The 54,713-nt window shown below is 70.1% G+C and carries 58 protein-coding genes, 4 pseudogenes and 1 riboswitch (2 of these 63 only partly in view); of the genes and pseudogenes, 34 read left to right on the top strand and 28 right to left on the bottom strand.

What is annotated here, in order from left to right; translation table 11 throughout:
- From ilvD to larB, 4 genes and pseudogenes are all read left to right on the top strand, one after another.
- Positions 1-1,081, top strand: a pseudogene (gene ilvD, locus ACRRRO_RS13960) (dihydroxy-acid dehydratase) (it extends 648 nt beyond the left edge of the window).
- Between the two features lie 2 nt (positions 1,082-1,083).
- The gene (locus ACRRRO_RS13965) at positions 1,084-1,473 is read left to right on the top strand and encodes a hypothetical protein (RefSeq protein WP_424796807.1); all 390 of its coding nucleotides are present in this window, start codon (positions 1,084-1,086) and stop codon (positions 1,471-1,473) included.
- A 55-nt stretch (positions 1,474-1,528) separates the two neighbouring features.
- Positions 1,529-2,377: an ATP-dependent sacrificial sulfur transferase LarE gene (gene larE, locus ACRRRO_RS13970; protein ID WP_424796808.1), complete on the top strand. Its 849-nt coding sequence runs from the start codon at positions 1,529-1,531 to the stop codon at positions 2,375-2,377.
- Positions 2,370-3,047, top strand: coding sequence for a nickel pincer cofactor biosynthesis protein LarB (gene larB / locus ACRRRO_RS13975; protein WP_424796809.1), 678 nt, complete (start codon positions 2,370-2,372; stop codon positions 3,045-3,047). Before larE ends, larB begins: the two co-directional genes overlap by 8 nt.
- A 34-nt stretch (positions 3,048-3,081) precedes the next feature.
- Here the strand turns inward: larB and ACRRRO_RS13980 are convergent, their stop codons facing one another.
- From ACRRRO_RS13980 to ACRRRO_RS13995, 4 genes are all read right to left on the bottom strand, one after another.
- Complete coding sequence (locus ACRRRO_RS13980) at positions 3,082-3,528, bottom strand: LuxR C-terminal-related transcriptional regulator (protein WP_434080432.1); 447 nt, start codon at positions 3,526-3,528, stop codon at positions 3,082-3,084.
- Positions 3,501-3,710, bottom strand: a complete 210-nt coding sequence (locus ACRRRO_RS13985; protein WP_434080433.1) for a response regulator transcription factor — start codon at positions 3,708-3,710, stop codon at positions 3,501-3,503. Before ACRRRO_RS13985 ends, ACRRRO_RS13980 begins: the two co-directional genes overlap by 28 nt.
- The gene (locus tag ACRRRO_RS13990) at positions 3,707-4,345 is read right to left on the bottom strand and encodes a sensor histidine kinase (RefSeq protein WP_434080434.1); all 639 of its coding nucleotides are present in this window, start codon (positions 4,343-4,345) and stop codon (positions 3,707-3,709) included. The genes ACRRRO_RS13985 and ACRRRO_RS13990 overlap by 4 nt, the downstream gene beginning before the upstream one ends.
- A gap of 585 nt (positions 4,346-4,930) precedes the next feature.
- Positions 4,931-6,151, bottom strand: coding sequence for a DUF418 domain-containing protein (locus ACRRRO_RS13995; RefSeq protein WP_434080435.1), 1,221 nt, complete (start codon positions 6,149-6,151; stop codon positions 4,931-4,933).
- 314 nt (positions 6,152-6,465) lie between these two features.
- On the opposite strand from ACRRRO_RS13995, the gene ACRRRO_RS14000 reads away from it, so the two are divergent.
- The 5 genes from ACRRRO_RS14000 (at position 6,466) to ACRRRO_RS14020 (ending at position 11,437) form a co-directional block, all read left to right on the top strand.
- On the top strand, positions 6,466-8,307 hold the full coding sequence (locus ACRRRO_RS14000) for an acetolactate synthase large subunit (RefSeq protein ID WP_424796813.1): 1,842 nt from the start codon (positions 6,466-6,468) through the stop codon (positions 8,305-8,307).
- A gap of 8 nt (positions 8,308-8,315) precedes the next feature.
- A complete protein-coding gene (gene ilvN, locus ACRRRO_RS14005; RefSeq protein WP_434080436.1) occupies positions 8,316-8,840 on the top strand; it encodes an acetolactate synthase small subunit in 525 nt (174 codons plus the stop codon).
- Positions 8,841-8,898: 58 nt separating this feature from the next.
- The gene (gene ilvC, locus ACRRRO_RS14010) at positions 8,899-9,927 is read left to right on the top strand and encodes a ketol-acid reductoisomerase (protein WP_424796814.1); all 1,029 of its coding nucleotides are present in this window, start codon (positions 8,899-8,901) and stop codon (positions 9,925-9,927) included.
- Between the two features lie 167 nt (positions 9,928-10,094).
- Positions 10,095-10,580: a GNAT family N-acetyltransferase gene (locus ACRRRO_RS14015; RefSeq protein WP_434080437.1), complete on the top strand. Its 486-nt coding sequence runs from the start codon at positions 10,095-10,097 to the stop codon at positions 10,578-10,580.
- 101 nt (positions 10,581-10,681) lie between these two features.
- A complete protein-coding gene (locus ACRRRO_RS14020; RefSeq protein ID WP_434080438.1) occupies positions 10,682-11,437 on the top strand; it encodes a class I SAM-dependent methyltransferase in 756 nt (251 codons plus the stop codon).
- Between the two features lie 50 nt (positions 11,438-11,487).
- Here the strand turns inward: ACRRRO_RS14020 and ACRRRO_RS14025 are convergent, their stop codons facing one another.
- The 4 genes and pseudogenes from ACRRRO_RS14025 to ACRRRO_RS14040 form a co-directional block, all read right to left on the bottom strand.
- Entirely contained in the window at positions 11,488-12,588 is a 1,101-nt protein-coding gene (locus ACRRRO_RS14025) for a YeiH family protein (protein ID WP_424796816.1), read from the bottom strand.
- Positions 12,585-13,079, bottom strand: a complete 495-nt coding sequence (locus ACRRRO_RS14030) for a proline racemase family protein (protein WP_434080439.1) — start codon at positions 13,077-13,079, stop codon at positions 12,585-12,587. Before ACRRRO_RS14030 ends, ACRRRO_RS14025 begins: the two co-directional genes overlap by 4 nt.
- Positions 13,080-13,119: 40 nt before the next feature.
- Positions 13,120-13,599 (bottom strand): annotated as a pseudogene (locus ACRRRO_RS14035) (proline racemase family protein); the annotation flags it as partial.
- A 23-nt stretch (positions 13,600-13,622) separates the two neighbouring features.
- Positions 13,623-14,243: a DUF4870 domain-containing protein gene (locus tag ACRRRO_RS14040; protein WP_424796818.1), complete on the bottom strand. Its 621-nt coding sequence runs from the start codon at positions 14,241-14,243 to the stop codon at positions 13,623-13,625.
- 146 nt (positions 14,244-14,389) lie between these two features.
- On the opposite strand from ACRRRO_RS14040, the gene ACRRRO_RS14045 reads away from it, so the two are divergent.
- The 6 genes from ACRRRO_RS14045 to ACRRRO_RS14070 all read left to right on the top strand — a co-directional run bounded on the left by ACRRRO_RS14045 (position 14,390) and on the right by ACRRRO_RS14070 (position 19,138).
- Positions 14,390-15,022, top strand: a complete 633-nt coding sequence (locus tag ACRRRO_RS14045; protein ID WP_424796819.1) for a hypothetical protein — start codon at positions 14,390-14,392, stop codon at positions 15,020-15,022.
- A 185-nt stretch (positions 15,023-15,207) separates the two neighbouring features.
- A complete protein-coding gene (locus ACRRRO_RS14050) occupies positions 15,208-15,645 on the top strand; it encodes a hypothetical protein (RefSeq protein ID WP_434080440.1) in 438 nt (145 codons plus the stop codon).
- Between the two features lie 13 nt (positions 15,646-15,658).
- Positions 15,659-16,120 (top strand): FAD-dependent oxidoreductase, encoded by a 462-nt coding sequence (locus ACRRRO_RS14055; RefSeq protein WP_434080441.1) that lies wholly within the window; start codon positions 15,659-15,661, stop codon positions 16,118-16,120.
- Complete coding sequence (locus tag ACRRRO_RS14060; RefSeq protein ID WP_434080442.1) at positions 16,072-16,824, top strand: FAD-dependent oxidoreductase; 753 nt, start codon at positions 16,072-16,074, stop codon at positions 16,822-16,824. Before ACRRRO_RS14055 ends, ACRRRO_RS14060 begins: the two co-directional genes overlap by 49 nt.
- Positions 16,825-16,924: 100 nt before the next feature.
- Positions 16,925-17,965, top strand: coding sequence for a 3-isopropylmalate dehydrogenase (locus tag ACRRRO_RS14065; RefSeq protein ID WP_424796822.1), 1,041 nt, complete (start codon positions 16,925-16,927; stop codon positions 17,963-17,965).
- Between the two features lie 39 nt (positions 17,966-18,004).
- Entirely contained in the window at positions 18,005-19,138 is a 1,134-nt protein-coding gene (locus ACRRRO_RS14070) for a branched-chain amino acid aminotransferase (RefSeq protein ID WP_434080443.1), read from the top strand.
- Between the two features lie 28 nt (positions 19,139-19,166).
- Here ACRRRO_RS14070 and ACRRRO_RS14075 read toward each other — a convergent pair whose 3' ends face one another.
- Entirely contained in the window at positions 19,167-20,288 is a 1,122-nt protein-coding gene (locus ACRRRO_RS14075) for a bifunctional 3'-5' exonuclease/DNA polymerase (RefSeq protein WP_434080444.1), read from the bottom strand.
- A 694-nt stretch (positions 20,289-20,982) separates the two neighbouring features.
- Here ACRRRO_RS14075 and ACRRRO_RS14080 point away from each other — a divergent pair.
- On the top strand, positions 20,983-21,870 hold the full coding sequence (locus ACRRRO_RS14080; RefSeq protein WP_424796825.1) for a DUF2268 domain-containing protein: 888 nt from the start codon (positions 20,983-20,985) through the stop codon (positions 21,868-21,870).
- A 101-nt stretch (positions 21,871-21,971) separates the two neighbouring features.
- On the opposite strand, the gene ACRRRO_RS14085 is transcribed toward ACRRRO_RS14080, so the two are convergent.
- The 4 genes from ACRRRO_RS14085 to ACRRRO_RS14100 all read right to left on the bottom strand — a co-directional run bounded on the left by ACRRRO_RS14085 (position 21,972) and on the right by ACRRRO_RS14100 (position 24,771).
- A complete protein-coding gene (locus tag ACRRRO_RS14085; RefSeq protein ID WP_434080445.1) occupies positions 21,972-22,328 on the bottom strand; it encodes a hypothetical protein in 357 nt (118 codons plus the stop codon).
- The gene (locus tag ACRRRO_RS14090; protein ID WP_424796827.1) at positions 22,258-23,280 is read right to left on the bottom strand and encodes an FtsX-like permease family protein; all 1,023 of its coding nucleotides are present in this window, start codon (positions 23,278-23,280) and stop codon (positions 22,258-22,260) included. Before ACRRRO_RS14090 ends, ACRRRO_RS14085 begins: the two co-directional genes overlap by 71 nt.
- Positions 23,277-24,107 carry an ABC transporter ATP-binding protein gene (locus ACRRRO_RS14095; protein ID WP_424796828.1) on the bottom strand — a complete coding sequence of 277 codons (831 nt, stop codon included), beginning with the start codon at positions 24,105-24,107 and terminating at the stop codon, positions 23,277-23,279. Before ACRRRO_RS14095 ends, ACRRRO_RS14090 begins: the two co-directional genes overlap by 4 nt.
- A 139-nt stretch (positions 24,108-24,246) precedes the next feature.
- On the bottom strand, positions 24,247-24,771 hold the full coding sequence (locus ACRRRO_RS14100; protein ID WP_424796829.1) for a hypothetical protein: 525 nt from the start codon (positions 24,769-24,771) through the stop codon (positions 24,247-24,249).
- 81 nt (positions 24,772-24,852) lie between these two features.
- A riboswitch (SAM riboswitch) is annotated at positions 24,853-24,967 on the top strand.
- Between the two features lie 719 nt (positions 24,968-25,686).
- On the opposite strand from ACRRRO_RS14100, the gene ACRRRO_RS14105 reads away from it, so the two are divergent.
- From ACRRRO_RS14105 to ACRRRO_RS14115, 3 genes are all read left to right on the top strand, one after another.
- Entirely contained in the window at positions 25,687-26,100 is a 414-nt protein-coding gene (locus tag ACRRRO_RS14105) for a DUF7715 family protein (RefSeq protein WP_424796830.1), read from the top strand.
- Between the two features lie 245 nt (positions 26,101-26,345).
- Entirely contained in the window at positions 26,346-27,983 is a 1,638-nt protein-coding gene (cimA, locus tag ACRRRO_RS14110; protein ID WP_424796831.1) for a citramalate synthase, read from the top strand.
- A 41-nt stretch (positions 27,984-28,024) separates the two neighbouring features.
- Positions 28,025-29,074, top strand: coding sequence for a lipoyl protein ligase domain-containing protein (locus ACRRRO_RS14115; RefSeq protein WP_424796832.1), 1,050 nt, complete (start codon positions 28,025-28,027; stop codon positions 29,072-29,074).
- A 77-nt stretch (positions 29,075-29,151) separates the two neighbouring features.
- On the opposite strand, the gene ACRRRO_RS14120 is transcribed toward ACRRRO_RS14115, so the two are convergent.
- Positions 29,152-29,904 carry a TetR/AcrR family transcriptional regulator gene (locus ACRRRO_RS14120; protein ID WP_424796833.1) on the bottom strand — a complete coding sequence of 251 codons (753 nt, stop codon included), beginning with the start codon at positions 29,902-29,904 and terminating at the stop codon, positions 29,152-29,154.
- Between the two features lie 103 nt (positions 29,905-30,007).
- Between ACRRRO_RS14120 and ACRRRO_RS14125 the strand changes: the two genes are divergently transcribed.
- A complete protein-coding gene (locus ACRRRO_RS14125) occupies positions 30,008-30,943 on the top strand; it encodes an ABC transporter ATP-binding protein (protein ID WP_424796834.1) in 936 nt (311 codons plus the stop codon).
- A complete protein-coding gene (locus ACRRRO_RS14130) occupies positions 30,940-31,761 on the top strand; it encodes an ABC transporter permease (RefSeq protein WP_424796835.1) in 822 nt (273 codons plus the stop codon). Before ACRRRO_RS14125 ends, ACRRRO_RS14130 begins: the two co-directional genes overlap by 4 nt.
- 15 nt (positions 31,762-31,776) lie before the next feature.
- Here the strand turns inward: ACRRRO_RS14130 and ACRRRO_RS14135 are convergent, their stop codons facing one another.
- From ACRRRO_RS14135 to ACRRRO_RS14170, 8 genes and pseudogenes are all read right to left on the bottom strand, one after another.
- Positions 31,777-32,472 (bottom strand): YggS family pyridoxal phosphate-dependent enzyme, encoded by a 696-nt coding sequence (locus ACRRRO_RS14135; protein WP_424796836.1) that lies wholly within the window; start codon positions 32,470-32,472, stop codon positions 31,777-31,779.
- On the bottom strand, positions 32,469-33,065 hold the full coding sequence (locus tag ACRRRO_RS14140) for a pentapeptide repeat-containing protein (protein ID WP_424796837.1): 597 nt from the start codon (positions 33,063-33,065) through the stop codon (positions 32,469-32,471). Before ACRRRO_RS14140 ends, ACRRRO_RS14135 begins: the two co-directional genes overlap by 4 nt.
- Before the next feature lie 21 nt (positions 33,066-33,086).
- Positions 33,087-34,841: a DUF2510 domain-containing protein gene (locus ACRRRO_RS14145; RefSeq protein ID WP_424796838.1), complete on the bottom strand. Its 1,755-nt coding sequence runs from the start codon at positions 34,839-34,841 to the stop codon at positions 33,087-33,089.
- Positions 34,842-34,955: 114 nt separating this feature from the next.
- Positions 34,956-35,912: a DUF2510 domain-containing protein gene (locus ACRRRO_RS14150; RefSeq protein ID WP_424796839.1), complete on the bottom strand. Its 957-nt coding sequence runs from the start codon at positions 35,910-35,912 to the stop codon at positions 34,956-34,958.
- Between the two features lie 10 nt (positions 35,913-35,922).
- Positions 35,923-37,047: pseudogene (locus ACRRRO_RS14155) on the bottom strand (DUF2510 domain-containing protein); the annotation flags it as partial.
- Between the two features lie 18 nt (positions 37,048-37,065).
- Positions 37,066-39,672 carry a DEAD/DEAH box helicase gene (locus ACRRRO_RS14160; protein WP_424796841.1) on the bottom strand — a complete coding sequence of 869 codons (2,607 nt, stop codon included), beginning with the start codon at positions 39,670-39,672 and terminating at the stop codon, positions 37,066-37,068.
- Positions 39,673-39,891: 219 nt separating this feature from the next.
- Positions 39,892-40,380 carry a hypothetical protein gene (locus ACRRRO_RS14165; protein WP_424787639.1) on the bottom strand — a complete coding sequence of 163 codons (489 nt, stop codon included), beginning with the start codon at positions 40,378-40,380 and terminating at the stop codon, positions 39,892-39,894.
- An 81-nt stretch (positions 40,381-40,461) separates the two neighbouring features.
- Positions 40,462-41,271 carry a serine hydrolase domain-containing protein gene (locus tag ACRRRO_RS14170; RefSeq protein ID WP_424787640.1) on the bottom strand — a complete coding sequence of 270 codons (810 nt, stop codon included), beginning with the start codon at positions 41,269-41,271 and terminating at the stop codon, positions 40,462-40,464.
- Positions 41,272-41,414: 143 nt separating this feature from the next.
- On the opposite strand from ACRRRO_RS14170, the gene ACRRRO_RS14175 reads away from it, so the two are divergent.
- Positions 41,415-41,837 carry a DUF5655 domain-containing protein gene (locus tag ACRRRO_RS14175; protein ID WP_424796842.1) on the top strand — a complete coding sequence of 141 codons (423 nt, stop codon included), beginning with the start codon at positions 41,415-41,417 and terminating at the stop codon, positions 41,835-41,837.
- Between the two features lie 80 nt (positions 41,838-41,917).
- On the opposite strand, the gene ACRRRO_RS14180 is transcribed toward ACRRRO_RS14175, so the two are convergent.
- Positions 41,918-42,403 (bottom strand): hypothetical protein, encoded by a 486-nt coding sequence (locus tag ACRRRO_RS14180; RefSeq protein WP_424796843.1) that lies wholly within the window; start codon positions 42,401-42,403, stop codon positions 41,918-41,920.
- A gap of 233 nt (positions 42,404-42,636) precedes the next feature.
- On the opposite strand from ACRRRO_RS14180, the gene ACRRRO_RS14185 reads away from it, so the two are divergent.
- The 4 genes from ACRRRO_RS14185 (at position 42,637) to ACRRRO_RS14200 (ending at position 45,029) form a co-directional block, all read left to right on the top strand.
- The gene (locus ACRRRO_RS14185; protein WP_434080446.1) at positions 42,637-43,245 is read left to right on the top strand and encodes an RNA polymerase sigma factor; all 609 of its coding nucleotides are present in this window, start codon (positions 42,637-42,639) and stop codon (positions 43,243-43,245) included.
- Positions 43,209-43,964 (top strand): anti-sigma factor family protein, encoded by a 756-nt coding sequence (locus ACRRRO_RS14190; protein WP_424796845.1) that lies wholly within the window; start codon positions 43,209-43,211, stop codon positions 43,962-43,964. The genes ACRRRO_RS14185 and ACRRRO_RS14190 overlap by 37 nt, the downstream gene beginning before the upstream one ends.
- A 40-nt stretch (positions 43,965-44,004) precedes the next feature.
- Positions 44,005-44,430 carry a cupredoxin domain-containing protein gene (locus ACRRRO_RS14195; protein WP_424796846.1) on the top strand — a complete coding sequence of 142 codons (426 nt, stop codon included), beginning with the start codon at positions 44,005-44,007 and terminating at the stop codon, positions 44,428-44,430.
- A 203-nt stretch (positions 44,431-44,633) separates the two neighbouring features.
- Positions 44,634-45,029: a hypothetical protein gene (locus ACRRRO_RS14200; protein ID WP_424796847.1), complete on the top strand. Its 396-nt coding sequence runs from the start codon at positions 44,634-44,636 to the stop codon at positions 45,027-45,029.
- A gap of 46 nt (positions 45,030-45,075) precedes the next feature.
- Here ACRRRO_RS14200 and ACRRRO_RS14205 read toward each other — a convergent pair whose 3' ends face one another.
- Positions 45,076-45,819, bottom strand: a complete 744-nt coding sequence (locus ACRRRO_RS14205) for a TetR/AcrR family transcriptional regulator (RefSeq protein WP_424796848.1) — start codon at positions 45,817-45,819, stop codon at positions 45,076-45,078.
- Positions 45,820-45,933: 114 nt separating this feature from the next.
- Here ACRRRO_RS14205 and ACRRRO_RS14210 point away from each other — a divergent pair, with 114 nt between their 5' ends.
- Positions 45,934-47,661, top strand: a complete 1,728-nt coding sequence (locus tag ACRRRO_RS14210; RefSeq protein WP_434080447.1) for an MFS transporter — start codon at positions 45,934-45,936, stop codon at positions 47,659-47,661.
- 121 nt (positions 47,662-47,782) lie between these two features.
- Positions 47,783-48,148, top strand: a complete 366-nt coding sequence (locus ACRRRO_RS14215; protein WP_424796850.1) for a WhiB family transcriptional regulator — start codon at positions 47,783-47,785, stop codon at positions 48,146-48,148.
- 298 nt (positions 48,149-48,446) lie between these two features.
- On the opposite strand, the gene ACRRRO_RS14220 is transcribed toward ACRRRO_RS14215, so the two are convergent.
- The 3 genes from ACRRRO_RS14220 to ACRRRO_RS14230 all read right to left on the bottom strand — a co-directional run bounded on the left by ACRRRO_RS14220 (position 48,447) and on the right by ACRRRO_RS14230 (position 50,211).
- Positions 48,447-48,773, bottom strand: coding sequence for a hypothetical protein (locus tag ACRRRO_RS14220; protein ID WP_424796851.1), 327 nt, complete (start codon positions 48,771-48,773; stop codon positions 48,447-48,449).
- The gene (locus ACRRRO_RS14225) at positions 48,770-49,003 is read right to left on the bottom strand and encodes a DUF4267 domain-containing protein (RefSeq protein ID WP_424796852.1); all 234 of its coding nucleotides are present in this window, start codon (positions 49,001-49,003) and stop codon (positions 48,770-48,772) included. The genes ACRRRO_RS14220 and ACRRRO_RS14225 overlap by 4 nt, the downstream gene beginning before the upstream one ends.
- A 227-nt stretch (positions 49,004-49,230) precedes the next feature.
- Positions 49,231-50,211 carry an alpha/beta fold hydrolase gene (locus ACRRRO_RS14230; protein WP_424796853.1) on the bottom strand — a complete coding sequence of 327 codons (981 nt, stop codon included), beginning with the start codon at positions 50,209-50,211 and terminating at the stop codon, positions 49,231-49,233.
- A 53-nt stretch (positions 50,212-50,264) separates the two neighbouring features.
- On the opposite strand from ACRRRO_RS14230, the pseudogene ACRRRO_RS14235 reads away from it, so the two are divergent.
- The 6 genes and pseudogenes from ACRRRO_RS14235 to ACRRRO_RS14260 all read left to right on the top strand — a co-directional run.
- A pseudogene (locus ACRRRO_RS14235) lies at positions 50,265-50,411 on the top strand (hypothetical protein); the annotation flags it as partial.
- A gap of 157 nt (positions 50,412-50,568) precedes the next feature.
- Positions 50,569-50,862: a hypothetical protein gene (locus ACRRRO_RS14240; RefSeq protein WP_434081624.1), complete on the top strand. Its 294-nt coding sequence runs from the start codon at positions 50,569-50,571 to the stop codon at positions 50,860-50,862.
- A 146-nt stretch (positions 50,863-51,008) separates the two neighbouring features.
- Positions 51,009-51,419 (top strand): TOBE domain-containing protein, encoded by a 411-nt coding sequence (locus ACRRRO_RS14245; protein ID WP_424796855.1) that lies wholly within the window; start codon positions 51,009-51,011, stop codon positions 51,417-51,419.
- The gene (gene modA / locus ACRRRO_RS14250) at positions 51,419-52,201 is read left to right on the top strand and encodes a molybdate ABC transporter substrate-binding protein (RefSeq protein WP_424796856.1); all 783 of its coding nucleotides are present in this window, start codon (positions 51,419-51,421) and stop codon (positions 52,199-52,201) included. Before ACRRRO_RS14245 ends, modA begins: the two co-directional genes overlap by 1 nt.
- A gap of 128 nt (positions 52,202-52,329) precedes the next feature.
- The gene (locus tag ACRRRO_RS14255; RefSeq protein WP_424796857.1) at positions 52,330-53,121 is read left to right on the top strand and encodes an ABC transporter permease; all 792 of its coding nucleotides are present in this window, start codon (positions 52,330-52,332) and stop codon (positions 53,119-53,121) included.
- A gap of 215 nt (positions 53,122-53,336) precedes the next feature.
- Entirely contained in the window at positions 53,337-54,395 is a 1,059-nt protein-coding gene (locus tag ACRRRO_RS14260) for an ABC transporter ATP-binding protein (protein WP_424796858.1), read from the top strand.
- Between the two features lie 211 nt (positions 54,396-54,606).
- Here ACRRRO_RS14260 and ACRRRO_RS14265 read toward each other — a convergent pair whose 3' ends face one another.
- Positions 54,607-54,713, bottom strand: partial view of a DUF222 domain-containing protein gene (locus ACRRRO_RS14265; RefSeq protein WP_424796859.1) — the final stretch only. The gene runs 1,228 nt beyond the window's last position; only the last 107 of its 1,335 coding nucleotides appear in the window; its start codon lies beyond the right edge, outside the window; its stop codon occupies positions 54,607-54,609.

Consider the following 54,713-nt stretch of genomic DNA (forward strand, 5'->3'; position numbering starts at 1 on the left):
ACACCGCCAACACGATGGCCTCGGTGGCCGAGGCGAGGCGATCGGGATGTCGCTGCCCGGCAGCGCCGCTCCGCCCTCGGCGGACCGGCGCCGGGACAGTTTCGCGCTGAAGTCCGGGGAGGCCGTGGTGGAGATGTTGCGCCAGGGGATCACCGCCCGGCAGATCATGACCAAGGAGGCCTTCGAGAACGCCATCGCGGTGGTGATGGCCTTCGGCGGGTCCACCAACGCGGTGCTGCACCTGCTCGCGATCGCCCACGAGGCGGAGGTGGAGTTGACCCTGGAGGACTTCTCCCGCATCGCTGACCGGGTGCCCCACCTGGGGGACCTCAAGCCGTTCGGCCGGTACGTGATGACCGATGTGGACCGGATCGGTGGGGTCCCGGTGGTGATGAAGGCGCTCCTGGACGCGGGCCTGCTGCACGGGGACTGCCTCACCGTGACCGGGCGCACCGTGGCCGAGAACCTCGCCGACGTGGCCCCTCCGGACCCGGACGGGAAGATCCTGCGTGCCATCGGCGACCCGATCCACCCGACCGGCGGGATCACCATCCTGCACGGTTCCCTGGCCCCGGAGGGTGCGGTGGTCAAGTCCGCCGGGTTCGACTCCGACGTGTTCGAGGGCACCGCGCGGGTCTTCGACCGTGAGCGCGGGGCGATGGACGCCCTGGAGGACGGCACGATCACCGCAGGTGACGTCGTCGTCATCCGGTACGAGGGTCCCAAGGGCGGACCGGGGATGCGCGAGATGCTCGCCATCACCGGGATGATCAAGGGCGCCGGCCTGGGCAAGGACGTGCTGCTGCTGACCGATGGGCGCTTCTCCGGGGGCACCACCGGGTTGTGCGTGGGTCACGTGGCCCCCGAAGCGGTGGACGGCGGACCGATCGCCTTCGTGCGCGACGGTGACCGGATCCGCCTGGACGTGGCGAACAAGACGATGGACCTGCTGGTCGACGACGAGGAACTCCAGCGTCGCCGGGAGGTCTGGGAGCCGCTGCCCCCGACCTACACCCGCGGGGTGCTGGCCAAGTACGCCAAGCTGGTCAAGTCCGCCTCGGTGGGGGCGGTGCTCGGCTGACGATGACGTTCGAGCCCGGCGGCGACGCCCGCATCCCGAACCAGATCGGTCCCTCCGGCCGGAAACGCGGCGGGCGTCCGGAGCCGGGCTCGCCGCAGGCCTTCACGATGGCCATCGTTCAGGTCGGCGTGGTCAATGCCGTCCTGCTCACGGCCGCGATCGTGGCCGTCTACGCACTGGAAGTCGTCGATCCGCAGACCGGGGTCTGGTTGGTGCTCGGCGCGGCGCTGGTGGGCGGTGTGCTGATGATGCTGGTCCTGGTGGGACATCGGCGCCGGCGCGCCCAGTACGCCCGAAGCCCGCAGGGGAGGAGGGCGGCGGGTAGTCCTCCGGTCGACCACCACGGTTCCCCGGGCGGGGGAGAACGCCGGGCTCCTGGGGCATGGGATTGAACCGGCGGCCCGGTAGCATTCGGACCGGGCTAAGCACAGCGAGGAGCAGCAGGCCATGACGACGATCCCCGTACTGGATGCGCCGGCCGAGCAGGCCGTGGCGAGCGTCGCGGAACAACTCAGCGGTCAGGTGCCGCTCGGGGTCGCCTACTCAGGTGGGGTGGACTCGGCCACGTTGCTCGCCCTGGCGGTTCGCGAACTCGGCACCGAGAACGTGGTGGCGATCCTGGGCATCTCACCGAGCCTGGCCACCGACGAACGCGCCGCGGCCCATGCCACGGCTGCGGCGATCGGGGCTCGGGTGGTGGAGGTCGAAACCCACGAGGCAGACTCGGCGCAGTACCGGGCCAACGGGCCGGACCGGTGCTTCCACTGCAAGGACGAGCTGTTCACCCGCATCTCCGCCGAGCTCGTCAGTGAACTCGGCCTGACCGCCGTCGCCTACGGCGAGAACGCCGACGACGCCAAGCGGCCGGACCGTCCCGGCGCCCAGGCTGCCACCAACCACCGGGTGCTCCGACCGCTGGCACAGGCGCAGATGACCAAGGCGATGGTGCGCCAGGTCGCCCGTGCCCTGGCCCTGCCGGTGGCGGACAAGCCGGCCGCACCGTGCCTGGCCTCGCGCATCCCGCACTACGAGGAGGTCACACCGGAGAAACTGCGCCAGGTGGATCAGGCCGAGGCGGGCCTGCGCCGCCTCGGCTTCACCGACTGCCGCGTGCGCCACCACGGTGACGTCGCCCGGCTCGAGTTGCTCCCGCAGGAGATGCACAGTGCCGTGCAACAGCGCGAGGAGGTCGACCGGGTGGTCCGGGACGCCGGCTTCCGGTTCGCGGCGATGGACCTGCGTGGCATCCAGTCCGGTGCCTTCACCCTGCCGCTGGTTTCCGTCACCCATGCGTGAGGCCTGGCGACCGGGCCCCGAACTCGACCGGATCGCCCACCTCGATCACGACCGCGCGGCCCGGCGTGGCTACCCCGAGGCGGTGCTGTGTGAGCCCAAGAGCCTCGAGCAACTCGCCCGCATCGCCGCCGAGGTCGGTGCCGGGGGCACGCCCACACTGTTCACCCGCGCCTCGGCCGAACAGGCGCACGCCATCCTGGCGGTGCTGCCCGACGCCTATCACGACCCCGGCGCCCGGCTGCTCGCCTGGCCCGCGCAGCCGCCCGAAGCGGACGGCGGGCTCGTCGTCGTCCTGGCCGCCGGGACCTCCGACCTGCCGGTGGCACGTGAGGCCGAGTTGACCGCCCGCTACCTGGGCCGGTCCACCGAACTGGTGGTCGATGTGGGGGTGGCGGGTCTGCACCGGGTGCTGGGACATCTGGACCTGCTGCGCGGTGCGCGGGCCGTCGTCGTGGCAGCCGGTATGGACGGGGCCCTGCCGAGCGTGGTGGCGGGGTTGGTGAGCGCCCCGGTGGTGGCGGTGCCCACGTCCGTGGGCTACGGCGCGGCGTTCGCCGGGCTCGCGCCGCTGCTGTCGATGCTCAACGCCTGCGCCCCGGGTGTCGCGGTGGTCAACATCGACAATGGCTACGGCGGTGGGCATCTGGCCGCCCAGATCGCCGCTTCCTGACCGGCACCCCTCCAGGCTGCGGAGGGCGGCCGGGTCAGAGCAGTCCCCTCTGGTAGGCGATCGCCACCGCGGCGGCCCGGTCGCTGGCACCGAGTTTGGTGTAGATGTGCTGCAGGTGTGTCTTCACGGTCGACTCCCCGAGGAACAACTCGGCCGCGATCTGGTGGTTCGTGCGGCCGGCCGCCACCCGTTGGAGCACCTCGCGCTCGCGGGCGCTCAGCGGACTCGGAGCCGGCTCCGGGGTGGCGGCCCGGCGCGCGTGCACCGACGGGGACAGGACCGGGCGCCCACCGGCGGTGGAGCGGACCGCCTCGTACAGCCGTGCTCGCTCGGTGTCCTTGAGCAGGTAGCTGCGCGCCCCGGCGGCCAGCGCGGCGTCGATGTCGGGCCGTGCGTCGTAGGTGGTCAGGACCAACACCTCGATCGTGGGATGGGCGTGGCTGATCGTGCTGATCAGTTCGATCCCGTCGATGCCGGGCATCCGCAGATCAGATCGGTGACCACCACGTCCACGGCGAGCCGGCCCAGCACCGCCAACGCTTCGGCGGCGGTGCCGGCCTCGGCGACGACAGCGAAATCCGGCTGGGTCTGCAGCTGCCCGCGCAGACCGTCCCGCACCACCGGGTGGTCATCGACGAGGAGCAGCCGGATCGGCTCGGTCATGGCGCGCCCGTCCTGCCGGGCAGCGGGACGGTGGTGGTCACGGTGGTGCCGGTGTCCGGGTCTGTGCGCACCTGGACCGCACCGCCCACGCCCTGCGCGCGCTCGGTCATGATCTGTAAGCCGTACCCCCTTGGGTTGGGGTCGCCGAAGCCGTCGCCGTCATCGGCGATGTCCAGGGCGATGGAGTCCCCGAAGTAGGACAGGGTCAGGTGGACCCGTCCGGCACCGGCGTGCCGGTGGATGTTCGTCAACGCTTCCCGGGTGATCCGCACCAGGGCGTCCTCGACGTCCCGGGGGGTGTCCACGACCGTTCCGGTGACGTGCACGCGGGTGGTGAGGCCATGGGCCCGCTCGAATGCCTCGGTGAGTTCGGTCAGGGCGAGGTGCAGGTACTGGTGATGGAGCGCCGTCGGCCGCAGTGCCTGGATCGAGAGCCTTGCCTCACGCAGGTTCTCCCGGGCCAGGTCGGTGCTGAGACGGACCCGGCCGCGGATGGGGTCCTCGGGCGCGAGTTCGGCGTCCAGCGCCTCGAGCTGGCTGACGATCCCGGACAGCGCCGCAGCGAGAGTGTCGTGGATCTCGGCCGCGAGTCGGGTGCGTTCGGCCAGGACACCGGATTCGCGGGCTTCGGTCACCAGCCGGTCCTGCAGTGCGACGTTCTCGGCCGATGCCCGTTCCAGGTCCTCGTGGGCCCGGGCGAGTTCGGTCAGAGCGGCCGTGCGTGCGGCCGTCTCGGCCTCCGATTTCCGGATGCTCCATCCGATGACCCCGGCCAGCGCCAGGCCGCCCAGGTTGACCGCCAGGTTCGGCTCCTGCCAGCCCAGGGCGCCGTGTGAGTGCCACTGGCACCGACGCCGCCAGGATTAGGCCCGCGTAGGCCCAGACGCCGGGAAGTGCGACGAAGGCGATCGCGTAGCAGACCAGGTACATCGGGAGATAACTCGGTGAGATTTCCAGCAGTAGTGCGCACAGCGCGACCAGGCCGACGAAGTACACCGCCATCGGCACCAAGGCCCGCTCCAGCCAGTGCCGGTGTCCGATGGCCCAGAAGGTGTGCCAGGCGACCAGTGCCAGACCGACGACGATGGTGCGCGGGGCCTGCGCCGCGCCGACCTGGCCGGTGAACCCGGCATAGGCGGAGGTGAGCAGGAGCATGGCATACGGCAGCAGCAGCCAGATCCAGTCGGTCCGGTCGCGGTGTGGCGCAGCACCCTGCGGCGTCATCCCCTGATCGTTGCACGTGCCGGCGCGCGGCGACCGCCGATGATCCTGGCAAGGATGGCCTCGGCCGGGCCGGTCCGCTCGCCCCAGGCTGCGGCGGCCAGCACGGTCAACGCCCAGGTCGCCAGCGCGAGTGCGGCTGCTGCCGCGGGACCGAGCCAGCCACCCCACCCCAGTGCGGCAGCCGGGAGCAGCGCGGCGAAGACCACGGACTGGGACACGTAGCAGGACAGCGACGTGCGCCCCGTTGCCTGCAGTGCCCGCACGCTCCAGTGCCGGTCCCGGCCGGACGCCGTCAGCGAGGCGCCGACCAGGGCGATCAGGGCGGCGTAACCGAGCCCGCAGGCCACCCCGGTGACCACGTGCAACCAGGAGACCGCGATCGTCAGGGGCAGGGCCGGGGTCCACATCCCGGCGCCGAGAAGGGCCGGACCCACCCCGCCGGCGAAGCCGGCGGTAATCCCGATCGCTGCCGTTCGGCGCAGCAGTATCCGGTGACGCTGCGGGTGCTCCAGGATGCGGTGCCGCCCGGCCCAGGCGCCGACCAGCATCGCGCTGAGGACGGCGGCCAAGCCGAATGGCCCCATCAGCCATTCGAGCAGCCGCAGCCCGGGGGCTTGGAGCGGGTCGGAGATGGTGTAGGACCAGAAGTAGGAACGCTCGGCTCTCGGGGTCGGGTCGGCGAAGATCACCCCCTGGACCGCTCCGGCCACGGCGAGCCAGACGGACGCCACCACGAGGAGCGCTCGGTCATCGAGCCGCAGCAGTCTGACCAGAACCACCCCGAGCAGCCCGTACCACCCCAGGATGTCGCCGGAGAACGCGAGTACGGCATGCAGCGCGCCGAAGAGAATCAGGCCCACCGAGCGACGGCGCAGGGTTCGCCGGATCTGGCTCTCGGCGATGCCCCGTTCCTGCCGGCGCCGGATCATCTGAACGATCCCGTAGCCGAACAAGGCCGCGAACAGTGGATAGGCGCGAGCATCTACCGCGACGCCCAGGAACGCGCTGACGGCCTGGTCCACGACGTTCCCGGTCAGGGTGTGCTGGCGCAGCCCGTAGGGCCGGCCGTGCAGGTAGATCATCACGTTCGCGACGGCGATCAGCGCCAGCATCAGGCCGCGGGCCAGGTCCGGGGCGAGGAAGCGTTCGGTGGCCGGTGGGGTGGGGCACGCTGCCGTGGGGTTCGAAGGCGCGGGGGTTGATGCGGCGAGGTCCATGCCTCGACGCTAGGCAGCGACACGATCGGCGCGTATCCTCCGATCGGGGGATATCGCCCCACCGTCGCACCGGGGTGAGAGCGGATCGAAGTGTCCACAGGCTGACCACGTGGCCCACTATATGAGACGGCTTGTCAGCGTTGGTGATTGCGGGGTTAGGATCGCCACCATGGTGAACGGGATCGTCCGAGTAGTCCTTATCCCCCGCGCGTGCGCGGGGGACTGAACACTCGTCCCCTCACCACGCGCCCCTCGATCGCCGCTTCGGCCGAGGGGTTTTTGTTTGTCTGATGTGATCTAGACCAGGAGGAGCGATGGCCAAGGTTCCGCACCCGGCACCGCCTCGCACGCACCCGCCCAAGCCGGCGCCGAGCACCACGAACGACGTCGTGTCCAGCCCGGCCGAGCCGATGACGGGCGCCCAGGCCGTCGTGCGTTCGCTGGAGGAGACCGGTACCGACGTCATCTTCGGCATTCCGGGCGGGGCGATCCTGCCGGTCTACGACCCGCTGTTCGACTCGCGCCGTCTGCGCCACATCCTGGTTCGTCACGAGCAGGGCGCGGGTCACGCAGCCACCGGATACGCGGCCGCCTCGGGCCGGGTCGGGGTCTGCATGGCCACCTCCGGCCCCGGCGCCACCAACCTGGTCACCCCCCTGGCCGATGCGCACATGGACTCGGTGCCGATGGTGGCGATCACCGGCCAGGTGGCGGCCCCGATGATCGGGACCGACGCCTTCCAGGAGGCCGACATCGTGGGCATCACGATGCCGATCACCAAGCACTCCTTCCTGGTCACCGACGCCGATGAGATCCCGGCCCGGATCGCCGAGGCCTTCCACCTGGCCCAGACCGGGCGGCCCGGCCCGGTGCTGGTGGACATCGCCAAGTCCGCGATGCAGGACCAGACGAACTTCGTCTGGCCCCCGGCCGAACTCGACGTGCCCGGGTACCGCCCCATCACCAAACCGCACGGCAAGCAGATCCGTGAGGCGGCCCGGCTGCTGGCCACCTCACGCAAGCCGGTGCTGTACGTGGGTGGGGGAGCGATCCGGTCCAACTCCGCCGCCGAGTTGCTGGAGTTGACCAACGCCTCCGGCGCCCCCGTGGTCACCACCCTGATGGCCCGCGGTGCGCTGCCCGATGCGCACCCGCAGAACCTGGGCATGCCTGGCATGCACGGCACCGTGGCGGCGGTGGCCGCACTGCAGAAGGCCGACCTGGTGGTGGCGCTGGGCGCCCGGTTCGACGACCGGGTGACCGGCAGACTGGACTCCTTCGCCCCCGGGGCCACCGTGGTGCACGCCGACATCGACCCGGCGGAGATCTCCAAGAACCGGTTAGCCGACGTGCCGATCGTCGGTGACCTGAAGGACGTTCTGCGCGAACTGACCGTGGCCGTGGACGCCGAACACGTCCAGCACGGCAAGCCGGACCTGGAGGGCTGGTGGCGCACCCTGGACCAGTTGCGTGAGACCTACCCCCTGGGCTGGACGCCCACCGAGGACGGCCTGCTGGCTCCGCAGCACGTGATCTCCCGGCTCGGGGAGATCTCGGGCCCCGAGGCGATCTACACCGCCGGGGTGGGCCAGCACCAGATGTGGGCCGCCCAGTTCATCCGGTACCAGAATCCGCGCACCTGGTTGAACTCCGGCGGGCTGGGCACGATGGGTTATGCGGTACCGGCGGCGATGGGCGCCAAGGTCGCCTATCCCGATTCCCTGGTCTGGGCGATCGACGGGGACGGGTGCTTCCAGATGACCAACCAGGAACTGGCCACCTGCGCCATCGAAGGCATCCCGATCAAGGTCGCGGTGATCAACAACTCCTCACTGGGCATGGTGCGGCAGTGGCAGACGCTGTTTTACGACCAGCGGTACTCCCACACCGACCTGAACACCGGTTTCGAGACCCGACGGATCCCGGACTTCGTCAAACTCGCCGAGGCCTACGGCTGCGTGGGGTTGCGATGTGAGAACGCCAAGGACGTCGACGCCACGATCAAGAGGGCCAACGAGATCGACGACCGGCCCGTGGTGGTGGACTTCACCGTCAGCGCAGATGCGATGGTGTGGCCGATGGTGGCTGCCGGGGTCTCCAACGACGACATCCAGTACGCCCGCGGCATCAGCCCGGACTTCGAACGCGACGAGTGAGGAACGACATGTCCCGACACACACTCTCGGTGCTGGTGGAGAACAAGCCCGGCGTCCTGACCCGCGTCTCGGCCTTGTTCGCCCGCCGGGCCTTCAACATTCACTCCCTGGCCGTGGGCCCGACCGAGCACGCCGAGATCTCCCGGATCACCGTGGTGGTGGATGTGGAGTCCAACGCCCTGGAGCAGGTCACCAAACAGTTGAACAAACTGGTGAACGTGATCAAGATCGTCGAGTTGCCCCCGGAGTCCTCGGTGCAGCGCGAACTGCTCCTGGTCAAGGTGCGCGCCGACGACCACTCCCGCACCGCGGTGCTGCAGGTCGTGGAACTCTTCCGCGCCCATGTGGTGGATGTCTCCACGGAGGCTGTCACGGTCGAGGCCACCGGCGGGGAGGGCAAGATCAAGGCGCTCCTGACCGCGCTGGGCCCCTACGGGATCCGTGAGATCGTGCAATCCGGTTCGGTGGCCGTGGCGCGCGGTTCGCGCTCCATGACCGACCGGGCCCTGGAGCGGATCTCCCGCACCGCCTGAACCGAGCAACCCACTGACCTCTCACCAACCCACATCCCAACACTGAAGGAGTGCCACTGTGGCTGAACTTTTCTACGACGACGACGCCGACCTGTCCCTGATCGCAGCGAAGAAGGTCGCCGTCATCGGGTACGGCAGCCAGGGACACGCGCACGCGCTGAACCTGCGTGACTCCGGTGTGGACGTGCGCGTCGGACTGCGGGAGGGCTCGGCCTCGGCGACGAAAGCGAGCGAGGAGGGCCTGAAGGTGCTGGACGTGGCGGCGGCGACCGCCGAGGCCGACGTCGTCGTCATCCTCACCCCGGACCAGGTCCAGGCCGGCGTCTACGCTGCCGAGATCGCCCCGAACCTGCGCGATGGGGCCGCCCTGGTGTTCGGGCACGGCTTCAACATCCGGTACGGGTTCATCGAGCCCGCCGAGAACATCGACGTCTTCATGGTCGCCCCCAAGGGCCCCGGCCACCTGGTGCGCCGGGAGTACGTCGACGGGCGCGGGGTCCCGGTGCTCGTCGCGGTGGAGCAGGACCCTTCCGGCAACGCCTGGCAGTTGGCGCTGTCCTACGCCAAGGCGGTCGGCGGATTGCGCGCGGCGGGGATCAGGACCACCTTCACCGAGGAGACCGAGACCGACCTGTTCGGTGAGCAGGCGGTGCTGTGCGGCGGTACCTCCCAGTTGGTCCAGTACGGGTTCGAGGTGCTCACCGAGGCCGGCTACCAGCCCGAGGTCGCCTACTTCGAGGTTCTGCACGAGTTGAAGCTGATCGTGGACCTGATGTACGAGGGTGGGATCGCCAAGCAGCGCTGGTCCATCTCCGACACCGCCGAGTACGGCGACTACGTCTCCGGGCCGCGGGTCATCTCCCCGCAGGTGAAGGAGAACATGAAGGCGGTGCTGGAGGACGTGAAGAACGGGTCCTTCGCGCAGCGCTTCATGGATGACCAGAAGGCTGGTGGCACCGAGTTCAAGGAGTTGCGGGCCAAGGGTGAGCAGCACCCGATCGAGGGCACCGGTCGGGAACTGCGCAAGCTCTTCGCTTGGGTCAAGCCCAGCGACGCCGACTACACCGAGGGCAGCGCCGCGCGCTGACGCACGTTGCCCGCGAGGGCGACCCGCGATAGCGCCGTCGAATGCGGCCTCAGCCGGACCGGGACCACCTCAGGGCCGACTGGGGCCGCGTTCCTTGCTTCCGCGACCTCGGATCGGATCGGGAATACGCTCGCCCGTGACTGCTGCGGCGACTACCGTCGCGATCGATGAGAGCAGGGATCCGTGCCTACCGCGATGACGACGAGGCCTCCTGGCTGCGCTGCCGGGCCCTGAGTTTCCTCGGCTCGGCCTACTTCGATGACGTCAAGGCGGAGCGCACCACCTTCGAGAACGAGTCGATTCAACTTGTCGCCACCGGGCCCCGGCCTGCGCACGTGCGTACCCCGGGCAGCGAGCAGGTGGTGGGCATCCTCGACCTGGAGCTGTGGGACGACGAGGGAGTGCCGGCGGCCACCATCGACACCATCGGCGTGCATCCGGACCATCAGCGCCACGGCATCGCCGATGCCCTCCTGGGCGAGGCCCTGGCCCGGCTGGCGGCCGCCGGTACCACCGTGCTGGATGCCTGGACCCGGGAGGATGGGGCCGCGAACGCCTGGTACGTGCGCCACGGATTCCGGGTGGCCCAGGAGTATCTGCATGTGCACGCCGGTGCGGGGGAGCGCATGACTTCACCTCCCCCGCGGGCCTGAGCCGCCCGGTCGAGGCGTTCTGCCACGCCCGGCTCGCCGATGAGCAGGCGATGCGCGCCCGGTACGCGCGTGTGCACCGCTGCCGCCGGTACACGCGCCCGGTGCGTATTCCCACCTGGACCCAGGACCCGGCGCTGGTGGCGACGTATGACGCCGAGTGTGCCGGGCGCCGGGACCACGACTTCTACCTCGCCCTGGCCCGGCGATTACCGGCCGAACGCGTCACCGACCTCGGGTGCGGCACCGGCGTGCTCGCCGTCGATCTGGCTGCCGCCGGGCACCAGGTCACCGGCGTGGACCCGGCCGGGGCGATCCTGGAGATTGCCCGCACCAGGCCCGGGGGTGAGCAGGTGCGGTGGATCCACGGCACGTCCGCCGACATGCCCGACGACGATGCCGACCTGGTGGTGATGGAGGGCCACGTGGCGCAGTACTTCCTCGGCGAGACTGAGTGGGCCCGGGTGCTCAGCGATCTCCATCGCACCCTGCGCCCGGGCGGTCACGTCGCTTTCGAGTCGCGCAACCCTGCTGCCCGCTGTTGGGAGACGTGGACCAGGAAGAACACCGAGGACACCTATCCCCACCCCGATGGCGGTCTGTTCCGGTCCTGGAGCCGCTCGATCGCGGTGGCCGAGTCCGCCGGCTACGGCGCCGTCGAGACCCACGAGGGCCATACGGTGCTGCCTGACGGCAGGCACCTGGTCAACCAGGAAACCCTCCGGTTCCGTACCCTGGCCGACCTCACCGACTCCCTGACCGCCGCGGGCTTCACCGTCACCGCCACCTGGGGCGACTTCTCCGGTGCCGACCTGACCGAGCACAGCCCGGAGTTCATCCTGCTCGCCCGCCGCGACTGAGACACCGGCGTGTGCTCAGGGAGCGTGCGGGATTTCGCCGGGCGGGCCGGTCAGGTGAGGGTGCCGGTAGCGGCCTGGGCGCCCAGGGCCGCGCCGGTGACGCCCAGCCACAGCCCGACCCCGAGGACCATCGGGCGCGCCCCCGTCCGCCGCAGGCCCGCGATGTCGACGCCGGCCCCGACCGCGCTGAGCGCCACGGTGATGAAGAACGTGGTCGCGGTCGTGACCGGATCGTGCAGGGCTCCGGGCACCAGCCCCAGGCTGTTCGCCACGACCAGCAGCACGAACCCGGTCAGGAACCACGGCACCAGGCGCCACACCGGGGGCCGGCCGGCGTGAGCAACTGCGCCGTCCTGCGGGCCCGTCCCGCTCCCGCTCCGGCCGTTGTCCACCCGAGCCCACCGCGCCACCAGCACCGACAGGCCCAGCACGATCGGGATGATGGCCAGCGTCCGGGTCAGCTTCACCACCACCGCGGTGTCGGCGGCCTCGGGGCCGAACGCACTCGCCGCCGCCAGCACCGAGGAGGTGTCATTGACGGCGGCGCCCACGAGGATCCCGAACGCCTCCGGGCTCAACCCGGCCAGTTGACCCAGCACCGGGAAGGCCAGCACGGCGGCGATGTTGCAGGCGAAGACCGTCGAGAGCGCATAAGCGACCTTGTCCGCCGTCGGGCGTAGTACCGGAGTGACCGCGGCGATGGCCGAGGCCCCGCAGATCGCCGTGCCCACCCCCAGCAGGGTGCGCAGATCGCGGTCCACACCGAGGGCTTGCCCGAGCAGCCACGCTCCGACCAGGGCTGCCACGATCACCGCGACCAGCACCGGCAGCGCTGCGACACCGGCGTCGGCAACCTGCTCCCAGGACAGCTGTGCCCCGAGCAGGACCACCGCCACTTGTAGCACCCGGGAGCCGGACCACCGCAACCCCGGGGCCAACCGGTCACTGCGCCGGGGGCCGTCGGGGCCGCCGCGACGCCACCGGAGCAGGGCCACCGCCAGCCCGAGCAGCACCCCCAGCACGGGTGCACCGATCAGCGGGAGCAGCGGAGCGGCCACCGTGGCCACAGCGGCGAGCACGACGGCGAGGCCCAGGCCGGGCAGCATGGAGCGCCACCGCCGGCGCTCACCGAGGCGGGATGTGGCTGTCAACGCAGCACGAACCCGGGAACAAGGGGGTCGAGCGGATCGACCGTGAACGTACTGTCGCCGGTCCGGTAGGCCATCCCGGTCACCTCCGGCAGCACGGCCGGGTATCCGGCCACCTCGAGCCGGTCCACGATCCGGGCGGTGAAGCGGGAGTCGACGATGGAGGAGTGCACCAGCATCTCGCCGGCACCGAGTTCACCGGCAGCGGCCAGGGTGGCCAGACGCGCGGCGGTGCCCGATCCGCACGGGGAGCGGTCCAGTTCCCCGTCGGCGAAGATCGTGGCGTTGCGCTGGCGGATCTCGCCCGGCTCGGTGGCGGGCAACCGCTGGAACAAGATCGTCCCGTAGATCCCGCTGAGCCGGGGGTCCACGGGGTGGCGGGCCACCTCGGTCTCGTTCAGGGCCCACTTGATCTGCCGGCCGAGGGCGATCAGTTCCCCGGTGTGCTCCGGGTCGATCGAGAGGCCGACGGGTGGAGGCGTCCAGTTGGGCATAGATGGCACCGCCGTAGGAGACGTCGACGAGGAACTCACCGGCGCTGGTTCGCACCGGCACCGAGCTGGCCAGGACGTAGCCGGGCACGCTGAGGAAGTCCACCCCGATGATCTGACCCTGCTCGGTGTGCACGCGTGCGGTGACCCGGCCGGAGGGTACGTCGATGACCACGTCGGTGGTGCCGGTTTCCGGGGCGCTGACCCGGCCGGTCCGCACCGCCCACACACCGAGGGCGATCGTGCCGTGCCCGCACGCGGTGGAGAAGCCGTCCTTGTGCCAGAACAACACCCCGAAGTGCGCGCCGTCGTCATCGGGTGGGGTGATGAACCCGCCGTACATGTCGGCGTGCCCGCGCGGTTCGTGGCAGAGGATCTGGCGCACCCGGTCGGCCGGACCGTCCGACATCGCGTGCATGCGACGTTCGGCGACGGTGCGTCCGGGCAGGGGGGCACCAGGATCGGTGACGATCCGGAACGGTTCCCCGCCGGTGTGGTAATCCTCGGTGCGGTAGGTCTCCATCAGGGCCTCTTGTGAGCACTGCGTCACGTCAGGATCGGCACCTGGAATGGGTAGGTGTAGATCTCCCGGCGGTTGGCCCGTACCGCGCCGAGGATGGAGAAGACCACCTGCGCGCCCACGGCCACCAACCAGATCACGATGCCCAGCGGGATCAGCACGATGGTGAAGAAGCAGATCCACCCGATGATGATCGCGACCCACACGGTGATGTGGAAGTTGAACGCCGTGGCCGAAGCGTTGCGGACCAGCGGGCCGCGGTCGCGGAAGAACATCCAGATCAGCAGCGGGCCCAGCACGGACAGGAACCCGGCGCTGACCACGAAGGCGATGATGGGTGACAGGTGCGCCACGATCGCCAACGTGCGCTCATCGGAGCCGGCGCCCGGGTCGCTCGGCCGGCCGTCGTGCTGGTGGCCGCCGTAGTACCCGCCGCCCTGGCCGCCGGCGCCCTGGTACCCGCCGCCCTGGCCGCCGGCGCCCTGGTACCCGCCGACCGGTGGGCGGCCACCCTGGCCGGCAGCGCCCGGGTGCCCACCGACCGGTGGGCCGCCGGGGAGCGGGTTCTGCGGGTACTGGCCGCCCGGGTTCTGGGCGCCGGGGGAGTGCTCTCCCGGTCCTGGCGCATTCGGGTAGTCCTGGGACATGGGCCCTCCAACCGTTATGCCCCGGATGTGCCGGGGCGAAAGTGTGCGCTCAGCCTGACCGATCCTCGGTGCTGCTGTCGAGCCGCTCGCCCGGACGACGCGATTTCGTGTCATGGAACTCGGGCCGAGGGTCATAGGATTCGGCCATGGCCGACTCCGACCGTGCCGAGCAGCCCCCGGGCTCGGCTGGCGCTTCGCGGTCCCTGCCTAGCGAACGGGAGGCTCGGACGGCCGCCACCCACGCTGCCCGGGCGCTGGCGCTGGCGGTCCGGGTGCTGCGCTGGCCCTCACTGCTGCTGGCGCTGATCCCGGTGGTGCCGCTGGCCGGGCTGGTCTGGGTGATGGCCGGGCTGCGCCGCCCGGTGGGGCTGATCGTGGTGGGTGTGCTGATCGCGATCGGGCTGACGGTCGAGGTGGCCTTCGTGCTGCGTCGACGGGCCTATCTGCGTGCGGCGGCACAGCCGGAGCAACTCGCCGATGAGTTCCGGGCGCTGCTGCGCCCCGGTCTGCTCAGCAAGGACCTGCTGGAGAAGGTCCGCGACATCGCCGCACGCGGGGGTCTGTTGCTGCTGCGCCGGTTGCGGAGCCTGTGGGTCCTGGTGCGCCTGCCCGACCAGGTGATCGGCATTCTGGATGACTACCCCAGGGCCAGGTTGTTCATCCCGCCGACCCTGGGCACCAGCGGGCTTCGGGTGCTTGCGCAGGCCTACCTGAGTGCGCTGTCCTGGCTGGCGCTGATCCTGGTGCTCGCTCTGCGTGCTGCGGGCTACCTCACCTGAGCACGGCGGTTCCCGGCCTGACCAGGAGTTGACGCCGCTGCTGGCATGAGTCGATCTGCGGATGCGGCCGGCGTGGGTCGACCAGCGGATGCGGCCGGCGTCGAGCCGCTGGTACAGCCGGCATGCGTCGACCGCAGGTCCGGCCCGCACTGCGCCCGCGCCCGCACCTGCGGCATGATGGACCGATGACGTCTGAGGCCGCGGTGGAACGTTTCTGGATACAGGCCCGCATCGAGGGAAACCTGAACCGGCTCGAGGTCGTGATCGGGCAGAACGTGCAGAACACGGTCCCGCCCCCGGTCTGGTCCACCTCCCCGGACCCGGCAACCGCCACCGCCGAGGTCGAGGAACTCCTCAGCAGCGGCACCATGACCCAGGCGGTGCCGGTGGCGGACCTGACCAGTGCCGGGCAGCCGCCCGCGCAGGTGGGTGACCTGGGCATCGTGCTCGACGGCGAGGGAGAGCCCCGGGCGCTGGTGCGCACGGTGACCGTGGATGTGGCCGAGTCCCATCCGGACGTGCCCGATGCCGCCGCCGGCACCGTCCAGGTGGAGCATCTGGAGGTGCTCTACCCACGGCGCCGCAAGCGGCACGCACGCGAGAAGGTCGGGGCGGACCGGTGAGCCGGGCGCGCAGATGAGACCGGCCGGTGGCGCGCTCGACCACGACGTGGTGGTGATCGGTGCCGGACTGGCCGGTGCGGCTACCGCGTGGCAGGCCGCCGGCCGCGGCCTGGACGTGCTGGTGCTGGAACAGTTCGGCCCCGACCACGATCGCGGCTCCTCCCACGGCAGCGCCCGGATCGTGCGGCGGGCCTATGCCGATGCCCTCTACACACAGTTGACCGGCCGTGCCTTCGAGTTGTGGCGCGAGGCCGAGCTCGCTGCTGGGGCAACCCTGCTGAACCACCTCGGCGCCCTGGACTTCGGTCCGGACCGGCGGGTGGACCAGATCGTGGCGAACCTGTCCGGCGCCGGCGTGGCACACGAGGTGCTCAGCCCGACCGAGGCGACGCACCGCTGGCCGGGCATGGGGTCTTCGACACCCCGGTGGTGCATCACGCCGAGGCCGGCACCGTGGACGCCGAGACGGCGGTGACCACCTTCCTGGACCTGGCTCGAGGCCATGGCGCGCAGGTGCGGTTCGACCAGCCCGTGACCGATGTCAGCGTGGCGGGCAACCACGACAGCGCCACCGTCCGCCTGGGTGACCAGGAGATCCGAACTCGGGCCGTGGTCATCACGGCGGGGGCGTGGCTGCCGGACCTGACCAGGGGCATGGTGCTGGATCCGGTCCTCCCGGAGTTGTCGATCACCCAGGAGCAGACCTTTCACTTCCCGCGCGCCGACCCCTCCCAGCACCCGTGGCCCAGCACCATCCACGCCGCCGAGGGGTTCGAGATCTACCACCTCTCCGGCGGCCGCGACGGTGGCGCCGGCCTGGACCGCAAGGTCGCCGAGCACCATCACGGCCGGCCCACCAGTGCCACCGGTCGTGACGGGCTCATCGATCCGGCCGGAACCGAACGCGTGCAGGCCTATGTCCGCCGATGGCTGCCCGGCCTGGATCCCGAGCCGGCCAACGCCAGCACCTGCCTGTACACCACCACGCCGACCCAGAACTTCCTGGTCGACCGGATCGGACCGGTGGTGCTGTGCTCGGCCTGTTCGGGACACGGTGCCAAGTTCGCCCCGCTCATCGGAGAGTGGATGACGGCGCTGCTCACCGGGACCGGTCGGGTCCCCGAACGCTTCGCCCTGGCCGCCCACGGCCCGGGAGCGAGGCGGAGCTGGTCGCTCTGAGACGCACCCGCTCGACCGCCGGACATCGGTGACGGAGCCAGGCGCTCAACTGGCGAGACGTTCCGTCCGAACCGTGGGACCGGTGCGCTACGGTGGGGCCATGTCGCGCACTATCAAACTCGCTGTCATCGCCGGGGACGGAATCGGCCGGGACGTCACCGGCGAGGCCCGCAAGGTCCTGGACGCCGTACTGGCCGGAAGCGGTGTCACGGTGCAGGCAACCGAACTCGATCTGGGCGCGGGGCGCTGGCACGCCACCGGAGAGACACTCACCGAGGCGGACCTGGAGACCATCAAGGCCCATGACGCCATCCTGCTCGGCGCCGTCGGGGACCCCTCGGTGCCCAGCGGTGTGCTGGAGCGGGGACTGTTGCTGCGGCTGCGGTTCGAGTTGGACCACTACGTGAACCTGCGCCCGGCCAAGATCTTCCCGGGCATCCCCTCGCCCCTGGCCGATCCGGGCCAGGTGGACTTCGTCGTCGTCCGGGAAGGAACCGAAGGTCCCTACGTCGGCAACGGCGGTTCGGTGCGCACCGGCACACCCCAGGAGATCGCCACCGAGGTCAGCGTGAACACCGCGTTCGGGGTGGAGCGGGTGGTCCGGGACGCCTTCGACCGCGCTCAGGCCCGGCCCCGCAAGAAGCTGACCCTGGTTCACAAGCACAACGTGCTGGTGCACGCCGGGCACCTGTGGCGGCGCACCGTGGACGCCGTCGGGGCCGAGTGCCCCGAGGTGGCCGTGGACTACCTGCACGTGGACGCCGCGACCATCTTCATGGCCACCGACCCGGCCCGGTTCGACGTCATCGTCACCGACAACCTGTTCGGGGACATCATCACCGATCTGGCTGCGGCGATCGCCGGCGGGATCGGACTGGCTGCCTCGGGCAACATCAACCCCACCGGTGCCCACCCCTCGATGTTCGAGCCGGTGCACGGCTCGGCCCCCGACATCGCCGGGCAGGAGAAGGCCGACCCCACCGCGGCGGTGCTGTCGGTGGCGCTGATGCTGGCACACCTGGGCCTGGACGAACAGGCCGAGCGGATCGAGCAGGCGGTCGCCGCCGACATCGCCGAACGCAGCGGCGCCCGCTCGACCTCCGAGATCGGGGACGCCCTGGCGCAGCGCGTCCGCGCCTGATCCGCCAGTTGCTACCACCGCCCAGCCGTGGGGGGTAGCGTGATCCCATCACGACCGGCGAAGGGGCACGATGAGTACCGAAACCACTGCGGCGCGACCTTCGAGGTGCGCCCCACCTCACATCCGCGCACGCAGACCGAGCGCGAGCAGGCCCTTGCCGACCTGAGCTTCGGCAAGGTGTTCACCGACCACATGGCCCGAGCGGTGTGGACGAAGGATGAGGGCTGGCACGACCACCGGGTGGAGGCCTACGGCCCGCTGAGCCTGGACCCGGCCACCGCCGTGCTGCACTACGCCCAGGAGATCTTCGAAGGGCTCAAGGCCTACCGGCACGCCGACGGCTCGGTGTGGACGTTCCGGCCCCACGCCAACGCCGCGCGCTTCGCCGCCAGCGCCCGGCGGCTGGCCCTGCCGGAACTGCGCGAGGCCGACTTCATCGGCTCGATCGAGGCGTTGGTGCGCACCGACACCGAGTGGGTGCCGGACTCCCCGGGCTCCTCGCTGTACCTGCGCCCGTTCATGTTCGCCTCCGAGTCGTTCCTGGGCGTGCGCCCGGCGCACCGCGTGGACTACCTCGTGATCGCCTCCCCGTCCGGGCCCTACTTCACCTCCGGCTTCAGCCCGGTCTCGATCTGGGTCACCACCGACTTCCATCGCTCCGGACCCGGGGGCACCGGCGCCGCGAAGTGCGGCGGCAACTACGCCGCCAGCCTGCTGCCCCAGCAGCAGGCCACGGACAACGGCTGCTCCCAGGTGTGCTTCCTGGACGCGGCCACCGGCACGTTGCTGGAGGAGTTGGGCGGGATGAACGTGTTCTTCGTCGACGCGGACGGCGCCGTGCACACTCCCGAACTCACCGAGACCATCCTGGCGGGTGTCACCCGCTCCTCGGTACTGCGGATCATGGCCGACGACGGCCGCACCGTGTACGAGCGCCCGTTGCCGTTCGCCGAGATCGCCGAGCAGATCCGCAGCGGGCACATTGTGGAGGCCTTCGCCTGCGGGACCGCGGCGGTGGTCACCCCGATCGGCCAGTTCAAGGGCACCGGACTGGACCTGACGGTGGGCGACGGCGGGCCAGGTGCGGTCACCACCGGCCTGCACGCCAAACTCACCGACGTGCAGTACGGGCGAGCCGAGGACACCTACGGCTGGATGCACCGGCTGGCCTGAGCGCAACCGGCTGGCCTATGCCACCTCGTCAGGCCGCCTGGTCGTAGTCGGTGACCACGGACACGCTCAGCGGGAAGTCCACCGCGGTCTGCCCGAACATCAGCGTGCCGGCCGCCGTGGCTGCTGCCCGGACAGCCCCGGCGGCGGCCTCGGCCTGAGCCTGCGGTGCGTGCACGATGACCTCATCGTGCAAGAAGAAGACCAGGTGGGCACCGTCGCCATCGATGTCACCCTCGCCATCGGTATGGCCGTCGAGTTCGGACAGCCGACGACGGATCTCACCGAGCCAGCACAGCGCCCACTCCGCGGCGGTGCCCTGCACCACGAAGTTGCGGGTGAAGCGGCCCCACTCCCGGGTGCGGCTGCGGGCGCGGCGCTGTGCCTCGGCGTCGGCGTCGGCCTGGTTGGACTGCCGCTGCTGCTCCACCCACTCCGGGCCCGGGGCGGGACTGGTCCGTCCCAACCAGGTGTGCACCACGCCCCCGGCCTCCCCGGTCCGTGCGGCGGTCTCGACCACGTCGATCGCCCGGGGGTAGGCCCGGCGCAACCGGGGCATCAGGGCGCCGGAGTCCCCGGTGGTGCCGCCGTAGAGGGCACCGAGCATCCCCACTTTCGCCGCATCCCGGGTGGGCACGACCCCGGAGTCGACCAGGCCCTGGTAGAGGTCGCCCCCGCGACCGGCCCGGGCCAGGGCCTGGTCGCCGGCCATCGCGGCCAGCACGCGGGGTTCGATCTGGGCTGCGTCGGCCACCACCAGGCGCCACCCGGCATCGGCTCGCAGGGCGCCGCGGACCTGCTTGGGCAATTGCAGTGCGCCCCCGCCGCTGGCGGCCCACCGGCCGGTCACCACCCCGCCGGGGACGTACTCGGGCCGGAACCGACCCTGGCGCCCGGCCGGGCCGTGTGGGTCGGGTGGGCTCACCCAGGCATCGAGCCACGCCCAGCCGTTGGCACTGAGCAGCCGGGCAAGTTTCTTGTACTCCAGCAGCGGTGCGATCACCGGATGGTCGATCCTGGCGAGTTCCCCCTTGCGGGTGGTGCGCACGTCCAGGCCCTGGGCGCGCAAGGCTCGCAGCACATCGGCGGGCGAGTCCGGGTTCAGTGCCGGGGTGTCCAGGTGGGTGCGGATCCGAACGGCCAGGTCCTCCAACTTCGCCGGGCGCAGTCCCGGTCCCGGGCGGGGGGGGGCCGAGTGCGGCGGTGAGCAGTTCCTCGTGCACGGCCCGGTCCCACGGCACCCCGTCGGCCTGCATCTCGGTCGCAATCAGGGCACCGACCGATTCAGCCGCCATCAGCAGCCGCAGCTTGCCCGGGGCCGGGTGAGCGCGGATGGCCTGGTCCTGCCGCGCGCGTTCAGCGTGTACCTGCGCCAGGGAGAACTCGTCGGCGCCGGTGGCGCCGAAGTGATCATCGAAGAGCCTCTCACCCTGGTCGGTGACCGAGGCCGCCAGGACTTCCACCGGTGTGTCCCAGGGGGAGTCGGGCCACTGTCGACCCGCTGGGGTGCGGCGCAGTATCGCGTGGCACAACCGCAGGTCCAGGCAGCGCCGCACCCGCACACCGGCGGGGAGCATGACGGCGGCGGCCGCACGGGTGTCGGCCCAGATCCACCGGGGCGGGGTATGGGTGTGCTCGGACTCCAGCGCGGCCACCCGCGCCGGCAGTTCGGCGAGGTCCAGTCGTTCCGGTTCGGCCCTGCCGTGGCCGGAATCGCTGCGGTGCTGCACCGACTGCACCATCGCCGTCGGCCCCTGCACCGCAACCGCGATCTCCACCCGGCCTACTGTATCGAGGCGCCGGAAAACGTCTTGATCCCGGGTGCCGCCGTTCCTACGCTCTCGACCATGGTTTTCACCGTGCTTGATGGCCGGACCGCGTTCCGCGAGATCCTGACCGCTCCGCTGCCGCAGCGAGCGGAGATCGCGCGTGCGTTCCTGGAGCAAGCCGCGGGGATGTACCGCTACTTCCCGGGCGAGGCCGAGGTGATCGAGATGCACCACATGGGCAGTGGGTTCCGGCTCGATGTCGAGGACGCGCGCTACCTGCCCGCGCTGGATGCGATGGCCGAGGCGAACGTATGGGGACGGGTGGAGTCCGCGCTGCAGCATGCGCTCGCGGTGCAGTTGCGGGCCACGCCCGACATCACCGTCCCGGAGGAGATCATCGTCCTGGTCGTCCTGGGCAATCCCGATGACGAGCACTTCATGAACGACAGCCTTGCCATGGTCGCCAACGGCAGTGTGACCGGCTACCTGTGGATCAACATCTGGCCGACGGCGGAGAACCTGGAGCAGATCGAGGCCATCGCGGTGCACGAACTGCACCACAACCTGCGCTTCGCCAACCGGGTCTGGGATCCGGCCACCGTCACGGTGGGCGAGCACATCGTCTCCGAAGGCTTGGCCGATGCCTTCGCCCGGCAGTTGTACGGAAATCTCGGATACACCCGTATCGGTCTGGGGGCACTGGACGACGACGAGGTGTTCGCCAAGGTCTGCACCGGTCTGGACGTCACGGGCATGGAGAACTTCACCGCCTGGGTACTCGGTGACGCCCACGCGCTCCGCTACGGCGGACAGCCGGTTGGGCTTCCCACCGGAGCCGGCTACTCGGCAGGCAATCGTCTGGTCGATGCCTATCTGGAGGCCGGCGGGATGACTGCCGACCAGGCGCTGCTCGCCGATCACGATGAGGTCATCCGGGTGGCGTTGCGCCGGGCCGAGGCCCCCTGAGGCCGGAGTTCAGGCCAGCACGGTGCGCACCACCCGGGCGCTGGCCAGGTTGCCCGCCAGCACCAGGAGGCAGACGGCCACCACACTGAGCAGGAACTGGATCAGCAGGGGCACCGAACTGAGCAGGCCGAACCCCAGGGCCGGCAGCATGAACACCAGTGCTGCCGCGGTGGCGATGAGCACGGCCGCCGCAGCGGGATGGCCGTCTGGCGGAGCCGGGCCGCATGCATCACCGTCAGATCGGTGCCGGCCAGGTGCAGCGCACGGTACTGGGTGCGCTGGTCGATGATCCCTCCGGCCTGCATCACCCCGGTGGACACCGCCGCGAGCAGACCGGCGATCGTCAGGGTGAGCAGACCGCCGGTGGACAGGTCCGCCACGATCGGGTCATCCGAGCCGACGGAGTCGAACATCGCGGCCGCTGCGGTCAGCCCGGCGATGAAGGTGCACAGTGCCACCCCGCCGACACTGCGCCAGGCCCCCCTTGGGGTCATCGATGATCCGGCGGGCGGCGATCAACGTACTTACCGACCGGGCCCGGCGGGCACTGAGACGACCGACCAGGCTCATCACCCACGGTCCGAGCAGGTTGAGCAGGGCGAACCCACCGGCCAGGACCGCCACGAGCACCACGATCCCGGCCAACCCGTAGTGCACCAGAACGGCGAAGCAGGCGGCGAACAGCACGAGCGGCACCACGCGGGACCAGTGCAGCGGATTCGGTGTGTGCCGTGCGGCCACACCCAGCGGGGTGATCGCGACCTTCCTCAGGCTCGCACCGGCCGAGAGCATGGACACCAGCGCTACACCGGTGACGGTCAGCGCGAACACCCACCACTCCGGGACCAGTTCGGCGTAGGTGAAGGGTCGGTTCTGGAAGGTCACCGGCAGGACCAGGGGGATCAGTGCGAACACCCCGGCCGTTCCGATGAACGCTCCGGCCAAAGCCTGCACGGTGGCATCCAGGACGGTCATGACCGAGACCTGGGATGTGGTCGCACCGGCCAGGCGCAGGGCCGCGAGGCGTTCGTCGCGGCGGGCCATGGAGAGCCGGGCCGCGGCCCCGCCGAGGGTGATCAGCGGGACCAGCAGCAGTACCGAGGCGGTCCCGGCCAGGACCACGTAGAAGCCCTCATCGGAGTAGGGACCGCCGGCCTCGGCCCGCTGTTGGAACGCGCCGAAGCCACCCAGCACCAGGAGCAGCACGGCGGTGGTCACCGCGAAGGCCACCACCGCGAGCACCCCGGTGAGACGCTGTGGATCCGATCGGCCGGCGTCGCGGACGCGCAGCAGGCGCCACAGCCGTAGGGCCGAGCGCAACGAGCCGGCGGATGCGGCCGGCTGCGGCCCAGCGGACATGGCCGTGCCCTGCGAGTTCATGGTGACGGCCTGGTTGCCCGGAGCGGTCACGAGCGCACCCCTGGACCGCTCCACGGGCCGCTCGCAGCGGGATGGTGCCGGGACGGGCCCGCCTGCGCTGCCGGCGGCCAGGGTGGCGTGGCCGTGGTACCGGGGGGCGCGCCGGGCGGGGGATGACCAGGCTGCGGCTCGCCCGGCCCGGGCACGATCGACCCATCGCGCATGTGCACGGTGCGTGAGCACCACGCGGCCACCCCCGTGTCGTGCGTGACCACCACCAGCGCCGAGCCGGTCTCCCGGGTGGCGTTGGTCAGCACCGACAACACCTCATGCCCGGTCTCCTGGTCCAGGGCCCCGGTGGGTTCATCGGCGAAGATGACACCCGGGGCGGCGATGAGCGCACGAGCGATCGCCACCCGCTGGGCCTGACCGCCGGAGAGTTCCCCGGGCCTGCGGTGTTCCATCCCGGCCAGGCCGAGATAGGCCAGCCACTGCCGGGCGCGCCCGACCGAGACAGCCCGGGGGTGACCGGCCAGTAACAGCGGCAGTGCGACGTTCTCCTCCGCGGGCAATTCCGGCAGCAGTTGCCCGGACTGGAACACGAACCCGAAGTCGCGTCGTCGCAGCACGGTGCGCTCGGCGTCGGACATCGCGCCCAGATCCGTCCCTGCCCACTGCACCTGGCCGGCCGAGGCCACCAGCACGCCGGCCAGGCAGTGCAACAGGGTGGTCTTGCCGGATCCGGAGGGTCCCATGATCGCCACCGACTCCCCGGGAGCGATGCTCAGGTCCACCCCGCGCAGGGCGGTGGTGGTGTGCGGCGCGGTGCCGTAGGTCTTGGTCAGGGCGTGGGCGCTGAGGGTGCGTGCGAAGGTCATGGTGCCAGCGTGCCCGGGAACGGAGCGGCGGCACATCAGCCGGCAGACCCCTCATCCTGGAGCAACGTCAGCCGGGCGGTGCAGCGCGAGGTCATACCGTGGTCTGACCCGAGAGAGCAGTCGTGGCGATGGTGCCGGCTCAGCGTCCTTGATGGGCGGCGAGCAGGGTGTCGATCGCGCGCCCGTACAACCACCGGGTGATCGCATCGGAGATCCTGGGGCCCGGTGGTGGCAGGGGTACACGGAGCCGAAGGTGCTGTCGCCAGGTGATCGTGGTGCCGGTGCCGGTGCCGGTGCCGGTGCCGGTGGTGGTGCCAGTGGCGGTTGCGGTGGTGGTGGCGGTTGCGGCGCCGGTGGCGGTGGGGCGCACCTGCACCACCGAGTAGCCGGCGAGGACGCGACCCACCTTGCGCACGTGGAACTCGCCGCCGCGGCCGGCCCTCGGAGGCTCCCAGTGGGTGATCCGCATCGGGTCCTCCAGCAGGTACGGCCCCAAGCGGGTGCGGGCGATGAAACGCCAACCCGCACGGGGGGAGTTCGGCGCACCCGGCTCGCACAACACGTAGGTGAAGGGCATGACGGCGCCGTGGCCTGCGAAGTCGGTCAGCGCGGCCCATGCCTCCTCGGGCGTGAGCCGGGTGTGCCGATCGATCGTGACGGACATGGTGCCAGTCCACCACGGCAGGCCGGTCGGGGCATCTGTGCGAGGCCGGATGTCTGCCGGGGTTGCTACCGTCCGTACCAGGTTCCCGAGTTGCGGCGTGAAGTACCCGGCTGGCCGAACAGCAACCCCCTCTCCTGAGCGGGGTGCTCCGGGGTAAGAACCGGCCGCTGCCAATCGGTGGCGGCAAGTCGGAGCCGGTGGGTTTGTGCCGGCGATGCGAAAGGTGGCGACGAGCCATCTCCTTACTGACCAATCTCTCCGACCGCGAGCGGCTGCAGTGGAAACTCGCCCTGTTGTCGCACCGCCCACCCGACCAGCCCGGACGACACATGGCCACGTTCGCGCTGGGCGCCATGCAGCAACGCGCGCTGGGCGGTGACCCTGACCATGCACCCGCACTGGGAAGAAGCGGTGCTGGCCCGGCGCTCGCGTGGGTTTCGCCCGCCCACCTTCCTGGTGCTGCACGACGCGGTGAGCGACCTGTCCCGGTTGGGGTACCAGATCCCCGTGGCTCCTTCGAGCACTCCGGCCGTGGGGCCGGCCCAGTCGAGTCAGCCCCAGTCGAGTCAGCCCCGGTCGAGTCAGCCCCGGTCGAGTCAGCTCCGGCCGAGCCCGGCGCGGCGGGTGCCCCGTCGTTACCGCACCTGGGCCGGCCGCCCCGGCCCGGGCCCATTCGCCCTCGAGCCCGATGAGTGGACCGGTGCGGGGGACTGGACCGCCTCGGCGGTGCGCGAGGTCGTCCGGGACGTCCTGGACGTCCTGGAAGCGCGTGAAGCGGACGCGGATGGCACTCACCCTCGCCGGTGCGTAGCCGCCGGTCCGTGGGCAGCCGGCCGCGACGGGACGGGTGCCTGGGCACGCCCTCCCGGGCCGCGATGTCAGTGCCTGCCCCTACCGTGCGGGCAGGAGGCGAGAATGATGCGAGTACTGATTGCCACCCGTCGCACGAACGGGGACGTTGCCACCGACGTGGACTACTGCGTGGCCGGAGAACTGCTGATGATCGGAGAGTACTGCGACTGCTGCCGGATCGACCCCGGCTCGTGCGGGTGCGGGATCGCGTTCAGCGGCCTGAACTCCCACCGGATGACGACGACGGCGATCGTGGCCGAGGTGCCGCTGAGCGAGGCGGAGGTGCGCGAGGCGATCCGCTCCAGCCTGAGGGCCGGTGGCTGGTTCGACGCCGACGAGCCGGAATTGGCGGAGCAGATGGTCGCCGAGGCCTGGCAGCGGGTCCAGCACGTGGCCACCCACTTCGGGGTGGGCACGGTGCTGGGCCGGCGCCTGGATGTGGTCTACGAGCGCGAGGTACCCGCGTCCCGGCCCTGATGTGGCATGATGGACACCATGCGTTACACCACCCCCGTCGCGCTCATTATTGACTAGCGCGTGTGCCTGCAGGCACACGCGCTAACCTCCCGCACCACGGGAGGTTTTTTTGTTGGCGGGACCACCCCTTCCCGCCGGCAGCGAAGTCGCACACTCCGGGCAGCACCATCGGGATCACTCATCCCGCACCGGCCCGAAGGAAGATTCGGCCGCCGAGCGGTGGCACCCAGGAGAGAGTCAGGAATATGAGCACCAGCCTCAACACCGAGACGGCGGGCGCCGCCAGCGGGGCGAAGGAGGCCGACCAGGTCGACGTCTACGACACCACACTGCGCGATGGTGCCCAGCAGGAGGGGATGAACCTGTCGGTGGCGGACAAGATCGCCATCGCCCCGCTGCTGGACGGATTGGGCGTGACCTACATCGAGGGCGGCTGGCCCGGCGCCATCCCCAAGGACACCGAGTTCTTCGCCCGGGCCCACAAGGAGATGGAGTTCACCCACGCCGAACTCGCCGCGTTCGGCTCCACTCGCAAACCCCTGGGCAGTGCGCATCTCGACCCCCAGGTGCGCGCCCTGGTGGACTCCGAGGCGCCGGTCATCACCCTGGTGGCCAAGAGCGACATCCGCCACGTCGAGCGGGCCCTGCGCACCGACGGGCAGGAGAACCTCAACATGATCGCCGACACCGTGCGCTACCTGATCGACGCCGGGCGGCGGGTGATCGTGGACGCCGAGCACTTCTTCGACGGCTACCGGTTCGACTCCGGCTACGCCCTGGCCGTGGTGACGGCGGCGCAGGAGGCCGGTGCGGACGTGGTGGCGTTGTGCGACACCAACGGCGGGATGCTGCCCGATGACGTATTCGAGATCGTCTCGGCCGTGCGAGCCCGGTCGAACGGCAAACTGGGTATCCACGCCCACAACGACTCCGGGTGTGCGGTGGCGAACTCCCTGGCGGCCATCGAGGCCGGTGCCCGGCACGTTCAGGGCACCGTGAACGGATACGGGGAACGCACCGGTAACGCCGACCTGCTCACCGTGGTGGCGAACCTGCAACTCAAGCGTGGGCAGGAACTGCTCCCGGACGCCGGATTGGCCGAACTGACCTCGGTGGCACACCAGATCAGCGAGATCACCAACATCGCCCCGTTCGCCCGCCAGCCCTACATCGGTGCCAGCGCGTTCGCGCACAAGGCGGGCCTGCACGCCTCGGCGATCCGGGTGGACCCGGACCTGTACCAGCACATCGACCCACGCGAGGTGGGCAACGACATGCGCATGCTGGTCTCGGATATGGCCGGGCGGGCCAGCATCGAGCTCAAAGGCCGGGAGCTGGGGTTCGACCTGGCCGGGAAGTCGGAGTTGCTCGGGCGGGTCACCACGCGGGTCAAGGACGCCGAGGCCAACGGGTACACCTATGACGCCGCGGACGCCTCCTTCGAACTGCTGCTGCTGGAAGAACTGGAGGGCCGTCGTCGTTCGTTCTTCCGGGTGGAGTCCTGGCGGGCGATCGTGGAGCACACCTCGCACGCCGGGGAGATCAACTCCGAGGCCACGGTGAAGTTGCACGCCGGTGACCAGCGCCGGGTGTCCACCGGGGAGGGCAACGGCCCGGTCAACGCACTGGACCACGCCCTCCGCTTGGCGCTGTCCGGGGTGTACCCGGTCATCGAGGGCTTCGAGTTGATCGACTACAAGGTGCGGTTGCTGGACTCCTCCCACGGCACCGACGCGATCACCCGCGTGCTGATCGAGATGACCGACGGGCAGCGGTCCTGGTCCACCGTGGGCGTCGGCCCGAACATCCTGGAGGCCTCCTGGGAGGCGCTGGTGGACGGCTTCGTCTTCGGTCTGGTCAAGCATGAGGTGACGCCGCGCTGAGCGCGCCCTCGGCGATGCTCGTGACTGGCTAGGGTGGTGGCGTGAGACGAGGCGAGTACAAGGTTCCCGGTGGCAAACTGGTGGTCGCCGAGGTCGAGGTCGAGGACGGGGTGCTGGCCCGGGTGAACATCAGCGGGGACTTCTTCCTCGAGCCCGATGACGCCCTGGACCGGATCGATGAGGCGCTGCGCGGCCTCCCGGCCGAGACCAGCGGCCGGGAACTCGCCGAGCGCATCGAGGCCGCCACCACCGACGCGGCACTGATCGGATTCGACGCGCGCTCGGTGGGCATCGCGGTGCGTCGCGCGCTGGGGGCCTCCACCACCTGGTCGGACCACTCCTTCGAACTCATCCAGGCCGGCCCGTTGCCAGCGTACCAGAACCTGGCGCTGGACCAGGTGCTCGTGGAGGAACTCGGCGCCGGACGGCGTGGGCCGATGCTACGGCTGTGGGAGTGGGCCGAATCGGCCGTGGTCCTGGGGTCGTTCCAGTCGGTCCGCAATGAGGTGGACCTCGCTGCCGCCGAGCGCCGCGGGGTGAAGCCGGTGCGGCGGATCTCCGGAGGCGGAGCGATGTTCGTCGAACCCGGCACCTCCATCACCTACTCCCTGTACGTGCCTGCCACGCTGGTGGACGGAATGAGTTTCGAGCAGTCCTACGCATTCCTGGACGACTGGGTGCTCGGTGCGCTGGAGAGCATCGGGGTGAGTGCCACGTACGTACCGTTGAACGACATCACCTCACCGGCCGGAAAGATCGGCGGGGCGGCCCAGAAGCGGCTGGCCGGGGGAGCGGTCCTGCACCACGTGATGATGTCCTACGACATGGACGCAGACGCGATGACCGACGTGCTGCGGATCGGCCGGGAGAAACTCTCCGACAAGGGCACCACCAGCGCGAACAAGCGGGTGGATCCGTTGCGCTCGCAGAGTCAGATGGCGCGCGAGGACGTGGTGACGTCGCTGCTGGACTACTTCCGCTCCCGGTACACCACCAGCGAGAGTGAGGTCCGGCCGGCCGAGTTCGCGCGGGTGGAGGAACTCGTCAAGGCCAAGTTCGCCACCGAGGAGTGGCTGCACCGGGTCCCGTGAACGCGGACCGGCCCGGTGCGCCGGAACGAGGTCGCGGGCATCCCGGCCGCACCCGTACCCAGGGTGTGCCGACGCGCCTACCGCGGTGCGTCGTCGTCGGCTTCTCCCCGGTGGGCACGCTCCGGATCCGGCGCGGCTGGGTCCTCCCGCCACGCCTGGCGGTGCGCCGGGTCGAACACGGCGGTGTAGACCCGATCGATCACCTCGTGCGTGATCCGCTCGGGTTCGATCATGTGGCGGATCATGAGCCCCTCACCCAGGGCGTTCTGTCCGATCGCCAGTGCCTCGATCGCCTCGGGCGGATCGGCCGCCTTCATCCGTAGGAAGCGGGTGGTGTGGGCGTCGATGTGTCGGTACCGCTTGGCGAACTCGGCCAGCAATTCGGGCCGCTCCCGCACCGCGTACATGACCGCTTCGAGAGCCAGTAGGGCCCAGCGGATCTGGAACTGCTGCTCGATGACCTCCGGAACCTCGTCGACGGTGATCTCACCGGCGTGCGTCAGTGCCTCCACCTCGCTCAGGCTCTGTACGCCGTGGTCGATGCGGCGGTCGACGACGGCGAGGAACAGGTCCTCCTTATCGGCGAAGTTCGCATACACCGCCCCCTTGGTGTAGCCGGCGTGCCGGGCGATCTCATCGAGGGTGGCGCCGTGGAACCCGCGCTCGGTGAAGACCACCAGGGCGGCGTCGAGTAGTTGCTCGCGCGTTTCGGCCCGGCGCTGTGCGCGGGATTTCGGAGCCGGCGGCCCGGACCCGGGCTCCGCGCGATCGGCGGTCCCTGGCTCGATGCCATCGGACGGGATGGCGCGGTCGACCCGGGAACTCGTCATGGACCGATGATATCGCGTTGACATACCTCTTGGTATCTGACTAGTCTCATCGAGATACCGAGAGGTATGTGAGTACTGATGAGTATGTGGAATGGGTGGCGCGATGCTGGCTGTGCGGGGAGTGTCCAAACGCTTCCGGAAGGTTGTCGCCAACAACCAGGTGGACCTCGATGTGGCCGCAGGGCAGGTCGTGGGTCTGCTCGGACACAACGGCGCGGGCAAGACCACCCTGGTGAACCAGGTGGTGGGGATCACCAAGCCCGATGCCGGCACCGTCCACATCGGTGACATCGACGCGGTGGCCAATCCGCGGCAGGCCCGGCGGAGGTGCGCCATCCAGGCACAGGCGAACGTGCCGATCAGTGGCCTGACCCCGGCGCTCGCGGTGGAACTGGTCGGGCGCATCCGTGGTGCGAACCGTGACCTGGTCCGTGCCCGGGCGAGGGAACGGTTCGAGCGACTCGACCTGACCGAGTGGATGGACCGCCCCACGGACAAGCTCTCCGGCGGCGCCAAGCGGCTGGTGGCATTCTGCATCGCGACCGCGGTGCCGACCGGCCTGGTGGTCCTCGATGAGCCGACCAATGACGTCGACCCGGTGCGCCGCCGCCTGCTGTGGACCGAGATCCGCCGGGAGGCCGATGCCGGCGCGGCGGTACTGCTGGTGACGCACAACGTGAACGAGGCCGAACGGGCCGTGGACCACCTGGTGATCATGGACCAGGGCACGGTCGTGGCAGGCGGAACACCAACGCAGCTCACCGCGGACCTGCGCGGCCGGCTGCGACTGGAACTGCGCAGTGCCCCGGGCACCACCCCGCCGGCCCCGACGCAGGCCGAGGTCACCGAAACCCGCGACGGCCGGCTGAGCGCCACCATCGACGCCGCCGCTGCCGAGGCCGCGATCGGGTGGGCCCGCGCGGCCCAGGTGGACGGGCGCATCGAGACCTTCGCGATGCAGCCGGCGACGCTGGAGGACGCCTACGTGCAACTGACCCGGAGGACCCCCGCAACCACTGAGCCGCAGGAGGCAGCATGAGCGCGACGACTCCGACCGAGAGCGGCGTCCCGGCCATGGACCTGATCCCGGGGGCCGGTCAGGACACCGGGACCAACGTGGTGACCGAGTGGATCCGGTCGTGGTCGATGCTGGTGCGCTGGAACGCCGCGGCCTCGAAGGTGCTGCTACCGCTGAACGTGGTGGTGCAGGTGATGATGGCCACCGGCATCGTGATCGGGTTCGGCTTCCTAGCCCCGGTGCAGGACCCCCAGGTGGCGATGATGCTGTCCACCGGCGCCCCGACGATCCTGCTGCTGGTCACCGGCCTGGTGCTCGTGCCCCAGGTGGTGGGGTCGATGAAACTGGAGGGCTCCTACGACTGGTTCCGCTCCCTGCCGGCCCCGCGCTCGGCGTTCCTGTTCGCCGACATCGCCGTCTGGACCGTGGTGGCCCTGCCCGGAATCGCCCTGGCCGTGTTCGTCGCGGCCCTGCGGTACGACCTGGATCTGGCTCCGACGCTCTGGTCTCCGCTGGTGGCGGTGGTGGTGGCCGCTATCGCGGCGATGATCGGGTACGCGATCGCCACCGCGCTACCGGCACGAATCGCCCAGTTGCTCACCCAGGTGCTCGTGTTCGTGATCCTGCTGTTCAGCCCGCTCACCTTCTCCTCTGAGGTGTTGCCCGGGTGGATCGCCGCCGTCCACCGGGTCCTACCGATGGAGTCGATGGCCGATCTGATCCGTGCGAACCTGGCGCCGCACGTCTTCACGGTCGAGCCCGCGCAGGTACTGCTGGTGGCGGCCTGGGGTGTGGGAGCCACGGCGCTGACGCTGGGACTGATGTCGCGGCGGTCCTGAGGGCGCAGACGCGGGTCAAGCGGGTCGCTCTCCGAACGCGCCGGTGCCGATGCGCACCATGGTGGCTCCTGCGGCAATCGCGATCTCGAGGTCGCTGCTCATACCCATGGACAGTTCGGTTGCCCGGTCGGTGCCGGGGGCACCGGAGCCGACGACGGCGTCCCGCACCTTCGCGAGGTCGGTGTAGGAGGCGCGGACTACCTCGGGGTCGGGGGAGTTCGCCCCGATGGTCATCAGCCCGCGCAGACGCAGGTGCTCCAGGGCTCCCACGTGGGTGCACAACGCGGGGGCCTCCTGCGGGCCGACTCCGCCCTTGGAGTCCTCACCGGAGGTGTTCACCTGCACGAACACCTCCAGGGCCTGCCCGCGAGCCTGCGCGGCGCGGTCCAGACGGTCGGCCAGGCGCGTGCTGGCCACGGACTGGACGCACGTGACGTGCCGCAGCGCCTGGGAGACCTTGTTGGACTGCAGGTGGCCGATCATGTGCATCTGGTGATCAAGGTCGCCCAGTTCCTCCGCGGTCGCCCGGATCTCCTGGACCCGGTTGTGCCCGAGCAGGGTGTAACCAGCGGCGATGGCCGCTCGGATCGACTCGGCCGGTTGGGTCTTGACGGCGAGCAGGATCTGCACCTCGGCAGGGTTGCGGCCGGCGTCCCGGGCGGCCCGGTCGACCCGGGTTCGGATGGCCGAGAGGTTGTCCTGCAGTGTCACTGTTCTCCTTCCGTGATCCGGATCCCCAGATGGGCGGCCATGGCCCCCAGGGCACTGACGGCGTCGGTGCTGGCGAGGGTGGTGCCGCGGAGGGCCTCGATACCACTGATACCGGTCAGGGTACAGCCGCTGAAACTGACGTGAGCGGCTCGCATTCCGGCGAAGCGGGCGGCGGTGAGGTCGCAGTCGATCAGGTGCACCCGCTGCCAGGTGGCGGAGGTGAAGTCGGCCTCCCGCAGACTCACATTGCGCAGCCGCACGTCGGCGAAGGATGCCTGCACCGCGCTGAGCCCGTCCGCCTGGACGTCGTTGACCTCCAGGTCCCGCCAGCGTGCGCGTAGCCACGACGATCCGGTGAGCCTGGCCCCGTCCATGCTCACCCGCAGTAGCGAGCAGTCGGTGGTGTGCAGGGCGGCCAGGTCCGACCCGCGCAGGGTGCCCCCGTCGACCAGGGCGTGCCGCCAGGTGCCGGCCGTGGCCCGGACCCGGGACAGGTCACACTCCTCGAGGGTGACTTCCTCGAGCGTCACCCCCGCCCACCTGCGCTGCGTCAGGTCCGCTGCGCTGAACCAGTCGCCGCTGTGTCCCTCCATCGCCGGCTCGCACCCCGGAGGTCAGGGACCCTGGACCTCGAACGTGAAGGTGTCCGGCTCCCCGCCCGGGTCGGCGATGACGAAGGCATAATTACCCGGTTCCAGGTTCGCGGTCAGCGATGCCTCGGACTCCTGCGGGTCCTCCAGGGTGTAACTGGTGCCATCAGCGGTGAAGAGGGCGATCGCGGCCTCCCACTCCTCGGCGGTCGCGTTGACCGTGTACTCCCCGGCCTCCTCCACTACCAGGGCCCGTGCGACGTAGGAGTGCGCATCGAGATCGGCCGTCATCTCCTGTCCCGGTTCGAGAGGGGCGATCTCGCCGGCGAACAACTCGAACTGACCGCCGTCCGCGTCGCTCCACGTGCCCACCTCGACGGTGTAGTCACCTGCTTCCAGGCCCAGGGCTAGGTAGGGGTCGAAGTTGTGGCCGCCGATGATGCTGGTCAGCGACCCGCCGCGGTCGTCGTTGTAGGCGATCTGGTTGCCGGAGGAGTCGAGCACTCGCAACGTCAGGTCCGGGTCCTGCTCACCGCGGATCGCGTCGATCACGAAGACCCCCTCGGTCTCGACCGTCATCATCCCGGACCAGGTCTCGCCCACCTCGATGGAGCCCGCGACGACGTCGCCGATCTCGAACTGGCCCCCGTCGACGTCGGCGCCACCGCCGTCGGGCTCCTCGGTGGGTTCGTCCGTGGGTTCCTCGGTGGGTTCGTCGGTGGGTTCCTCGGTGGGTTCCTCGGTGGGTTCGTCGGTGGGCTCCCCGGTGGGGACAGTCGTGGGTTCGGGATCGGCGCCGTCGCTGCCGAATAGCCGAACACCGAGGAAGATCAGTCCAGCCAGGAGCACCACGACGACGGCGATGACGGCGATCAGGATGCCGGTCTTGCTCTTCGGCTGGTCACCCGGGCCGGGCGAGCCGCCTCCCGGCGGCGGGGCCGAACCGTCGCCCGGCTGCCCGTATCCCGGTGTCGAGTGGCCATAGCCGGCGGCGCCGTAGCCGCCGGCGGCGTAACCGGGTGTGGACTGCTGGCTGTAACTGGGGACGGAGCCCTGGCCGTAGCCGCCTTGCGACTCCCCGTAGCCGGGCGTGGGCTGCTGGCTGTAACTGGGGACGGAGCCCTGGCCGTAGCCGCCTTGCGACTCCCCGTAGCCGGGCGTGGGCTGCTGGCTGTAACTGGGGGCGGAGCCCTGGCCGTAGCCGGCGGCCCCATATCCGGCGGCTGCGCCCTGGTCGTAGGGCTGCGGGGTCGGCTGGTCGGGCTGGTCATAACCGGAGGTGGCGGCGTGACCGTAGTCGGGTGCGGAGCCCTGACCATGGCCCGCTGGGAACTGTTCGGTCGGGGAGTCGAACTGCTGTGTCTGCGCTTCGTCCGCTCCAGGCGGGATCACCTTGGTGCCCTCGGCGTCCTCAGCCTCGTCGGTGCCCTCGGCGCTCGTAGGCCCACCGGGACCCTCGATCCCTTCCCCGCTCTCGGTGCTCTCGGCGTTCTCGATCCTTTCGCCGCTCTCGGTGGCCCCGGCGCTCTCGGACCCGTGGGCGCCCTCGGTCCCGGCGAGGCCACCGACGGCCGACTGGCCGTCAGCATCCTGGCCATAGCCGGCCTGCTGGTCCTGCCCGGTGCGCTGACTGTCCTGAGCCTGCTGGCCGGCCTGGTCCTGCTGCGCATCCCCGGCGGCCGGATGGGTGTGCTGGGTCCACTGGGCACCGTCCCAGTAGCGCAGCAGCGAGGCGTCGTGGTGGTCGGGGTACCAGCCGGCAGGCACGTGATGACTCATGGAGATCAGCCTACTGGCGTGGGGGCCGCACGGGTGCCCTCCCCGAGATGAGCGGGACCAGGTGCACCGCCATCCGCCGGCTGAATCTCCGGGCCGCTGGCCGGCCTACTGGCCTCAGGCGGGACCGATGGCTAGTGCCAGGTCTCCGGCGTCCAGGCCGTCGCGGGAGATGATGAGCAGGTGACGACCGGTGGCCAGGTCACGTTCCTCCTGGATGTGTTCGGCTCCGGAACGCCAGGTGGTGACCTCACCGGAGACGGTGTCGATGAGGAACCCGTGCGCTCCGCCCTCGGCCATCACCTCGATCAGGTACGGTCCCGGCTCGGACACCACCAGCGTCCGCATGATCATCGCCCCGGCTCCGAGATCCCACGACTCCTCGATCTCACCCTCCACCTCGACCGGTTCGGGGATCGTGGCGACCAACTCGAAGTCGGACGCCGATTCGGCCAGCCAGGATCCCACCACCACCTGGTAGGAACCGGGATCGGCGCTGAGCACCAGTACCGGGTCCAGGTCGGATCCGCCGATGCGCGCCAGTTCGCCGCGGTCGTCGTTGCCCACCACCCGTTCGCCGTCGGCGGTGTGAGCGGACATGGTCAGGTCGCCGTCGTCGACCGGGCGGGCATCGAGCAGGATCAGGGCCTCCTCGGCGACGGTGAGGGTGCCGTGCCACTCCTGGCCCTCGGCGATGGACCCGGCGACCGCGTCCCCGGCCGTGAACTGTTCACCGGGAACCACCTCGGGTTGGCCGGCCTCGGTCGGATCATCCTCCTGGGCGCCGCCGACGCCGATCGTCGGGAAGTCCACCGGCTCGGGCCGATCCATGGCCCGGTTCAACGCCACCAGACCGATCACCACCGCGAGCACGACCGCCCCACCGGTCAGCACCCAATGGGCGTACCTGCGCCGCTGGACCGGCACCTGCACCGCGGGCCTGGGGGCAACGTGCATCGTCCAGGACGACCCGTCGAAGTACCGCTGCCCGGCCGCATCAAGGGGATCGGGGTACCACCCCGGCGGGATCGGCTCTCGCTCCACAGCACCGGCCGCCGGCTCGTTCGAGGACATCGGCACCGGCTCAGGAGGACGAGAGCTCGATCTGCACGGTCAATGGGTCGCCGCCGTACTCGGCCACCATCACCGCGTACCGTCCTGCCTGCAGGTCCTCGGTGAGGAGCGGATCGTAGGTGCTGCCACCCTCGTCATCGGCCCTACTGCCGCGATCGTCGTCCGTCCACATCGCGTCGCGGTCCAGGCTGCGCACGGTCAGCGTCGGGTCGCCCGCACCCACGGCCTGCACGTCCACCGTGAGTTCGGTTTCCTCATCCAGTTCGAGCACGGCCAGGAAGGCACCATCGGCCTCGATGTCGGCCTGTACGACATCACCAACGGTGAACCGCTCGGTGATGGCCACCAGGTCCACGGTGACGTCGGTGGCCCTGCCCCGGTACTCACTCAGCACGACTTCGTACTCACCCGGCTCCAGGTACACCGGCGCGATCGGGTCGAGCCGGTCACCGCCCAACTGGAACAGGTTGCCCCGATCGTCGTTATAGGCCAGGGTGGCGCCGCCGCCGTCTCGCACCGCCATCTGCAGGTCGTCACCGCCGGTGCTGCGGGCGTCCACCAGGTAGGCCCCGGCGTCGGCGATCGCCAGCGCACCGACCCACTCGCCATCGCGAGGCACGCTGCCCGAGGAGGTCCCGCCCACCTCGACCACGCCCTCCTCGGTCGGGCCGTCGTCACCGGCCCCCCCGCCGCCGTTGCCACGGAAGGCCAGGACACCACCGACCACCAACAACACCAACACCACCACAGAGGCCACCACCACGGCGATCAGCCCGCCGCGGCCACCGCCGCCACCCTGGGTGCCGGAGCGGTAGACCTGGGTACCGGCCCCGGCGTCCCAGGCCGGATCCGGGGGACGGTAGTCGCCGCCGGCGTAGTCCTGGGGGTCGGCCGGGGTACCCCAACTGGTGGTGGGCTGCGGGGCGGACCAGGTGTTCGAGCTCGTCGCCCACCCCTGCGGCGGCGGGATGTGCGGAGTGGTCATCGTTCCGCCGGCCTGGGCCAGGTAGGGGTAGTCCTCGGTCGGGGTCCGGGAGTCGTGAGCGGCCTCCGGTTTGGGCAGCAACGGCTGGTAGTACTCCGTCCAGCCATCGCCATCCCAGAACCGCTGTTGGTTCTCCCCGGAGGGATCCGGGTACCACCCGGCTCCTTCTCACTCATGGGCACTACTGTATTGCGCCCAATGCGCAGTTCCGACGCCGAGCATGCGGATCACCGGGCTGTCGCGCTCATCGCTGGCGTCCAGGTCGACCGCGGCGAACATCCGCCAGTCCCGGTCGCCGTCGGCATCGTCCAGGATCTGGGTCACCTGCCAGGTGCGCCCCTCGGTGGTGAGGCGGCACATCGCCGCGTTCCGGGCGTCCGGACCGATGCCGATATCGTGGTACTCGGCCCAGTAGCCGGCGATCTCGGTGCGCCAGCGGTCCTCATCCCACTCGCTCTGGCCCTCCCGGGCGCTCAGCGCGGCCAGCCCGGTGTAGTCCTCCCGTGCCAGCAGCTCCACCCGACGGAACATCGCGGTGCGCACCTTGGTGGCGAAAGCGTGCCGGTTCGCCGTGACCGAGGCGCCCTCACCGCCGAGCCGGGCCTCCGTCGTCGTCGGCTGCTCCTGCGCGTCCGAGCGGGCGCGGGCCAGTGAAGTGGTCCTGATCGCAGCGCTTTCAGCGTGCAGCGCCTCCCACTCGGCCAGCAGGGAGGAGTCCACCCCCCGCACCGCTGCCCCGAGCCAGTCGATGATCTCGGTGAGTTCGGGCGTGTGCCGCTCGGCCGGGACCACCTGGCGCAGCGCTTGGTAGACGTCGGTGAGGTACCGCAGCACCACCCCCTCACTGCGGGCGATGGAGTAGCGGGAGATCAGTTCCGAGAACGTCATGGCGTGTTCGACCATGTGCCGCACCACCGACTTGGGCCGCAGCGGGTACTCATCCACCCACGGGTGGGCGGTGCGGTACTCGGCCAGCGCGGCACCGAGCAGCTCGGCCAGCGGCATCGGATGGGTGATCTCCTCCATCGCCTCCATCCGCTCGGTGTACTCCCAACCCTCGGCCTTCATCGCCGCGATCGCCTCATCGCGAGCCGCACGCTGCTGGGCGAGCACCACCGGGCGCGGGTCTTCCATGGTTGCCTCGATCACCGAGACCACATCCAGGGCATAGGTCTGGACTTCGGGGTCGAGCAGTTCCAGAGCAGCCAGGGCGAAGGGGGACAGCGGGGCATTGAGCGCGAAATCGAGGGGCACCTCACGCACCAGACGCACCCGCCGGCCCTGGGCGTCCGGTACCGGCAGGCGTTCCAGGATCCCGGCTGCGCGCAGGGACCGGTAGATGTGGACCACCCGGCGCAGATGAGGATTGCGATCCACGGGCTCGTCGTGGTTGTCGGTGAGCAGCTTCGCCATCGCCGCCACCGGGTCCCCGTACCGGGCAAGCACGCTCAGCACGGTGGCGTGGGAGACCCGGAACTGGCTCGTCAGGGCCTCGGGCTGGGCGTCGCGCAACCGTTCGAAGGTCTTGTCCGTCCAGTTGACCACCCCGCTGGGCGCCTTCTTGCGGACGATCTTGCGCCGCTTCTTCTCATCGTCGCCTGCCTTGGCCAGGGCCTTGGCGTTCTCGATCACGTGCTCGGGGGCCTGGACGATCACGAGGCCCTCATCGTCGTAGCCGGCCCGCCCGGCCCGCCCGGAGATCTGGTGGAACTCCCGGGCGCTCAGGTGCCGGGAGCGCACGCCGTCGAACTTGGTGAGCCCGGTCAGCACCACGGTGCGGATCGGGACGTTGATGCCGACCCCCAGGGTGTCGGTGCCGCAGATGACGGCGAGCAGTCCGGCTTGGGTGAGCCGCTCCACGAGCCGGCGGTAGCGGGGCAGCATCCCGGCATGGTGCACCCCGATGCCCTTGCGCAGCAGCCGGGAGAGCGTGGCACCGAAGCCCTTGGCGAAGGAGAAGTCGCCGGTTGCCTCCGCGATCCGGTTCTGCCGGGCCTTGTCGGTCAGGTTCACCGAGGTCAGCGCCTGGGCCTGGGCCAGGGCAGCGGCCTGGGTGAAGTGGACCACGTAGACCGGGGCGCGGTCGGTCTGGACGAGTTTGAGCATCAACTCATGCAGGGGTTCCAGGGAGTACTCGAAGGTGAGCGGAACCGGGCGCTCGGCGTTCGCGATGATCGCGGTGGGCTTGCCGGTGCGGCGCTGCATGTCCTCGGCGAAGAAGGACACCTCGCCCAGGGTGGCGCTCATCAGCAGGAACTGGGCCTCGGGTAGTTCCAGCAGCGGGAGCTGCCAGGCCCAGCCGCGCTGGGGGTCGGCGTAGAAATGGAACTCGTCCATGATCACCACACCGGCGTCATGCAGTTCACCCTCGCGCAGCACCTGGTTGGCCAGCACCTCGGCGGTGCAGCAGATGATCGGAGCGTCGGTATTGATGGCCGAGTCCCCGGTCATCATCCCGACCCGCTCGGCCCCGAAGATCTCGATCAGGTCGAAGAACTTCTCGCTGACCAGGGCCTTCAGCGGGGCGGTGTAGTAGGAGCGTTGGCCGTGGACCAGTGCGGTGAAGTGGGCGGCCACCGCCACCAGTGACTTCCCCGAGCCGGTGGGGGTGGACAGGATGACGTGGGAACCGGTGACCAGCTCCAGCAGCGCCTCCTCCTGGTGGTCGTACAGGCTCAGGCCGCGGGTGGTGGCCCAGTCGGTGAACGTCTCCACGACGGCGTCGTCGTCGACGGTTCCTGGATCGGCCGGATCGGCCGGGGGTGTGAGGGTCATCGCTCCCAGTGTGGCCTACCCCGGAGGCAGTGCGGCCCGGTGGCACCGGTCGGACCGTGGTGGCTCAGGTGCTCTCGGGCTCCATGCGACCGGGTTCGCGCCGGCACCAGTTCCGATCGGCGTCGGCGATCGGGCGGGATCCGGGTCCCGGCTCGCTAACTGGTCCGCCGCAGATCCCAGTCTCGTGCGGTCCCGGCCGCCCGCCGGGCGTGCTCGGTCTCAGTGACCCCGGGCAGTCCGGTCGTCGCCGGTGTCGGGTCGGTCCGAGTCGGGCCGCGTGCGCCCGGCATGCCGGCCGGAGTCGGGCTCCCCGGCCCCGGCGTGGTGTTCGGAGCCGGATCGGGTGCCCTCAGCGTCCCGGTCGGGGTCGAGGTGGTCGGCATCGGCCAGTTCGCGGTCGACATCGGATCGGACCCGATCGGCGCCCTGGGCCTGGGTTTGTGCGTCACGCTCGAGCCGGTCGGCCTCCACACGGGCCTGCTGGGCCTGCGCCTCGGTCTTGGTGGCCTGGGCCTCGCGTTCGCGCGCTTCGAGGTCGCGTTGTTCGGCGTCTGCGCGCAGGGCGGCCGCTTGCTCGCGGTTGGCCCGCTCCTGTACCGCTCGCTGCTCTTGGTCGCGAGCACTCTTCTTCCGGGTGATTGCCAGCACCGCGACCACGATGATGGCCAGTACAACGACTCCGATGACGATCCAGATCCACGTGTCCATGGCGCACTCCTATTCCTCAAGGTGCCTCCATCAAAGGCCACAACGCCATCCCCCGCGACCTGAGAGGCGGCCGGCACGGCCTCAGCCGCGGTGGGACGCGAGAATCTCGGCGTTGAGCCGGGGCCAGAGTTTGGCGTGGGTGTCCTGGCGGAAGGAGCGCTCGCCCAGGAAGACCGCGGTCAGGTCGGCGCCGGGGTCCACCCACACGAAACTGCCCGACTGGCCGAAGTGTCCGAAAGTGTCGGGGGAGGCGTCCTCGGCGGTCCAGTGCGGGGACTTGTGGTCCCGGATCTCCATGCCCAGACCCCAGTCGTTGTGCTGCTGGCGGCCGAAGCCCGGGAGCACCCCGTCCAACCCGGGGAACTGGACGGTGCGGGCCTGCTCGGCCAGTTCGGCGGTGACCAGCGTGGGCACCAGCAGTTCCAGCGCCAGGGCGAGCAGATCGGTGATCGTTCCGGAGGCACCGAATGCCGCTGAACCGGAGAGTTCGACCCTGTCCATCTCCAGCGGTTCGAGCACACTGGCGCGCATCCAGTCATCGAAGTTGCTGCCCACGGCGGAGCCGACGTGCTCGGCGAGGACGTCGAAGCCCATGTTGGAGTACACCCGGCGCCTCTCCGGGCTCTGCGTCGGACCTTCTTCAAACGGGAGCCCGGAGGCGTGGGCGAGCAGGTGCCGCACAGTCGAGCCGTCGGGGCCGGCCGGGTCATCAAGTGCCAGGTGGCCCTGGTCGATCGCCACCAGCGTGGCCCAGGCGGCCAGCGGCTTGGTCACCGACTTCCAGTCGAAGACCTCCTCGATGGCGCCGGTGAACGCCAGCACCTCCCGCGAATCGGAGACCGCCAGAGCGACGGGAAAGTCGAAATCTTCCAGGGTGGGGTAAGTGCTCACCCCTCCAGCCTGCCACGACCAGGCGGCAGTGCGCCTGCGCTGGCACCTCGCCCGAGGCCTGGGGCCCGATGACCGTCCCGGAGAAGCCGGATGCGAGTTGACAGTAGACATCCTCGGCACGGGCGGGTCAGTACGCTCGAGTGATGAGCGAGCGCACCTGGACCGAAGAAGACCACCTGCACGGCAAACCCGAGGAATTCGTCACGCTGTACCGGCGGGTGCAGGAGGTGATCAATGGTTTCGGTGACGTCACCCAGTCGGTGTCCAAGACCACGGTCACCTTCAAGGGTTCCCGCCGGGGCTTCGCCAGTGCCCGCCCCACCAGTACAGGTGTCCGGGGCTACTTCGACCTGACCCGGTCGTTGGGCACCGATGACCGGAGGATCAGCAGCGTTGCGCCCTATCAGCGGAACCTGAACGTGCATCAGTACCGGTTGAGCGAGGCGGCCGACCTGGATGACACATTCATCGCCTGGCTGCGGGAGGCCTACGACGTCGGTTGCGGTGCGCACCTGCAGTCCCAGCGGCGCCCGACCAGCCCTCGAGCGGTGACTCGCCGGCGATAGCGCTCGCCGCGACGTGCCACGGGTGCGGCTCGGCCGGGATCAGCAGGCCGTGGTGCATGGCTCAGGTGGCTTGCCTCGGATCAGTAGCCCGGTCTGCTGTCCTCATCCTCCGCGGTGATCATCTGCCCGTCCGGGGCCACCACGTACCAGACGTCCTGGACCCCCTGCCCGGTCACATCCCCGGGGGAGGAGTCCTGGACGAAGTAGTACAGCGGCCAGTCGGCGTAGGTCGCCTGCACGGTGCCGTCATCGCGCTCGATGCTGCCGAGCAGGGCTTCATCGACGCCGTCGCCGGCGCTCGGTTCACCTTCGAGGATCGGCCAGTTCTCCAGGCACTCGTCCATACAGGCGCTCACGCCGGGCGAGTCGGCGGTGAACAGGTACAGCGTCATGCCCGCCCCGTCCACCAGGAAGGTGCCCAGGTCCGTTTCGGTGGTCGTGAGCGTCTCGCCGGCAGCATCGCCATCGCCGTCCTCGCCGCCGGCACCGTTGTCACGCTCGGCGGCCTCGTCGTCCTCCGCGGTGGCATCAACGGCGCCGTCGTCCGCCGGAGCAGGGTCCTCCATTCCCTCGCCGGAAGACCCCCCGGGGTCACATGCCGTCAGCAGGCCCACGCCGAGGATGCCGGCGGTGAGTAGCGCGGTGGTCCGTCGTCCTATTGCTCTCCTCCAGTTCCTGACCGCCGGCCGTGGTGGCCGGACACTGTGGGATACGTGGGAGAGGCGTGCAGGGATTGCCGGAGCCGACGATTCCTGCCGGCCGTCCAATCCCTTTGGCCGGCCCAGTCGTACCCTGGGGTATGGCAGCCGTGTCCCGCGCCGACCGGGCCGACGACGCCGCCCTGCTCGCCGGGCTGGCGCTGGACGATCCGGCGGTCTCGGCAGCCTTCGTGCGGCGTTTCCAGTCGGCGGTGTTCGGGATGGCGGTCAGCATCACCCGGGATGCGGCACTGGCGCAGGACGTGTCCCAGGAGGTGTTCGTGCGGGTCTGGCGAGCCGCGGGCAGTTACGACCTGCGCCGTGCCTCGGTGCTCACCTGGCTGCTCACGATCACCCGCAACGCTGCGATCGACGCCGTCCGGGCACGGCGCGCCGAGCCCACCGACGACCTCGTGCTGGACCGGCTCCTGCACGAGACACTGTCCAGCGCCCCGGACTTGGAGGAGAGCGCCGTGCACCGACTGGAGACCGAGCAGGCCATTCGGCGGCTGCACCGCATCGCGCCCCGAGCAGGCCCGCGCGGTGGTGCTCGCCGTCGTCGGGGGTTGTACGGCGGCCGAGGTGAGCCGCCGGGAACAGATCCCGCTGGGCACCGCCAAGACCCGCATCCGCACCGGGCTGCGCAGGCTTCGGGAGGAGATGGCGGTGGACCGTGGCTGAGCGCCTGCACCCCACCGAGGATCAGTTGACCGACCTGGCCCTGGGCCACGCAGCGGAGGGCGAGCGCGACCAGGTCACCGCGCATCTGACCACCTGCCCAACCTGTCGCCGTGACTACGGTGAGATCGCCGACGCCGTCGAACTCGTGCTGCCGGCCGTGCCGCGCACCGCACCGCCGGCCGGTTTCGAGGACGGGGTGCTCGCGGCGCTGGCCCGGGGTCGGCAGAACTCGCAGAAGCAGGCCGCCGGCGAGCACCACCCGGAGTTTGTACCTGATCCGGTGTGCGAACCCGGCCGGGCCGTGCTCGCACACCGGCGAAGCCGGCGCTGGTGGTCGGTACGGTTGGCGGTGGCTGCCGGACTGCTTGGAGTAGCCGTGGGAGCCGGGGTGATGGCCGGACTCGGCGAGAGCGATGAGGAGATTCCGGCAGCCTCGAGCCGGTGGGAGCAACCCCTGGTGGATACCGGTGGGCAGGCCGTCGGCACGGTCACCCCCAGCAGGGCTGCGGACGGGCCGGTCCTCGTCGTACAGATCGACGACCGGGTGCTCACCCGGACCGACGGTCCGCAAGGGTATTCCTACACCTGCCGGTTGGTCCTGTCCGACGGCAGCACCCGGGACGTGGGCCAGTGGCGCCTCCGTGCCGATGAACCCAACAGTTGGGTGATCGCGATTCCCGACGAAGGGGTCGAGGCGGTCGAGATGGTCACCGAGGACGGCGCGGTCTGGTCCGTCGCCGAATTCTGATCGAGGCAATCCGTTCGGGTCCGGCACTCGTATCCCTGACATGCACCTTGAGGCGGACCTTGACATGGATGCTGCGGCGACGCGCCACCACCGGACACGGCATGGCGCATCCGCACTGCTCCTGGCCCTGCTCGTTGCGCTGCTCACCGGGTGTGGCAACGGCGAGGCTGACGGCGCGCCCGGTGCGACCGAGCCGGGACCGGGGGATGCTGGGGAGGAGGCCGGCGTGATCGTCATCGTCGACTTCGAGTACCAGGTGCCGGACTCGGTGCCGGCCGGCGGCCAGATCACCATCCGTAACGATGACGGTGTCGGTCACACGGTCACCTCCGATGAGGCCGGGTTGTTCGATGTGAGTGTGGCGCCGGGAGAAGAAGTGATGCTCCCCGTGCCGGATGAACCCGGGGAGTACCCGTTCCACTGCACCCCGCATCCGACGATGACCGCCACGCTGGTCGTGGAGTGAGCGAGGTGGCCGGCGCGAAGGACCGGGGCTACCGGACCGCCGGCCGCACTCCTGGCCGCACCAGTGGCCGCACGACTGGCCGCACCAGTGGCCGCACCAGTGGCCGCACGACTGGCCGCACGACTGACCGTACCGGCGGCCCTACAGACGGCAGCATCGCTGGCCGCGCCGCCGGCCGCACTCGCGCTCGCGGTGTCGAACCGGTGGTGCGCATCCTGGTGGCCGTTGCGCTCGCAGTGGATGCCTACGTGCACTTCACCCTCGCCGGGGCGATGCAACTGGCGGCACCGGAGGGGATCGGCGGGGCCGCGCTCTTCCGGATCCAGGGCGGCGCTGCGGCGGTGGCCGCGCTCCTGGTGCTGGTGGCGGGATCACGGCTCGCCTATGCCGTGGCCGTACTGGTGGCCGTGTCCGCACTGGGACCGGTGCTGCTCTACTCCTTCGTGAACGTGCCCGCTGTCGGGCCGATCCCGTCCATGTATGACCCGACCTGGTATCCGCTGAAGGTGCTCAGCGTGGTCGCAGCGGCGGTCGGGGTGCTGTTGGGGCTGCTCGGGTTCGCCTTGGCCGGCAGGCGGGTCGTGTCCGAACGCGGGTGAGGACCGACGACGGCGCTGCAGCAGGGGTTTGCGACCCGCCCGGATGCTAAGGGCCGGCGTCCTCACGGGGTCGGACGGCGTCCTCGCGGGGTGGGTCGGCGGCGCCGGGCTGTGGCCAGCAGAATGAATGCGGTTCGGCCAGGCGAGGTTCGGTGGCGTGTTGTGCACGCTCGAGTTCCATGCTGTGTGCCAGCAGTTCGTCATAGTCCACCGCAGCGCCGCGTAGCAGTACCGTGACCACCTGCTCGGCCTCGACGTTACTCAGGTGCTCACCGGTCAGGACCCGGTAGTGCGTCAGGGAGGCGATGATGTCGAGTAGCAGTTCGATGTCAACGTCCTCGCGCAGGTGGCCGCGGTCGACCGCCCGGCGCAAGGTGGTGCGCACGGCCCGGCGGGACGGCTCGATCGCCACGCGCACGTACCGCTCGCGCAGCATCGGGTCCCGGGCGCATTCGGAGTAGAGGGTGGTGAATACCTCCGGGGCGATCGTGCGGAACATGGAGAGGAAGATCGTGAGACTTTCCTCGATGCCACACAGGGTGCAGCCATCGTCGGGGGCGGTCGGGGGTTCCAGATGGGCCTCGATCGCGGCCAGTATCAGTTCTGCGCGGCCGGAATAGCGACGATAGATCGCCGGACGCGACGTCCCTGCGCGCTTGGCTACCTCTCCGAGCGTCACCCCGAGGTAGCCCACCTCACGCACCAACTCCATGGCCGCAGCGGTGATCGCCGCATCGATCTGCGCATCACGGGGCCGGCCGACCGTACGCGGGGCGCCTTCGGACGTCATGTGGCCATATTACGTCGAGATTACGGGACATGTCGTAATAAAACCCCCTTGTGCAACCTGTGCCACAGCGCGTAACGTTCCGCAACGTAACGGAACGACGTGTGAGAGGAAGCGATGGGCTACCACTACGAGGAGCCACCCCGGGCCACGGCGCGGCAGTGGTTGGGTCTGGTGCTCCTAGTGCTGCCGATGATCGCGGTGGCCAGTGACCTGACCGTGTTGTTCTTCGCGCTGCCGTCCCTGACCCAGGACCTTCAGCCCAGCGCGGGACAGGCGCTGTGGATCGTGCATGTCTACGGTTTCCTGATCGCGGGCTTCCTCCTTGTCGCCGGGCGGGTGGGGGACCGGATCGGCCCGAGGCGTCTGCTGCTGATGGGCTCCGCGGTCTTCGGTGCGCTGTCTCTTGTGGCTGCCATGTCCACCAGCGCCGCGATGTTGATCGGGGCGCGCGCGGCGCTCGGGGTCGCCGGTGCCACGCTGATGCCGTCGTTGCTCTCCCTGCTGCGCACGATGTTCGCCGATCCGGACCAGCGCCGGCTGGCGATCGCGGTGGTGTTCAGTTCCTTCACGGTCGGCGGCGCCATCGGCCCGCTCCTGGGGGGCGCGCTCCTGGAGTTCTTCTGGTGGGGCTCGGTCTTCCTGCTCAACGTGCCACCGATGCTCTTGCTGGTCATCCTGGGTACGGCGCTGCTACCGGAACGGGAGGTACGCAATCGCGCCCCGATCGAACTGCGCAGCGTGATCCTGTCCGTCGCCGGCATGCTGGCACTGGTTTACGGCCTGCAGGGGCTCGTCACCCGCCAGGAGTCGGGAAGCGGGTCGGGGTGGACGTACCTGGTCGCCGTCGTCGCGGGTGCCGGGGCCCTGGCCCTGTTCCTGCGCCGCCAGGGCCGGCTCGCCGAGCCGGTCTTCGACCTGGGGCTGCTCCGGAACACCCGCGTGGGTGCGGCCCTCCTGGTCTTGCTACTGACCGGCGTCGCCGGCGTTGGCACGTTCTACCTCTTCACCCAGCACCTGCAGTTGGTGGTCGGGCTGTCGGCATTGCATGCCGGACTGTGGACCCTGCCTTTCATCGTGCTCAACATCCTCGGCGCCATGCTTGCCCCGAGGCTGGCCCGGTGGATGATGCCGCTGACGGCGGTGGCAGGAGGCCTCACTGTGGCCGCACTCGGCGCCCTCCTGCTGGCGTTGACGGCGACGCCGGACGCGCCCCTGCTGGCCCAGGTCGCCGGTATTGCCACTGTCGGTCTCGGTATGGGCCCGGCGATGGCGCTGCTATCGGACCTGATCGTCTCCAGCGCGCCGGAGAGCAAAGCCGGATCGGCCGCGGCGGCGCAGGAGGTCAGTGGGGAACTGGGCTCGGCCATGGGGATCGCGGCCGCCGGTGCTCTGGCCCTGGTGATGTACCGGACGTACCTGACCGGACGCGTTCCCCCGCACACCCCGCCGGAGGCGGCGGAGGCGGCCCGGGGCAGTGCCCACGAGGGCTTTCTCGCCGGCCGGGAGTGGGCAGCAACGGCGCCTGAGTTACCCGGCCTGATCCGGGAGGCGACCGTCGCCGGACTGCAGGCCTATGCCGGGTTCGCCGCGGTGATGATAGCGATTGTGGCGGCCGGAGTGACGGTCGTGCGCGTGCGCACCAGCCGCCCTTCGGTTCCAGCAGATGACCCGGCTCCCGCAGTTGGTTCGGTTCCAGCAGATGGCCCGGCTCCCGCAGTTGGTTCGGTTCCAGCAGATGGCCGGCTCCCGCAGTTGGTTCGGTTCCAGCCGATGGCCCGGCTCCCGCAGTTGGTTCGGTTCCAGCCGATGGCTCCGCTCCAGCAGATGGCCCGGTTTCCGTAGGCAATTCGGCTCCAGCAGTCGTTACGGGGGCAGCGGCCCGGGCGAGCCGACCCGCTTCCCCTGTGGCGGTAGCGTCCGAGGTGTCCGTGGCCAGCGAACTCACCCCGACCCGAGATGAATCATGACTGTGCCCAGCGGACGTGCGTCGGGCATCGGGCAGGAGCGCAACTCAGGTACCGTCCAGCGGCTCGATGCGCTCGCGCGGCCGGCCCGTGACGAGCGCGTGCTGCCCTGCCAGGACCCCGCTCACCTCCACCTGTGGTTCGCCGAGGGTGGACACGAGGTGGAGCGAGCGAAGGAGTTGTGCCAGGAGTGCCCGATCAAGCAGGCATGCCTGCGTGGTGCAATGGACCGCGGTGAACCCTGGGGTGTGTGGGGCGGCGAGGTGTTCGTCGACGGGGAGATCGTTGCCCGCAAGCGTGGGCGTGGCCGGCCCCGCAAGAACGAGTCGCACGCCCCGTCGCGCCGCCGCACCCAGGCAGCCTGAGGACGAGCGCTCGCGATTGATGGACCGGGCTGCCGCGCGGCCAACTGAACGTGCTGGCCGCTCCCCGCGGTCCCGGCTTCGCTTCCGTCCCACATCCGCGCGATCGGGGCGATGTGCGCCTCGATCCGCTGCGGCGGGATGCGCCCGGCTGCACGCAGCGAGGCCAACCCGTGCCAGGTGGCCCGGAGCAACTCCGCGGACTCATCCGGATCCGCATCGCCGATACGGTCGGCGATCGCCCGGCGCAGGCTCATGAACGACTCGCGCAGTTCTCCCGGGGTGTTCGTGGCGGCGAAGGTCAGCGCGCTCGTGCGGGTGAACATCGCCTCGTACAGCCGCGCGTCCGGCACAGATCCGCGAGCCCGTGCCGTCGCGACCCGTCGACGAACTGATCGGTGAGGGTCGTCAGTGCCTCAAACTCTCCCTTGGCGATCGCATCGATCAGATCCTGCCGGCCGGTGACGTGCTGACGAATGACCGGTTGACTGTCATCGATCGCTTGCGCCACCCGCTTCGTGGTCACCGCCGACCAGCCCTCTGCGTCCGCGATCTGCAACGCAGCCGCCATCTGGTCCCGACGGGCTGTCTTCCGGCGCTCGCGCGGGCCATCCGTCGGCGCCCTCATCCCAGCACCAGGAGCAACCCGCCGAGCACCATGACCGCAGCCGTGGCGCCGTGCATTCCGAGGGCTGTGCTCGTGCTACCTGCGCCTCGCAGCACAACGAGGGCATCGCTGGCGGGCACGATCGCCAAGGCCAGCATCGCCGCACCAACCACGACCGGGGAGGCGAGGAAGATCAGCACCCCGGCGACCACCCCGGTCGCCAGATCCCGGACCCCTTCAGTTGCAACCATGCGGTGGCCAGTTGCAACCATGCGGTGGCCAGTTGCAACCATGCGGTGGCCCCGACCGCGGGGATGACGGGTAGGCCGAAACTGGCCGCCATCGCCTGGGGAACCGCCAGGTAGGCGGCCCGATTCCCGAGATGCCGAATGCGCCGACCACGGCGATCGCGATGCCGACTGCGCGGCGCGGCCTCCTCTGGACCGGGCCCGACCCACCGGTCGCGATCTGTGCGGATCTAGTCCTGGGACCTGAGGAGGGCGCCGACGTCGGCGGCCACACGCTGCGGCTCTTGCCCCGCCACGGCGTGGGAGGCTCCGTCGTAGAACTCGACCGTGCCGTGAGCCAGGGTGGCCTCGGCCGTCTGCGCGACGGACTCGGCGTCGTGCACCACCGAGTCTCCGGCGATGATCGCCAGCACCGGCATCTGCAGGTCGCGCAAGGCCTCCTCGCTGATCCGCTCGGGGGCCGGGACCTTCGTAGCGTAGTGCACCTGACCGGCGTCGATCATCCGGCCCACGGCGAACTCCTCGGTGTCCTCCCCGCCGGCGATCCAGGAGTTGAAACCGTCGCGCCAAGACTTCGGAAGCCAGGGGATCGAGGCAGGGATGGAGCGCGCGACGAATCCGGGAGAGATGGTGCCGAAGGTGAACACTGGGTCGATCAGGCTGAGGCTGGCGACCGGTCCGGGGTGATGGGTGGCGTAGTTCGCTGCCGTCCAGCCTCCGACGGACAGCCCAACGAAGTGGAATTGGTCTTCCGGGAGCTGGTCCAGGGCTTGGTGCAGCCACAAGGCTTGCTCGGCATTGTCCTCGATCGGCCGCTCCTGCACGCTCATTCCGGGCTGCCCGAGCAGGTCCACGGTGTAGACGTCACCGAGGGCGAGCAGATCGGGCATGTTGTCCGCCCATGCGGGGGAGGCTGAGCCCTGGCCGTTGATCAGGATGAGTGGGTCGGCGCTGTCGCCGGTGCCGGGGAAGTGGTACGCGCGCACCAGACCGAAGTCGGTACGCAGGTCGAGCGTGCGATCTGGTGCGGGCATCTCGGCCATCGCCTCGGCGTAGGCCTCCTGGAAGTGGTCATGACCTTCCGCGCTTCGCCAGTGACCGGCCGGGGACGGCGACCGGAGTGCGAGCGTAGCGACGACCCCGATGGCAGCGACGACTACCAGGGCGATTCGAAGACGACGCCACCGGGGGCGGCGAGAAGGTGTGGACATATCGCTCCTAACCGATCGGTAAGTTCAGTTACCGTACGGTAGAATCTCAGAGCATGGCAAGGGATAAGTCCGACGGGTCGCGGGTTCTGACCTTCACCGAGCAGGCGCGGCGCGAGCAACTCGTCGGCGTCACGATCGAACTCGTCGCCGAGCGCGGTTATGCCGGCACCTCCCTCGCCGGCATCGCGGCGGCGGCGGAGATCACCAAGGCGGCGGTGCTCTATCACTTCGGTTCCAAGGATGCCGTTGTGCAGGCGGCACTGGATTGCGTGTTGGATTCCTTGGTCGCCGAGGTGGGAGAGGCGGTGGCGGAGGCTGAACCTGCGGACCGTCCCGCGGTCTACGTGCGTACGTACGATGATCGCGCACCTGCATCGCCACCCCCGCCACATCCGCATGATGGCGGAGGCGTTGATCAACCAGCCCCAGGACCTCGATCGCGGTCGGCGTTGGCGGGACCTCGCGGCGATCATGGCCGAGGCCCGGCGTGACCGCAGGCGTCCCGGCGATGCGGACCTGCGCTCCCTGGCCATCATCGTGGGTGGCGGAATCGACGCGATCATGCGGGAGCGGCTGGTTGACCCTGCGTATGACACCGCCGGGGCGGCGCACGAACTGGTGCGGATGATGGAGCACCTGCTGTTCGACTGAGCGATGTGGCATACCGGGCCGACGCCATGAGTTGTGCGCTGGACCGGACAAGCTGCGCGCTTGGTCCTGGCAGCCAAGAGAGGCGCTCCGCGAAATCGGGTCATAGAGTGCCATACAACCGAGCATGCGGATGTAGAGTGCTGATCATGCCGCATTTCCGGATCAGCGAGGCCGCCGTTCTTCTCGGTGTCAGCGATGACACCGTGCGCCGATGGGTCGAGGAAGGGTTGCTGAGCGCATCCCAGGACAGTGCTGGACGCAAGGTGATCGACGGCGGCGAACTCGCTCGCCGAGCCGAGGAGCATGCTGCGCGACCGGCGAGCCTGGGGGACTCCGCGATCGGGTCCTCCGCGCGGAACCGGTTCACCGGACTGGTCACCCGGGTGCTACGCGACCAGGTGATGGCGCAGGTGGATCTGCAGTGCGGGCCGTTCCGGATGGTGTCGCTGATGAGCGCCGAGGCCGTCGATGAACTCGGCCTGGAACCCGGCTCGCTGGCTACCGCCGTGGTCAAGGCGACCACCGTGATTATCGAGGCTCCGAAGGAACCGGCCTGATGCCTCGTAGCGGACTACTGGCTGCCGCCTTGGCCGCGGGTTTCACACTGGGCGCGTGCGGAACACTCGGGGCGAGTGACGAGGCCGACCCCGACCGTGACCTGCCCAACCGTGAACTGACCGTATTCGCCGCGGCTTCCCTGCATGTCGCCTTTACCCAGATCGGAGAGATGTTCACCGCTGAGCACCCCGACGTATCGGTGGCGTTCTCCTTTGCGGGATCTTCGAACCTCGTTGCCCAGTTGGACGCCGGGGCGCCTGCCGATGTGCTGGCCGCTGCGAACGAGGCGGCGATCGCCGACGCCGCGGCCAACGGCACGATCGAGGGCGAACCGGTCTTGTTCGCCACCAACGTGCTCACCCTTATCACCCCGGCGGGGAACCCGGCCCGCGTGACCGGCATGAATGACAGCCTGGCCGGTGCCGACCTGGTGGTCTGTGCCTCCCAGGTGCCGTGTGGGCAGGCAACCGCCGCCGTGGCTGGTCTGTTCGACGTCGACCTGGTGCCGGTGAGTGAGGAGGGCAGCGTCACCGACGTGCTCGGCAAGATCACCTCCGGGCAGGCCGATGCCGGTCTTGTGTACAACACCGATGCCGCCTCGGCCGGGGAACGGATCGAGATCATCGAGGTCTACGACCAGCACGAGCGGGCCATCAACCACTACCCGATGGCTGTCACCACCGGCTCCGACCACCCCGACGTTGCGACCGCATGGATCGACTTCGTGCTCGGGTCGCAAGCGCAAGCGGTGCTGGACGAGACGGGCTTCGGCATCCCATGAGCCCGCAGCACCGGGCACCGACGACGGCCCGAGGCTCTCGGCCGCCGGGCCATGGTGAACCGGAAACCGAACCGCGGCAGCGACGGGAGGTTCGGGCGCGGGACGGGAGAGCCGGCTTCGCCGCCGGTTTGCCGCGGTGGATCCTGCTTCCCGCGGCAGGTGCGGTACTGCTCATCGCGCTGCCGGTGATCGGCATGCTGGCTCGGGTGCCCTGGGCCGACCTGCCCGCCCTGCTCACCTCCGAAGCCTCCCTGTCCGCACTCTGGCTCAGTCTGCGCACCTCGGTAGCCGCGACGTTGGTGTGTGTGGTGCTCGGGGTGCCACTGGGGCTGGTGCTGGCGTGGGTGCGCTTCCCCGGAGCGCGGGTGGTGCGGACCGTGGTGCTGCTCCCGCTGGTGCTGCCACCGGTGGTCTCCGGGTTGGCGCTACTGACCACGTTCGGTCGCCGCGGACTGATCGGGGAGCAGTTGCAGGTGCTCGGGGTCGACGTCGCCTTCTCCACGGCGGCGGTGGTGCTGGCGCAGGCATTCGTGGCGATGCCGTTCCTGGTGATCTCCATCGAGGGCGCTGCCCGCACCGTCGGTCGTCGGCATGAGGTGGTTGCCGCCACCCTGGGGGCCCGGCCCACCACGGTGCTGCGCCGGGTGACGCTGCCGCTGCTGGGCCCGGGGTTGGGCTCCGGCATAGCGCTGGCCTTCGCCCGCTGTCTGGGCGAGTTCGGCGCGACGCTGACCTTCGCAGGGTCCCTGCAGGGGGTGACGCGCACCCTGCCGCTGGAGATCTACCTGCAGCGGGAGGTCGACCCGGATGCGGCGATCGCGTTGTCCCTGGTCCTGATTCTGCTGGCTGCGGTCTTGGTGCTGAGCACCCATGGGCGTAGCCGCACAGCCGGCGCGCGAGGCACGCAGGTGATGCGATGAACTCGGGGGACGCGGCCAACTCCGGTGGCGCGATGAACTCGGCCGAGGCGAACTCGGGTGACGCGATGAGCGCCGGCAGAGCGATGCGCGCCGGGGATGTGATGCGCGCTGAGGATTCAGGCAGTGGCGGTGCCCCAGGATGCGCGGCGGTCAGAGGACCGACGGCGGGAGGCGGAAACCTCGCGACTCCACCGGCGTTATCAATTCACGCTGAGGTGTCCGAGCGCGAAGTCCGCCTGGACCTGGAGGTTCCGGCCGGTCAGATCGTGGCGCTGCTCGGCCCCAACGGCGCCGGCAAGTCCACCGCGCTCGCCTTGGCGTCGGGCACACTCCACCCCAGTGCTGGCACCGTGCATCTGGGATCGAGACAGGTAGCCGGCCAGGGCGGGTGGGTGCCCCCGCATCGGCGGGGCACTTCACTGCTCGCTCAGGAACCCCTGCTGTTGCCCCACCTGGATGTCCTGGCGAACGTGGCGTTCGGCCCGCAGTCGCAGGGTGCCGGACGCGCGCGAGCCCGCCAGATCGCAATGGCGCGATTGGCGGAGGTCGGGATCGCCCACCTGGCACACCGGCGCTCGCGGGAGCTGTCCGGCGGGCAACAACAACGGGTCGCGCTGGCGCGCGCGCTGGCCCCCGACCCCGAGTTGCTGCTCCTCGATGAGCCCCTGGGCGCGCTGGACGTCGAGGCTGCTGCCCAGATGCGTCAGGTGCTACGAACGTCATTGCGTGAAGCCGGTCGCACAGCCTTGGTAGTGACCCACGACCTGCTGGACGTGCTCGCGCTGGCCTGTTCCGTCGTCGTCCTCTCCGATGGGCGGGTGGTCGAACAGGGGCCGACGCTGCAGGTGCTCGCCCGGCCGCGCTCGGAGTTCGCTGCTCGCTTCGCCGGGGTGAACATGCTCTCGGGCGTATGGGAGTCCCGCGACGCGATCACTCTGACCGGTGGTCTGGTGATCCACGGCATGCCCGACGGCGGTGAGACCGGGCCGGGCCGGCCGGTTGTTGCTGGACGAGCCGCTGCGGCAACCTTCAGCCCGCGTGCGGTCGCGGTGCACCGCGATGCTCCCGGGGGCAGCCCGCGCAACACCGTCGAGGTGCGGGTGGTCGGGATCGAGCAGCAGGGAGAACTGGTGCGGCTGCGCGCCCGGACGACGGCGGGTCTCACTTTGGCCGCCGACGTCACCCCGGCAGCGGTCGCCTCTTTGGGCCTGACCGTGGGTCAGGAGGTGACGTTCGTGATCAAGGCTGCCGAGGTGAACCTGTACGCCGCCTGAGCGTTCGTTGTTGTGGCGGCTGCCGTACCTGCTGCGTCTATGGGGCCTGCCGGGTCGGGGGTGCCTGCGGTTCCTGCTGTGCCTATGGGGCCGGGGGTGCCTGCGGTTCCTGCTGTGCCTATGGGGCCGGGGGTGCCTGCGGTGGTTGCTGCGCTGCTGCACAGGCATGCCTCTGTCCCGGCCCTTGCGAGCCGGGTGCGGGGCGGGGTAGTCAGGTGTGCCATGTGACCTCGGTGGTGGTCACGGTGGCGGTCAAGTCCAAACTGTGCACATAGGTGTGGTGCCGGGGGCAGAGCAACGCCCCGTTGTCCAGGTTCG

Source organism: Sanguibacter sp. Z1732 (assembly GCF_051020515.1).
Classification (GTDB): domain Bacteria; phylum Actinomycetota; class Actinomycetes; order Actinomycetales; family Beutenbergiaceae; genus CALKWS01.

Bases quoted from the DNA above. Each gene is read 5' to 3' on its own strand.
- ACRRRO_RS13965 (WP_424796807.1), top strand. From the start codon at position 1,084: ATGACGTTCGAGCCCGGCGGCGACGCCCGCATCCCGAACCAGATCGGT.
- larE (WP_424796808.1), top strand. From the start codon at position 1,529: ATGACGACGATCCCCGTACTGGATGCGCCGGCCGAGCAGGCCGTGGCG.
- larB (WP_424796809.1), top strand. From the start codon at position 2,370: ATGCGTGAGGCCTGGCGACCGGGCCCCGAACTCGACCGGATCGCCCAC.
- ACRRRO_RS13980 (WP_434080432.1), bottom strand. From the start codon at position 3,528: ATGCCCGGCATCGACGGGATCGAACTGATCAGCACGATCAGCCACGCC.
- ACRRRO_RS13985 (WP_434080433.1), bottom strand. From the start codon at position 3,710: ATGACCGAGCCGATCCGGCTGCTCCTCGTCGATGACCACCCGGTGGTG.
- ACRRRO_RS13995 (WP_434080435.1), bottom strand. From the start codon at position 6,151: ATGGACCTCGCCGCATCAACCCCCGCGCCTTCGAACCCCACGGCAGCG.
- ACRRRO_RS14000 (WP_424796813.1), top strand. From the start codon at position 6,466: ATGGCCAAGGTTCCGCACCCGGCACCGCCTCGCACGCACCCGCCCAAG.
- ilvN (WP_434080436.1), top strand. From the start codon at position 8,316: ATGTCCCGACACACACTCTCGGTGCTGGTGGAGAACAAGCCCGGCGTC.
- ACRRRO_RS14015 (WP_434080437.1), top strand. From the start codon at position 10,095: ATGAGAGCAGGGATCCGTGCCTACCGCGATGACGACGAGGCCTCCTGG.
- ACRRRO_RS14030 (WP_434080439.1), bottom strand. From the start codon at position 13,079: ATGCCCAACTGGACGCCTCCACCCGTCGGCCTCTCGATCGACCCGGAG.
- ACRRRO_RS14040 (WP_424796818.1), bottom strand. From the start codon at position 14,243: ATGTCCCAGGACTACCCGAATGCGCCAGGACCGGGAGAGCACTCCCCC.
- ACRRRO_RS14045 (WP_424796819.1), top strand. From the start codon at position 14,390: ATGGCCGACTCCGACCGTGCCGAGCAGCCCCCGGGCTCGGCTGGCGCT.
- ACRRRO_RS14050 (WP_434080440.1), top strand. From the start codon at position 15,208: ATGACGTCTGAGGCCGCGGTGGAACGTTTCTGGATACAGGCCCGCATC.
- ACRRRO_RS14055 (WP_434080441.1), top strand. From the start codon at position 15,659: ATGAGACCGGCCGGTGGCGCGCTCGACCACGACGTGGTGGTGATCGGT.
- ACRRRO_RS14065 (WP_424796822.1), top strand. From the start codon at position 16,925: ATGTCGCGCACTATCAAACTCGCTGTCATCGCCGGGGACGGAATCGGC.
- ACRRRO_RS14080 (WP_424796825.1), top strand. From the start codon at position 20,983: ATGGTTTTCACCGTGCTTGATGGCCGGACCGCGTTCCGCGAGATCCTG.
- ACRRRO_RS14095 (WP_424796828.1), bottom strand. From the start codon at position 24,107: ATGACCTTCGCACGCACCCTCAGCGCCCACGCCCTGACCAAGACCTAC.
- ACRRRO_RS14100 (WP_424796829.1), bottom strand. From the start codon at position 24,771: ATGTCCGTCACGATCGATCGGCACACCCGGCTCACGCCCGAGGAGGCA.
- ACRRRO_RS14105 (WP_424796830.1), top strand. From the start codon at position 25,687: ATGATGCGAGTACTGATTGCCACCCGTCGCACGAACGGGGACGTTGCC.
- cimA (WP_424796831.1), top strand. From the start codon at position 26,346: ATGAGCACCAGCCTCAACACCGAGACGGCGGGCGCCGCCAGCGGGGCG.
- ACRRRO_RS14120 (WP_424796833.1), bottom strand. From the start codon at position 29,904: ATGACGAGTTCCCGGGTCGACCGCGCCATCCCGTCCGATGGCATCGAG.
- ACRRRO_RS14125 (WP_424796834.1), top strand. From the start codon at position 30,008: ATGCTGGCTGTGCGGGGAGTGTCCAAACGCTTCCGGAAGGTTGTCGCC.
- ACRRRO_RS14130 (WP_424796835.1), top strand. From the start codon at position 30,940: ATGAGCGCGACGACTCCGACCGAGAGCGGCGTCCCGGCCATGGACCTG.
- ACRRRO_RS14140 (WP_424796837.1), bottom strand. From the start codon at position 33,065: ATGGAGGGACACAGCGGCGACTGGTTCAGCGCAGCGGACCTGACGCAG.
- ACRRRO_RS14145 (WP_424796838.1), bottom strand. From the start codon at position 34,841: ATGAGTCATCACGTGCCTGCCGGCTGGTACCCCGACCACCACGACGCC.
- ACRRRO_RS14150 (WP_424796839.1), bottom strand. From the start codon at position 35,912: ATGTCCTCGAACGAGCCGGCGGCCGGTGCTGTGGAGCGAGAGCCGATC.
- ACRRRO_RS14160 (WP_424796841.1), bottom strand. From the start codon at position 39,672: ATGACCCTCACACCCCCGGCCGATCCGGCCGATCCAGGAACCGTCGAC.
- ACRRRO_RS14165 (WP_424787639.1), bottom strand. From the start codon at position 40,380: ATGGACACGTGGATCTGGATCGTCATCGGAGTCGTTGTACTGGCCATC.
- ACRRRO_RS14175 (WP_424796842.1), top strand. From the start codon at position 41,415: ATGAGCGAGCGCACCTGGACCGAAGAAGACCACCTGCACGGCAAACCC.
- ACRRRO_RS14180 (WP_424796843.1), bottom strand. From the start codon at position 42,403: ATGGAGGACCCTGCTCCGGCGGACGACGGCGCCGTTGATGCCACCGCG.
- ACRRRO_RS14185 (WP_434080446.1), top strand. From the start codon at position 42,637: ATGGCAGCCGTGTCCCGCGCCGACCGGGCCGACGACGCCGCCCTGCTC.
- ACRRRO_RS14195 (WP_424796846.1), top strand. From the start codon at position 44,005: ATGCACCTTGAGGCGGACCTTGACATGGATGCTGCGGCGACGCGCCAC.
- ACRRRO_RS14205 (WP_424796848.1), bottom strand. From the start codon at position 45,819: ATGACGTCCGAAGGCGCCCCGCGTACGGTCGGCCGGCCCCGTGATGCG.
- ACRRRO_RS14210 (WP_434080447.1), top strand. From the start codon at position 45,934: ATGGGCTACCACTACGAGGAGCCACCCCGGGCCACGGCGCGGCAGTGG.
- ACRRRO_RS14215 (WP_424796850.1), top strand. From the start codon at position 47,783: ATGACTGTGCCCAGCGGACGTGCGTCGGGCATCGGGCAGGAGCGCAAC.
- ACRRRO_RS14220 (WP_424796851.1), bottom strand. From the start codon at position 48,773: ATGAGGGCGCCGACGGATGGCCCGCGCGAGCGCCGGAAGACAGCCCGT.
- ACRRRO_RS14225 (WP_424796852.1), bottom strand. From the start codon at position 49,003: ATGGTTGCAACTGAAGGGGTCCGGGATCTGGCGACCGGGGTGGTCGCC.
- ACRRRO_RS14230 (WP_424796853.1), bottom strand. From the start codon at position 50,211: ATGTCCACACCTTCTCGCCGCCCCCGGTGGCGTCGTCTTCGAATCGCC.
- ACRRRO_RS14240 (WP_434081624.1), top strand. From the start codon at position 50,569: ATGATCGCGCACCTGCATCGCCACCCCCGCCACATCCGCATGATGGCG.
- ACRRRO_RS14245 (WP_424796855.1), top strand. From the start codon at position 51,009: ATGCCGCATTTCCGGATCAGCGAGGCCGCCGTTCTTCTCGGTGTCAGC.
- modA (WP_424796856.1), top strand. From the start codon at position 51,419: ATGCCTCGTAGCGGACTACTGGCTGCCGCCTTGGCCGCGGGTTTCACA.